48 protein-coding genes and 1 pseudogene (2 of these 49 only partly in view) are annotated in these 57671 nt (G+C 52.1%); 43 read left to right on the top strand and 6 right to left on the bottom strand.

Going from position 1 to position 57671, the window contains the following annotated elements; all coding sequences use genetic code 11:
- The 35 genes and pseudogenes from rfaH to KFJ24_RS09100 all read left to right on the top strand — a co-directional run.
- Positions 1 to 180 carry the 3' end of a transcription/translation regulatory transformer protein RfaH gene (gene rfaH, locus KFJ24_RS09265; protein WP_250830787.1) on the top strand. It extends 300 nt beyond the left edge of the window, so 180 of the gene's 480 nt are visible here — the last part of the coding sequence; its start codon lies beyond the left edge, outside the window; the stop codon is at positions 178 to 180.
- A 228-nt stretch (positions 181 to 408) separates the two neighbouring features.
- A complete protein-coding gene (locus KFJ24_RS09260) occupies positions 409 to 1839 on the top strand; it encodes a capsule assembly Wzi family protein (protein ID WP_250830786.1) in 1431 nt (476 codons plus the stop codon).
- A 73-nt stretch (positions 1840 to 1912) separates the two neighbouring features.
- Positions 1913 to 3016 (top strand): polysaccharide export protein, encoded by a 1104-nt coding sequence (locus tag KFJ24_RS09255; RefSeq protein WP_250830785.1) that lies wholly within the window; start codon positions 1913 to 1915, stop codon positions 3014 to 3016.
- Between the two features lie 4 nt (positions 3017 to 3020).
- Positions 3021 to 3464 carry a low molecular weight protein-tyrosine-phosphatase gene (locus KFJ24_RS09250; protein WP_250830784.1) on the top strand — a complete coding sequence of 148 codons (444 nt, stop codon included), beginning with the start codon at positions 3021 to 3023 and terminating at the stop codon, positions 3462 to 3464.
- 5 nt (positions 3465 to 3469) lie between these two features.
- On the top strand, positions 3470 to 5683 hold the full coding sequence (locus KFJ24_RS09245; protein WP_250830783.1) for a polysaccharide biosynthesis tyrosine autokinase: 2214 nt from the start codon (positions 3470 to 3472) through the stop codon (positions 5681 to 5683).
- Between the two features lie 99 nt (positions 5684 to 5782).
- Complete coding sequence (locus KFJ24_RS09240) at positions 5783 to 6973, top strand: hypothetical protein (protein WP_250830782.1); 1191 nt, start codon at positions 5783 to 5785, stop codon at positions 6971 to 6973.
- A gap of 227 nt (positions 6974 to 7200) precedes the next feature.
- Positions 7201 to 8172 (top strand): hypothetical protein, encoded by a 972-nt coding sequence (locus KFJ24_RS09235; protein ID WP_250830781.1) that lies wholly within the window; start codon positions 7201 to 7203, stop codon positions 8170 to 8172.
- 10 nt (positions 8173 to 8182) lie between these two features.
- Positions 8183 to 9301: a glycosyltransferase gene (locus KFJ24_RS09230; RefSeq protein ID WP_250830780.1), complete on the top strand. Its 1119-nt coding sequence runs from the start codon at positions 8183 to 8185 to the stop codon at positions 9299 to 9301.
- Entirely contained in the window at positions 9298 to 9819 is a 522-nt protein-coding gene (locus KFJ24_RS18295) for an acyltransferase (RefSeq protein WP_434968007.1), read from the top strand. The genes KFJ24_RS09230 and KFJ24_RS18295 overlap by 4 nt, the downstream gene beginning before the upstream one ends.
- Before the next feature lie 2 nt (positions 9820 to 9821).
- A complete protein-coding gene (locus KFJ24_RS09220; protein ID WP_250830779.1) occupies positions 9822 to 11951 on the top strand; it encodes a bi-domain-containing oxidoreductase in 2130 nt (709 codons plus the stop codon).
- Between the two features lie 66 nt (positions 11952 to 12017).
- Complete coding sequence (gene wecB, locus KFJ24_RS09215) at positions 12018 to 13112, top strand: non-hydrolyzing UDP-N-acetylglucosamine 2-epimerase (RefSeq protein ID WP_250830778.1); 1095 nt, start codon at positions 12018 to 12020, stop codon at positions 13110 to 13112.
- A gap of 164 nt (positions 13113 to 13276) precedes the next feature.
- Complete coding sequence (locus KFJ24_RS09210; RefSeq protein ID WP_250830777.1) at positions 13277 to 14776, top strand: heparinase II/III family protein; 1500 nt, start codon at positions 13277 to 13279, stop codon at positions 14774 to 14776.
- Positions 14770 to 15945, top strand: coding sequence for a glycosyltransferase family 4 protein (locus KFJ24_RS09205; protein ID WP_350455573.1), 1176 nt, complete (start codon positions 14770 to 14772; stop codon positions 15943 to 15945). Before KFJ24_RS09210 ends, KFJ24_RS09205 begins: the two co-directional genes overlap by 7 nt.
- Before the next feature lie 73 nt (positions 15946 to 16018).
- Positions 16019 to 17281, top strand: a complete 1263-nt coding sequence (gene tviB / locus KFJ24_RS09200; protein ID WP_250830776.1) for a Vi polysaccharide biosynthesis UDP-N-acetylglucosamine C-6 dehydrogenase TviB — start codon at positions 16019 to 16021, stop codon at positions 17279 to 17281.
- Between the two features lie 243 nt (positions 17282 to 17524).
- A complete protein-coding gene (gene wecA / locus KFJ24_RS09195; protein ID WP_250830775.1) occupies positions 17525 to 18592 on the top strand; it encodes a UDP-N-acetylglucosamine--undecaprenyl-phosphate N-acetylglucosaminephosphotransferase in 1068 nt (355 codons plus the stop codon).
- 247 nt (positions 18593 to 18839) lie between these two features.
- Positions 18840 to 20081 (top strand): lipopolysaccharide biosynthesis protein, encoded by a 1242-nt coding sequence (locus tag KFJ24_RS09190; protein ID WP_250830774.1) that lies wholly within the window; start codon positions 18840 to 18842, stop codon positions 20079 to 20081.
- Positions 20082 to 20120: 39 nt separating this feature from the next.
- Positions 20121 to 21119, top strand: a complete 999-nt coding sequence (gene pseB, locus KFJ24_RS09185; RefSeq protein WP_250830773.1) for a UDP-N-acetylglucosamine 4,6-dehydratase (inverting) — start codon at positions 20121 to 20123, stop codon at positions 21117 to 21119.
- Positions 21120 to 21121: 2 nt separating this feature from the next.
- Positions 21122 to 22288 carry a UDP-4-amino-4,6-dideoxy-N-acetyl-beta-L-altrosamine transaminase gene (gene pseC / locus KFJ24_RS09180; protein ID WP_250830772.1) on the top strand — a complete coding sequence of 389 codons (1167 nt, stop codon included), beginning with the start codon at positions 21122 to 21124 and terminating at the stop codon, positions 22286 to 22288.
- Positions 22285 to 22998: a pseudaminic acid cytidylyltransferase gene (pseF, locus tag KFJ24_RS09175; RefSeq protein ID WP_250830771.1), complete on the top strand. Its 714-nt coding sequence runs from the start codon at positions 22285 to 22287 to the stop codon at positions 22996 to 22998. The genes pseC and pseF overlap by 4 nt, the downstream gene beginning before the upstream one ends.
- Entirely contained in the window at positions 22995 to 24098 is a 1104-nt protein-coding gene (gene pseG / locus KFJ24_RS09170; RefSeq protein WP_250830770.1) for a UDP-2,4-diacetamido-2,4,6-trideoxy-beta-L-altropyranose hydrolase, read from the top strand. The genes pseF and pseG overlap by 4 nt, the downstream gene beginning before the upstream one ends.
- Positions 24095 to 24748 carry a formyltransferase family protein gene (locus tag KFJ24_RS09165; protein WP_250830769.1) on the top strand — a complete coding sequence of 218 codons (654 nt, stop codon included), beginning with the start codon at positions 24095 to 24097 and terminating at the stop codon, positions 24746 to 24748. Before pseG ends, KFJ24_RS09165 begins: the two co-directional genes overlap by 4 nt.
- Positions 24735 to 25796: a pseudaminic acid synthase gene (gene pseI, locus KFJ24_RS09160; RefSeq protein ID WP_250830768.1), complete on the top strand. Its 1062-nt coding sequence runs from the start codon at positions 24735 to 24737 to the stop codon at positions 25794 to 25796. The genes KFJ24_RS09165 and pseI overlap by 14 nt, the downstream gene beginning before the upstream one ends.
- A 132-nt stretch (positions 25797 to 25928) precedes the next feature.
- Positions 25929 to 27047 (top strand): GDP-mannose 4,6-dehydratase, encoded by a 1119-nt coding sequence (gmd, locus tag KFJ24_RS09155; protein WP_250830767.1) that lies wholly within the window; start codon positions 25929 to 25931, stop codon positions 27045 to 27047.
- Between the two features lies 1 nt (position 27048).
- Positions 27049 to 28023 carry a GDP-L-fucose synthase gene (fcl, locus tag KFJ24_RS09150; protein WP_284709173.1) on the top strand — a complete coding sequence of 325 codons (975 nt, stop codon included), beginning with the start codon at positions 27049 to 27051 and terminating at the stop codon, positions 28021 to 28023.
- A gap of 30 nt (positions 28024 to 28053) precedes the next feature.
- Entirely contained in the window at positions 28054 to 29502 is a 1449-nt protein-coding gene (locus KFJ24_RS09145; RefSeq protein WP_250830766.1) for a capsular biosynthesis protein, read from the top strand.
- 22 nt (positions 29503 to 29524) lie between these two features.
- The gene (locus KFJ24_RS09140) at positions 29525 to 30274 is read left to right on the top strand and encodes a hypothetical protein (RefSeq protein ID WP_250830765.1); all 750 of its coding nucleotides are present in this window, start codon (positions 29525 to 29527) and stop codon (positions 30272 to 30274) included.
- A gap of 38 nt (positions 30275 to 30312) precedes the next feature.
- Complete coding sequence (locus tag KFJ24_RS09135) at positions 30313 to 31575, top strand: hypothetical protein (protein ID WP_250830764.1); 1263 nt, start codon at positions 30313 to 30315, stop codon at positions 31573 to 31575.
- Positions 31566 to 32864 carry a glycosyltransferase gene (locus tag KFJ24_RS18250; protein ID WP_250830763.1) on the top strand — a complete coding sequence of 433 codons (1299 nt, stop codon included), beginning with the start codon at positions 31566 to 31568 and terminating at the stop codon, positions 32862 to 32864. The genes KFJ24_RS09135 and KFJ24_RS18250 overlap by 10 nt, the downstream gene beginning before the upstream one ends.
- 24 nt (positions 32865 to 32888) lie before the next feature.
- A complete protein-coding gene (locus tag KFJ24_RS09125; protein ID WP_250832601.1) occupies positions 32889 to 33641 on the top strand; it encodes a glycosyltransferase family 2 protein in 753 nt (250 codons plus the stop codon).
- Entirely contained in the window at positions 33638 to 34612 is a 975-nt protein-coding gene (locus KFJ24_RS09120) for a UDP-glucose 4-epimerase family protein (RefSeq protein WP_250830762.1), read from the top strand. Before KFJ24_RS09125 ends, KFJ24_RS09120 begins: the two co-directional genes overlap by 4 nt.
- Before the next feature lie 18 nt (positions 34613 to 34630).
- A complete protein-coding gene (locus tag KFJ24_RS09115) occupies positions 34631 to 35182 on the top strand; it encodes a sugar transferase (protein WP_250830761.1) in 552 nt (183 codons plus the stop codon).
- 93 nt (positions 35183 to 35275) lie between these two features.
- Entirely contained in the window at positions 35276 to 37219 is a 1944-nt protein-coding gene (locus tag KFJ24_RS09110) for a polysaccharide biosynthesis protein (protein WP_250832600.1), read from the top strand.
- A gap of 76 nt (positions 37220 to 37295) precedes the next feature.
- Positions 37296 to 38130, top strand: a pseudogene (locus KFJ24_RS18290) (MBL fold metallo-hydrolase); the annotation flags it as partial.
- Between the two features lie 221 nt (positions 38131 to 38351).
- Entirely contained in the window at positions 38352 to 39614 is a 1263-nt protein-coding gene (gene tviB / locus KFJ24_RS09105; RefSeq protein WP_250830760.1) for a Vi polysaccharide biosynthesis UDP-N-acetylglucosamine C-6 dehydrogenase TviB, read from the top strand.
- A gap of 181 nt (positions 39615 to 39795) precedes the next feature.
- Positions 39796 to 40164: a histone-like nucleoid-structuring protein, MvaT/MvaU family gene (locus KFJ24_RS09100; RefSeq protein WP_250830759.1), complete on the top strand. Its 369-nt coding sequence runs from the start codon at positions 39796 to 39798 to the stop codon at positions 40162 to 40164.
- A gap of 52 nt (positions 40165 to 40216) precedes the next feature.
- Here the strand turns inward: KFJ24_RS09100 and KFJ24_RS09095 are convergent, their stop codons facing one another.
- On the bottom strand, positions 40217 to 41176 hold the full coding sequence (locus KFJ24_RS09095) for a sensor domain-containing diguanylate cyclase (RefSeq protein WP_250830758.1): 960 nt from the start codon (positions 41174 to 41176) through the stop codon (positions 40217 to 40219).
- Between the two features lie 3 nt (positions 41177 to 41179).
- Entirely contained in the window at positions 41180 to 42211 is a 1032-nt protein-coding gene (locus KFJ24_RS09090) for a response regulator (protein WP_250830757.1), read from the bottom strand.
- Between the two features lie 319 nt (positions 42212 to 42530).
- Here KFJ24_RS09090 and KFJ24_RS09085 point away from each other — a divergent pair, with 319 nt between their 5' ends.
- Positions 42531 to 43403: a hypothetical protein gene (locus KFJ24_RS09085; protein WP_250830756.1), complete on the top strand. Its 873-nt coding sequence runs from the start codon at positions 42531 to 42533 to the stop codon at positions 43401 to 43403.
- A gap of 95 nt (positions 43404 to 43498) precedes the next feature.
- Complete coding sequence (sbcB, locus tag KFJ24_RS09080; RefSeq protein ID WP_250830755.1) at positions 43499 to 44944, top strand: exodeoxyribonuclease I; 1446 nt, start codon at positions 43499 to 43501, stop codon at positions 44942 to 44944.
- 44 nt (positions 44945 to 44988) lie between these two features.
- Here sbcB and KFJ24_RS09075 read toward each other — a convergent pair whose 3' ends face one another.
- Positions 44989 to 46989, bottom strand: a complete 2001-nt coding sequence (locus KFJ24_RS09075) for a tetratricopeptide repeat protein (RefSeq protein WP_250830754.1) — start codon at positions 46987 to 46989, stop codon at positions 44989 to 44991.
- Between the two features lie 30 nt (positions 46990 to 47019).
- Positions 47020 to 48183, bottom strand: a complete 1164-nt coding sequence (locus KFJ24_RS09070) for a flagellin (protein ID WP_250830753.1) — start codon at positions 48181 to 48183, stop codon at positions 47020 to 47022.
- 368 nt (positions 48184 to 48551) lie between these two features.
- Between KFJ24_RS09070 and KFJ24_RS09065 the strand changes: the two genes are divergently transcribed.
- From KFJ24_RS09065 to KFJ24_RS09040, 6 genes are all read left to right on the top strand, one after another.
- Positions 48552 to 50651 carry a motility associated factor glycosyltransferase family protein gene (locus tag KFJ24_RS09065; protein WP_250830752.1) on the top strand — a complete coding sequence of 700 codons (2100 nt, stop codon included), beginning with the start codon at positions 48552 to 48554 and terminating at the stop codon, positions 50649 to 50651.
- A gap of 159 nt (positions 50652 to 50810) precedes the next feature.
- Positions 50811 to 51635, top strand: a complete 825-nt coding sequence (locus KFJ24_RS09060; RefSeq protein ID WP_250830751.1) for a flagellin domain-containing protein — start codon at positions 50811 to 50813, stop codon at positions 51633 to 51635.
- Between the two features lie 76 nt (positions 51636 to 51711).
- A complete protein-coding gene (locus KFJ24_RS09055) occupies positions 51712 to 52152 on the top strand; it encodes a flagellar protein FlaG (protein ID WP_250830750.1) in 441 nt (146 codons plus the stop codon).
- Positions 52153 to 52346: 194 nt separating this feature from the next.
- Positions 52347 to 53759, top strand: a complete 1413-nt coding sequence (fliD, locus tag KFJ24_RS09050; RefSeq protein WP_250830749.1) for a flagellar filament capping protein FliD — start codon at positions 52347 to 52349, stop codon at positions 53757 to 53759.
- A gap of 27 nt (positions 53760 to 53786) precedes the next feature.
- Positions 53787 to 54185, top strand: coding sequence for a flagellar export chaperone FliS (gene fliS / locus KFJ24_RS09045; protein ID WP_250830748.1), 399 nt, complete (start codon positions 53787 to 53789; stop codon positions 54183 to 54185).
- A gap of 164 nt (positions 54186 to 54349) precedes the next feature.
- Positions 54350 to 55561, top strand: coding sequence for an argininosuccinate synthase (locus KFJ24_RS09040; protein WP_250830747.1), 1212 nt, complete (start codon positions 54350 to 54352; stop codon positions 55559 to 55561).
- Here the strand turns inward: KFJ24_RS09040 and KFJ24_RS09035 are convergent.
- Positions 55558 to 56583, bottom strand: coding sequence for an AraC family transcriptional regulator (locus tag KFJ24_RS09035; RefSeq protein ID WP_250830746.1), 1026 nt, complete (start codon positions 56581 to 56583; stop codon positions 55558 to 55560). The two genes, KFJ24_RS09040 and KFJ24_RS09035, sit on opposite strands and share 4 nt — an antisense overlap.
- A 366-nt stretch (positions 56584 to 56949) precedes the next feature.
- Positions 56950 to 57671, bottom strand: partial view of a response regulator gene (locus KFJ24_RS09030; protein ID WP_250830745.1) — the 3' portion only. The gene runs 250 nt beyond the window's last position; 722 of the gene's 972 nt are visible here — the last part of the coding sequence; the start codon falls outside the window, past its right edge; it ends in the stop codon at positions 56950 to 56952.

Raw genomic sequence — 57671 nt, 5'->3', positions numbered from 1 at the left:
TCCGTGGCAGAGCAGGGAGGAATCAGGCCCGGCCAGTCCGTGCAGTTGAGTGAAGGACCTTTTGAAGGCATCAATGCCATCTTCCAGTCCTACGACGGTGAAGTGAGAGCCATCGTTCTTATCAACTTCATGCAGCAGCGGCAGGAAGTGAAGGTCCCTGTTTCTGCGATAAAACGATAAGTTGCTGTAAATGTGACCGATTTACTTGCATCTTCGAATCTTTTACAAAACTTTTCTCCTCTAACTCCTTGAAACTGCGTGTGCCCGGCATGTTGTTGCTTGCGTCACATATAAGAACCCGTAAAATTCCCGCCCCTCAGAAACACAATATCCATGAACTGAAAGGGACGCAGTCGGGAGTTTGTTTTCCCCGCCTTATATTTTCCCGTCTTCAAAGAAAATAATCCTATGACCTCAAAACACTGGGCCCTGGTCGGTGGGGCGGTAGCGTGCCTGTTTTCCGTTTTTTCTGCCTCGCAGGTTTCGGCCTCGCCCTGGGTTGAACCGGGAGATGCCCATGCCCGCTTTAAGCTTCAGCAGAAGGCGGACAGTGGTGACCTGAAAGCAGCCACATCTACCTGGCCGTTCATGAAGGCGGATATCGAGCAGGGACAGGTTCCCCCATCCAATAATGAGGTTCGAGGGATTATTGAAGTTGGTGGAACATCCGAACCTTCGTTGATCGGCGGTTTCGAGGACAAGGTTCAGGATCCTGCTGAACTGAAAGCGGGCGTGGAATGGGATCAGTCCCGGTGGTCTGCCCGAATAAAGGCATCAGTCGCGGCGAATCCCGACGACAACGAACAGCTTCGCTTTGATGACTCCTACCTGGCAGGCACCCTTGGCAACTGGATGTTTGGTATCGGCGCCATTGATCGCTGGTGGGGGCCTGGTTGGCAAAACAGTTTGATCCTCTCCAATAACGCACGGCCGTTGCCTCAGGTTTGGCTAAACCGCAATCAGGCCATTGCTCCCGACGTTGACTGGCTCAAGTGGATTGGCCCTTGGCGATTTACAATGTTTGTCGGGGAAATGGAAGAAGAAAGATTCGTATCCAGCCCGGTGACTGTGGGGATGCGTCTGGAAACCCGGCCATTTAATAGTTTCGATATTGGCCTGTCACGCATCCTGATGCTTGGAGGCGAGGGCCGTTCGGTGAGCGCCTCGACGGTCTGGGATGCGCTGATTGGTAACGATAATCGGGAGAAGGGCGAAGTCTCCGAGCCGGGAAATCAGCTCGCCAGCGTCGACGCTCGATACGGATTCGTCACGGGTGAGCGGACGATGGGCGTATACGCTCAAATGATGGGGGAGGATGAGGCAGGCGCGTTCCCGGCCAGGAAGTCATGGCTGTTTGGCCTCGATTGGACAAGCGGTATCGGTCGCGGCGAGCAACAGTGGTTTCTGGAGTATGTGAATACAATTGCAGACGACTTCGTTAGTGATGCCATCCCGAACGTGACTTACGAACACGGGATTTATAAGAGTGGTTTCCGCTATTATGGCCGGTCAATGGGTGCCAGTGTTGACGGCGATGCAGAGGGCGTTAGTCTGGGTGGCTACCACTTCATGGGCGGTGGTGACCAGATAAGTGTGACACTGACATACGCAGATCTGAACGTTGATGGCAGCAGCCGTGTAACGGTTACAGATCCGGACGTTCAGTATTTTGTTCCAACAGAAAGTCAGGTGGTAGGCTTTTTATCAGTGGGGTATGGTGGCGACGTTTTCGGCGGGCACCTCAAACTCCAGGCGCAAATCGCGGATACAGAGATACAGATTGTCAATCGCCGGCTTGAAAGGTGGTCGGTTGGTGGCCGTTGGCAGTACGAATTCTGATGCACCTTGGTGGCCGTTTCGGTTCAGTACAGGTGCATGTTCGAAATGATTTGATAACGGATACTTACACCGGATGAAATTTACCCTTTTATTAGTTTTGATTGCCTCATTGAGTGGCTGCTCGGTTATACCTGGCTCTTACATTCCCCTTGAAGCCGATGCCGAAGACTTTGACATCGAAGAGCAGGTTAATATCTATGCCATCACCCCCAGCCTGATTGCGGAATACCGATCTCAACCTGAACCGAAACCGCAACTGAATGAAGAGCTCGAACTCGAGATCCGAGGCTACGATTACGAAGTCAATCGTGGCGATATTCTTAACATAACCGTTTGGGATCACCCCGAGCTGACCATCCCGGCCGGCTCCGACCGCAGTCCTTCCGAGGCAGGTAACTGGGTGCACAGCGACGGCACCATTTTTTATCCGTATGTCGGTGAGGTTGAGGTCGCCGGGCTCAGGGTCACGGAAATCCGGGCCATTCTGAGAGAAAAACTGGCGGAGTACATCGAATCACCGCAGGTGGACGTCACAGTGGCCTCCTTCCGCTCCAAGCGGGTCTATCTGACCGGCGAAGTGAAAAAGCCGGGTACCCAGCCCATCACCAATGTGCCGCTCACGCTCCTGGAAGCCGTCAGTAATGCCGGCGGGCTGACCGAAATCGCCGACTGGACCAGTGTCACCCTGACGCGAAACGGCGAAACCACTCGCTACTCGCTCCGGGAGCTATACCGCCAGGGCGACACCCGTGAGAACGTGTTGCTGCGCCCCAATGACATTATTCACATAGCCAGCAACGATGCGGCCAAGGTCTTTGTCCTGGGTGAGGTCAACAAGCCCACGAGCCTGAACATTGGCCGTTCCGACATCACGCTTGCCGAGGCGCTGGCTGATTCCGGGGGCTTCAACCAGGCCATTGCCAACGCCAACGGAGTGTTCGTGATCCGCAAAGCGCCGGAAGAAAGCGGCAAGGTTGCCGAGGTGTTTCAGCTTTATGCCCGCAACGCCACGGCACTCGTCCTCGCGGACCAGTTTCAGTTGCAGCCGCGGGATATTGTTTACGTAACGGCTGCGCCTGTCGCCCGATGGAATCGCCTGATCGCACAGATACTACCAACAGCGCAAGCAGTCTATTTCGTAACCTTGTCTGAAAACGAAATAACTAACAGCAACTGATTCGATGTTCAACAACATTCTCATTGTATGTATAGGCAACATCTGCCGCAGCCCCATGGCAGAATACCTGCTGCGGGCGCGGCTGCCTGAAAATGGCGGCAAAGAGGTATACTCTGCTGGCATAGGCGCACTGGTAGATGAAGCGGCAGACGACACCGCTCTTGAATTGCTGAAAGAGCAGGGCATAGATGCCATCGCCCATCGGGCTCAGCAAGTCACCCAAGAAATGCTGGTGGATGCAGACCTGATCCTGGTCATGGAAGAGAGCCATCTCAAGCGCCTACACGAAATCGCCCCGCAAATCCGCGGCCGCGCCTTCCTGCTGGGCAAATGGCAAAATGACCAGCCGGTGCCAGACCCCTACCGCCAACAGCGCCCGGCCTTCGAACACGCCTTCAAACTGATAGACCAAGCCATCGAAAGTTGGCTCAAACACCTGGGTAACTGAACTACATGACCGACACCACCGCAACCAACCTGAGCTATCAGACGAACGCCCCGCAGGATGACGAAATCGACCTGCTCGGCCTGCTTGGCCCTCTCTGGGATGGCAAATGGCTGATTGCCGCCGTAACGTTGGTGTTCACCGCCATCGGCGTGTTCTACGCCTTGGTTCAGCCGTCGGTGTACCGGGCCAACGCGCTTATCCAGGTAGAAGAAAAACAGGGTGGCCTCCCGGGCATGGAAGAACTTGGAGGGTTGCTGGAAACACCCTCCAACGCTGAAACAGAGATTCAGCTGATCAAAAGTCGTCGTGTACTGGGCGGCGTGGTAGAAAACCTGAACCTAGAAATTACCGTAAGGCCTGATTATTTCCCGCTGATTGGCGCCACCATTGCGCGGCGATACAACGGTGGTGAAGGCGAGTTAGCCGAGCCTATGTGGGGTGAAGGCTACGCCTGGGGTGGAGAAAAACTCACGATTACCCGCATGGAGGTCCCGGGTGAGCATGGCACTTTCCTATTGGAGGCTGGTGATAAGAATAACTGGCGTCTGTATAACGGAGATGAAGAATTGGTGTTGGAAGGCCAAACAAACACTCCAGCAGAGGTCAACGGCTTTGGGTTGATGGTCACGGAACTTGTGGCCCACCCCGGCACCCGTTTCAATGTGTCCAAGCGAAGTCAGTATGCGGCTACCATGGATCTACAAAAAGAGGTTTCTGCCTCCGAGAAGGGCAGAGGGTCCGGTGTTATCGAGTTGGCGTACGAAAACACCAACCCTGCTGTGGCCGAACACGTGTTGGCAGAGGTAAGCCAAAACTACGTCCGTCAAAACGTAGAACGTGCCAGTGCCGAGGCGGCCAAATCCCTCGAATTTCTCCGCAATTCCCTACCTGAAGTAAGGAAGGAACTGGAAGCTGCTGAGCAAAAGCTGAACCAATACCAGGTGGAAGAAGAAACCATCGATATTACCGCCGAGGGAACTGCACTCTTAGAGCAAATCGTGGCGTTCGAAACCCGCATCTCCGAGCTCGAGTTCCAGCGCGCCGAAATTGACCAACGCTTCCAACCCACACATCCCCGTTACAAGGCTTGGGCCTCCCAGATGGCCGAGCTCAAGCAGCGCCGGGCTGAACTGAATCAGAGGCTCAGCGGCCTTCCTGAGACCCAGCAGAGACTGGTCCGGCTGCGCCGGGATGTAGAGGTAGGCAACAAAATATATCTGCAAATGCTATCGAACATTCAGCAGCTGGACATCGCCCGGGCTGGTACCATTGGCAATGTAAGACTCGTGGATGAGTCGGCAGTCAACAATGCTGAGCCGGTAAAACCAAAGCGCTCGATGATCGCAATGGTAGCGGTGGTGTTGGGGGGAATGGTCGGCGTAGGTATAGTCATGCTCAGATCAGCCTTGAACCGCGGCGTGGAAAATCCGGAAGACATTGAGAAAATTGGCTTGCCGGTCTATGCGAGCATTCCGCTGTCTGAAAATCAGTCTCAACTGGCCAAGACAATGAATAAGGTCCGGGGCCGACATCGTGATAGAGCCCCTGGCCTGCTTGCTGTCGTCAATCCGGCTGACCTGGCTGTTGAATCCTTGCGAAGCCTCCGAACCAGTCTTTACTTCGGCATGATGAACGCCAAAAACAACGTTCTCATGATCTCCGGCCCGAGCCCTGAGGTGGGTAAAAGCTTCGTGTCCGCCAATCTCGCCGCGGTAACCGCCATTGCGGATCAGCGAGTGCTGCTGGTTGATGGCGATATGCGCCGGGGCTTCTCCCATGACTTTTTCAGAGTGCGGAAGGAGCAAGGACTGTCTGACTTTCTTGCCGGCAAGGCAACCATGGATGAGGTTGTTCTGCATTCGGATCTGAAGAACTTGGATTTCATCTCCCGCGGAACAATTCCTCCAAACCCATCTGAATTGTTGATGAGCCGACGATTCGATGAGTTTCTGGCCGCAATTTCCCCACAATATGACCTCGTAATTGTAGACACGCCGCCTATCCTAGCCGTGACGGATGCCGCAGTGGTGGGGAAGCATGCAGGTACCACAATGCTGGTTACCCGGTTTGGGGTGAATCCGCTGAAAGAGATAGAGGTTACCAAACGTCGGTTTGAGCAAAATGGCATTGATGTAAAGGGTGTTGTTTTTAATGCCGTTGTCAAAAAATCCTCGACCTACGGTTACTACAATTACAGATACGAAGTCGAAAAGCCTTGAGAGCAACGGAGCACTTTATTAATAAAAAGGGACAATAATATAGGGAGTATGAATCGAATGCAGGTTTGTAGAGGATTCTAAAGGATTTGGACTAAGTCAATGTCGTTAGGAAGTGTTTTAAAGTATTTAGCCTTTGGTATTATCCCTTTATTGTTGGCACGGCTTTCGGTTTTCCTGTCGAACTATTTTTCATCTATATATTTAGAGCCTGTTGATTTTTCCGTGGTCTCAGGTGTTTATTTAACATCAGCGCTTTTAGCCACACCTCTTATAGCGTCTCTCAATCATTTCGTTTCGGTTAACGGTGCGAGAGTTAAAGAAGTTTTTTGGCTCTCGGTTTTCTTAGCCGTATTTGCATTCTTGATTAGTTGTTTTTCATATTATTTTTTTATTGATGGAAGCTTAAAATATTCACTTGTTTCTGGCTTCATTTGTTACATTTTGGTTTTTTGTGGTGGGCTAAATTCTATCTTAATTGGCCGTGGCGTTGCATGGGTTAGCAACTTCGCCTCTATAGTATCTACGCTCGTTTTTTTAGTGTTCATCTTGGTGTTATTTGCATTAGAAAGTGGAAAAAAATTAGATTACACCTTCATTCTTTATATTATATTCCCATTTATAACGATTTCTTTGTTTCCGATAGTTTTCTGGTTTATATCGAAACGTGCTGACTTTAATTCAAGGAAGGTCGATGGGAACTTAAAGCAGGCAGATGGTGCGGTATTAGTTAAGTTAATAATAATAACATCGCTGGGTGCCCCCATCCATTTTGCGGCAATTTCATTGTTAAATCACTTTGATCATCGAGGCCTGGAAATGGCCATATTTAATCTCGGCTATCAATGGTTAACGGTTGTGGTTATATTGCCGTCGATGGTGTCCACCTTATCTATGAAGTTTTTAGCCGAGAGAAATGCAGCATTCTATTGGCTGTATGGTTATGGCTCTTACATTGGGGCGGCTTTATTAGCAGGCACAGTTTTTTTGTTGTCTGTTGAGATCGAAGGTTTGTACAAAGGATATAGTGGGATGCTATCTGAGTCGATAAAATATTTTGTAGTTGCTGGTTTAACTTCAGTTTTTTACCAGGTTAAAGTAAATATTTGTATAGCTAAAAAGAAATATAATAATGCAATTTATTTGGTTTTTATTTTCTCAACATTATACCTTTCGATTTCATATTTGATGTTGTCTCACGGGGTAGAGGCCAAAGCTGTTGAGGTTGCTGGTTCGATGATATGTGCATATGTTCTGACAACCACGGTTGGTATGCACAGGAGGTTTAGGTGAAGGCCAGCCTATTATTGATAATTGCATTGTTCTGTAATTTTTTTGGATCTTATATTGTCGAGTTGTATAGTGAAAGTAATGGATTAATTTATTTCGGAGGTTTGTTTGGCAAAACAGGGTTCGAATGGAACTCGGTTATAGAAAGCTCTATAGTTTTTTTGGTTTGCTCTTTTATTTACATTTCTAATTATAGGTGCAAGCCGTACGGACATTCACAGGAATTTGTAGTGAGATTTAAATATGGACGGTTTTATTACTTATTATCTGCCGTATTAATTTCTTATGCAATAATAAATCTAATTTCGGTTAATTGGGGGTTTTCTAATTATGACAGGGGGGTAGGACAATTTGATAGGAGCTTAGCAGATGCTCTTTCTAGAATTTCTGTACTTTCTTTGCCCCTAACTTTATTTTACATGGTTTCGTATGATAAAAAGCGGCTCAGCAATTTTGTGTTGGGCGTCCTTTTAACTTCTGTTATTTTGAAGTCAATTTCATTGGGAGATAGAAGGATGCTTTTTTATTATGCTATTCTTTTTGTATTTGTCATTTATAGATATGGTGCTATCGGAAGAGTTGGCTTAAAGTTTATAACAAAGAAAAATATTTTCATTGTTTTAATGTTGTCTTCCTTGCTCGGAGCTTATGTTTTTAGAGCGCTAGGAACGGATAAATTTGAATATATTGGTTTTATGCTCTTGCAAGGAACGTTTGGAGGGCTGGGTATTGGGCACATTTTAGCCGAAGTGAAACAAATTGTTGCTGAGGATACCGGTTACCTTTTTGGTGAGCCATTTTTGAATTATATTTGGGGCGTTTTCGTTCCTAGCTTTGTTTTTTATTTGTTAGGTAGCGATGAGTTTTATTTGAGGTCGTCATATCTATTTAACGATTTATTTAATACGAACGTTAATATGGGGTATGACTTTATGATGCTGGCCGACTTCTATTGGAGTTTTTCATACTTTGGCTACATTTTATACCTCGTTATATTTTATATCGTCTGCAGAGTTACAGTTCGAGGCCAAAATTCCCCTAATAATTTAATGTTCGGTAATGCGGTCCTGTTAGCAATCTTTTTTATTGCTGGGCAAAGATCCGACTTTGGCTTCTTTCTGAAATCCTATCTGTATTCTGCCGTTTTCTATTATGCTTTATGTAAGTTGTCGCCTCGCAAAAAAGTCAAAATAGTTAATTAATGGGTGTTAAATGAATTTGTTGCTTGATGTTGGTTCTATTAAAACGGGAGGTGGGCTTCAGTTAGCCATTAACTTCCTTAAATATCTTGAGTCTAAAGAAGTAAAAAAAAATTTAGAGTCTGTTTATGTGCTACGACCGGAAAAAGGCCCTCTCTCTGATGATAAATACTATGAGTTTGTTTGTGACGGTGTTTTAACTTATCCAGACTCCTACATAAAAAGAAAAATGTTTGAGGTCTTTACGTTGGATAAATTTTTGCGCACGAACAATATCGATATAGCATATACCTTTTTCGGGTCAGGTCTTGGTGATCTTAAAAATGTTCGTAAAGTCGTTTCTGTTGCTTACCCTATAATTTGTTATCCAGATAGCTCATATTGGGACTATTTGCCCTTCTTTAAAAAATTTAAAAAGAAGTTAGTTAATGATTTTAGACGCAATCGCATAAAAAAAGCCGATACGGTCATCGTAGAAACTGAGGTGATGCGTTATAGACTTCACAAGTTCTTAGATTTAGCCTTCTCCAGGTTGACAACTATTCCTCCTTCCCCTTCAAGTTTCGTAAGTGATGTGGGTTATGAAAATAAAGGTGAAGAGAATCGTATTCTGCTTCTTGGAGGGACTGATCCGCATAAAAATTTATGGCGACTTCCCAGTATAAGTAATTCTTTGGAAAAAATTGGGGTAGTAGATTATTGCTTTATTTTATCGGTTTCGGAAGAAGCGTTTGATGATTGCTTGGAGTTGATGGGAGTTGATTTAAAATTTAATCGTGATAAATTCCGTTTTGTCGGTTCCATTCATCCGGAAAAAATAAATGAAATTTATGCCTCTGCGGATTTCTTAATGAATGTGAGCGACCTCGAAAGTTTTAGTAATAACTACATGGAAGCATGGAAGGCGGGTATTCCCTTAATATGCAGTGACAGGGATTTTTCTAGAAATATTTGCAAAGGTTCTGCAGTGTATATCGAGCCCCATGATGCTGAAGGTGCGGCTGAGGGTATTAAATTGTTAATTGATGATAAGAGTTCACAGCAGAATCTGGTAGAAGAGGGAAAAGTACAGTTGTCTAGGCTGCCGACAATCAATGAAAAATTTGAGATGATATTTGGTTTGCTAAAATGATAAATATGCGCAGTTTTTTGGTTGTTTCCTATGAGGCTTTGCAATTTTTTTTATTTTGTTTGCCTCGGTATAAGTTCCTGAATAAGGTAAAGGCCTTTTTTTTAAGACTTAACGGATCAATAGTAGGTAGGCGAGTTGTTTTTTATCCTGGCATTTGGATTGCACCGGGCCGGAAGCTAGTTTTAGAGGATGATGTAGATATAGCCCTAGGGGTATTAATAACATCGTCCGGCGGAGTGGAAATTGGAGCAAGGTCATTGATAGGCTATCGTGCTCAAATTATTTCCGCGAACCATAAAATCCCTAAAAATAGGGGTAGGATTTTCGGTTCCGGACATGATAAGGCAAAGGTTACGATCGGTCGTGATGTGTGGATTGGAGCTAACTGCGTTATTTTGCCGGGAGTAACGATTGGCGAAGGGGCTGTTGTAGCTGCCGGAAGCGTCGTTAATAAAGATATTGAACCTTATACAATTGTCGGTGGCATTCCGGCGAAAAAACTTAAAGATCGTGACTGATTATGAGACAAATTTTACAAAACCTTGCCAATGGCGACACCACATTGACAGATGTGCCTTCCCCAAAAAGCAAACCTGGCTATTTGTTAATTTCGAGTCAACAAACCTTAGTTAGTGCCGGAACCGAGCGGATGCTGGTAGATTTCGGCAAGGCTAACTGGATCAACAAGGCGCGACAGCAACCGGACAAGGTGCGCATGGTGTTGGACAAGGTTCGCACTGACGGCCTGGCCACAACGCTTGACGCGGTGCAGAGCAAACTGGATCAGCCACTGGCACTTGGCTACTGCAATGTGGGGAGAGTGGCGGAAGTGGGGGCTGGCGTTGATGGTTTTGCGGTGGGCGATCGGGTAGTTAGCAATGGCAACCACGCTCAGGTGGTGAATGTGCCTAAAAACTTGTGTGCGCGTATTCCGGACTCGGTGTCTGATGAGCATGCCAGTTTTACTGTGCTTGGGGCCATTGGTTTGCAGGGCATCCGGTTGGTGAATCCCACCTTGGGCGAATGTGTTGTGGTTACCGGCCTGGGGTTGATCGGTTTGCTGACCGTTCAGATGCTGCGGGCGCAGGGCTGCCGTGTGTTGGGTATTGATTTTGATCCAGCCCGGCTGGAAATGGCCAAACGCTTCGGTGCCGAGGTGGTAAACCCCGGTGCGGGCGAAGATGTTCTTTCTGCTGCTACCGCGTTTTCCCGTGGCCGGGGCGTGGATGCGGTAATCATTACCGCCTCTACCAAGAGTAATGAGCCTGTCAGCCAGGCTGCGAATATGTGCCGCCAGCGTGGCCGGATTGTGCTGGTGGGTGTGACCGGTCTGGAGTTGTCCCGTGCGGATTTCTACGAGAAGGAACTGAGCTTTCAGGTCAGCTGCTCCTACGGGCCTGGGCGGTATGATCCCGCCTATGAAGAAGGCGGTCAGGACTATCCTGTGGGCTTTGTGCGCTGGACAGAGCAGCGCAACTTTGAGGCGGTGTTGGACCTGATGGCCTCTGGTCAGCTGGACCTGGAGCCGCTCATCAGCCACCGGTTTGATTTAGTCGACGCGGTGTCGGCCTATGATCTGCTGTCATCCGGTGAATCCTCTCTCGGCATCTTGCTGAAGTATCCGGAAGCGGAAGGTGTTGGCCCAAGGGTTGTGGAGCTGGCGCCCGCCAGGGAAACGCCTGTCGTTGCCAGTGGTGCAGCCGGGGTTGGTTTTCTTGGTGCCGGGAATTACGCGGGGCGGGTTTTGATTCCAGCCTTCAAGGCAGCCGGAGCCGATTTGCAAACGGTGGTAAGCGGCGGTGGTGTCAGCTCCGTGCACTATGGCAAGAAACACGGATTCCGCAATGCCTCAACAGACGGCGCCGCCATGTTGGCGGATGAGGCGGTGAATACCGTGGTCATTGCCACCCGCCACAATGCCCATGCCCGGCAGGTGATTGATGCCTTGCAGGCTGGCAAGCATGTGTTCTGTGAAAAGCCTTTGTGCCTCACCCAGGATGAACTGAAGGCTATAAAAGCCGAAGCCGACCAGCGCCCGGACCAGTTGCTGATGATTGGTTTCAACCGGCGATTTGCGCCTCAAGTTATCACCATGAAATCTCTGCTGGATACCGTTGCAGAGCCCAAGAACCTGGTGATGACGGTGAATGCCGGTGACATCCCCACCGACCACTGGACTCAGGACCCGGAAGTGGGCGGTGGCCGTATTGTGGGTGAGGGCTGTCACTTTATTGATCTCCTGCGCCACTTGGTGGGTGCGCCTATTGTAAGCCATCACAGCGTAGCCCTGGGTCGGCACCCGACCCTCGAGGTGCGGGACGACAAGGCGACCATCACGCTTAGCTTTGCGGATGGCTCTATCGGCACCGTGCATTACCTGGCTAACGGCGACAAGGGCTTTCCGAAGGAGCGCCTGGAGGTGTTCTGTGCTGGCCGGGTGTTGCAGCTGGATAACTTCCGTAAGCTGAAAGCGTTTGGCTGGCCCGGTGCCAAGGACAGCCGGCTGTGGCGGCAGGATAAAGGTCAGAACGCCTGTGCCTCGGCCTTTATAAGTGCAATCAAACAGGGCGGTGCAGCACCGATTTCCCGGGATGAGATTTTTGAGGTATCTCGGGTGACTCTGGAAGTGGCTGAGCAACTGCGCAACTGATCTTTCTCTTCGGTGGCCGGGGCCCCGGCCACCCGCTTTTCTGATTTCACCTGGATGTGTCTTCTTATGCTGATCGACATCATTGCGGGCGCACGCCCGAATTTCATGAAAATTGCTCCAATCATCAAAGCTTTGGAGGACCGGGCTTCGGAAGGTGATGCTTTGCGCTATCGCCTGGTGCATACCGGGCAGCATTATGATGCGCAGATGTCCGGGGCGTTCTTTGAGCAACTTGGTATTCCCAAGCCCGAGGTAAACCTGGAGATTGGTGGTGGCACCCAGGCTGAGCAAGCCGCGGGCATCATGGTGAGCTATGAAAAGCTGCTGATGGAAAGCCCCAGCGCGCTTTGCCTGGTGGTGGGCGATGTGACGTCCACCATGGCCTGTGCCATTGCGGCGCAAAAGCTGAATATCCCTGTGGCGCACGTGGAAGCCGGTATTCGCTCCGGAGACTGGACCATGCCGGAGGAGGTCAACCGCATGGTCACCGACAGTATTACCAACTGGTTCTTTACCACCAGTGAGTGGGCGGGAGCTAACCTGAAAAAAGGCGGGGTTGCGGAAGACCGGATCTTCTTCGTGGGCAACACCATGATTGATACCTTGCTGGCGAACATGCCGCGTTTCAGCCCGCCGGATTTCTGGGAGGAAACGCGGCTGGAGCCGGGTCAGTATTTTGTCGTCACCTTGCACCGCCCGGCCAATGTCGATGCCTCTGGCGCTTTCGCTGAAATGTTGCAGGCCATTGGTGAGAGTACTCGGGGTTTACCCGTGGTGTTTCCGGTGCATCCACGTACGGCTAAAACCCTTCGGGATGTCATCGATCTGCCGGAAAACCTGGTGTTTGTGGACCCTCAGCCTTACCTGCAGTTCAACTACCTGGTGAAAAACGCCAAGGCAGTAATTACGGATTCCGGCGGTATTACCGAGGAGACAACCGTAATGGGCGTGCCCTGCGTGACTCTGCGTGACAACACGGAGCGACCGGAAACGGTGGAAATGGGCACCAATGAGTTGGTGGGAACCAACCCGGCGGCGCTGCGGCCTGCGTTGGATCGGTTATTTGCCGGAAACTGGAAACAGGGCGGTATTCCGCCGCTGTGGGATGGCAAAACCAGTGAGCGCATTGTTGAGGCACTGGAGCAGTTGCTTTGCCGGTGAACAGGTTCCTTAGGTATTGGCACACGCTCCGTTATCTGAGGCCGGTTCAGTTTTATGGCCGCCTTTGGGTTCGGTTATACAACCCCAAACCCTGCCTGGATCCAGCCCCTTTGGTTCGTGCTGTTGGAAGCGAATGGCAGCTGCCCGCTTACCGGGAACCCAGCATGCTGGGGCCAACGCATTTCCGCTTCCTGGGGGAGGAAGGGGAACTCGAGGACATCGGCTGGGACGGGGATGTCCGGAGCAAGCTTTGGCGTTACAACCAGCATTACTTTGATGATTTGAATGCTAAGGGTGCGGGTGATCGTGCCGATTGGCACCGCCACCTCCTGCAGCGTTGGGTGCTTGATAACCCGCCTGCAGATGGCAGTGGTTGGGAACCCTACCCAACGTCACTTCGCATCGTGAACTGGGTGAAGTGGGCGCTTGCGGGGCATTCGTTACCGGATGAATGTAGAGAGAGCCTGGCGGTACAGGCCCGTTGGTTATCCCGGCGGTTGGAAATTCACCTGCTGGGCAATCATCTGTTTGCGAACGCCAAGGCGTTGGTGTTTGCAGGCGCTTTTTTCACCGGCCCTGAAGCCGAGCGGTGGCTGAGAACCGGGTTCCGGATTCTTGAGCGCGAGGTGTCTGAGCAGATTTTACCCGATGGCGGTCACTTTGAGCGCAGCACGATGTACCACGCTCTGGCATTGGAAGACATGCTGGATCTGATGAACCTGCTGCGCAGCCTTGAGCCTGCGGGTGATCTTCAGGATGAACGTTTGCGTACCGAACTGGGGCGGTTTCTGAGCGACTGGCCAGCCCGCATTCAGGCCATGATTGGCTGGCTGAATGCGGTGCGGCACCCGGATGGCGGGATCTCCTTCTTCAACGATGCGGCCGAAGGCATCGCGCCCGGTTGTGAGTCCTTAATGGCTTATGCCCGGCGTTTGGGATTTGAAACTGACACTGTCTTCGGGGAGCTGACGCACCTCATTCAGAGCGGTTATATCCGGATGGCCAATCGGGAGGCCTGTCTGTTTTTTGATGCCGCACCTGTGGGCCCGGATTACCTTCCCGGGCATGCCCATGCCGATACTTTAAGTCTGGAGTTGAGTCTGTTCGGGCAAAGGCTGTTTGTTAACTCGGGCACGTCAGAGTACGGGCTCGGCCAAGAGCGGCTCCGTCAGCGCAGTACGGCAGCCCACAATACCGTCGAGGTAAATGGAACGGATTCCTCTGAGGTATGGAGTGGATTTCGCGTGGCCCGAAGGGCGTATCCGGGGAAGGTTAAAGTCGATGATTCCGGAGGCTGTTTGGAGTCCAGGGCCTGCCATGACGGCTATCATCGCCTGGCCAGTCCGGTGTCTGTATGTCGTGCCATTGCGCTCAATGAAAATCGGTTGGAAATCGAGGATACCCTGGAGGGCCGGTTTGAAGTGGCGGTATGTCGTTTCTATTGCCATCCCTCGGTGAGGGTTGAAAAGGTCGGCCAGAGTGCCCTGGCTCTGCAGTTGCCCGGCAGCCAGCGGGCTAGGGTGAGCTTTGAGGGAGCGGCAAGTATTGAAGTTGAAAATTCCACCTGGCATCCCCGGTTTGGGGTTGCTGAGCCGAACCAGTGTATTGCGGTGAGTTTTAACGGTAGCCGTGTTTTAACCAAGCTTGAATGGAGTCAATGTTGAGAATTCTCTGCCTGTGTTTTTATTTTGAACCGGATCTTTCAGCCGGTTCGTTCAAGAACAGTGCGTTGGTGAAGGAGCTGGCGAAGCAGTTGCCGGAGGGGAGTCAGGTGGATGTTATTACCACCTTGCCGAACCGCTATGCGTCCTTTGCCGCCAGCGCGCCTGAGGACGAGCGGTGGGGTAACATTCGTATCCGGCGGGTGGCTTTGCCTGGTCATCAAAGTGGCATGGTGGATCAGTCGCGCTCGTTTGCGAGTTACGCACGCCAGGTAATGAAGATGACAGCTGGAGAGGACTACGATCTGGTGTACGCCAGTTCTTCACGCTTGATGATGTCTGTCCTCGGCGGTTGGGTCTCCTGGCGCAAAAACATTCCATTTTATCTGGATATTCGCGACATCTTCGTAGACACCATAAAAGATGTTTTGCCCGCCACGATTACCACGTTTGCTATGCCGGTGTTTTCCCAAATGGAGAAGTGGGCGGTGCGCAGGGCGAGCCGGGTGAACGTTGTTTCCGGTGGCTTTGTGCCGTATTTCCAGAAGCACTTTCCCGGGATTGAGCTGTCCGGCTTTACCAATGGCATTGATCAGGAATTTCTGGATGCGGCGCCATCTGACCAAAGCATGCTGAACAAGCCTGTGCCGGAGGTGCTGTATGCCGGCAATATGGGCGAAGGTCAGGGGTTGCACCATATCATTCCACCCCTGGCAAAGCGCTTTGAGGGAAAACTGACGTTTCGGCTGATTGGTGGTGGTGGCCGGTTGCAGCAGTTGAAAGACAACCTCAAGGCGCAGGGCTGCACGAACGTGACTCTGGATGATCCGGTACCAAGGCACGAGCTGGTTAATGTGTACGCTAACGCCGATATTCTTTTTCTGCATTTGAATGACTTCGACGCATTCAAGAAAGTGCTGCCTTCCAAAATCTTTGAATACGGTGCGCTTGGCAAACCGGTATGGGCTGGCGTTGGCGGATTTTCCGCCGATTTCATACGGGAAAATCTGGATAACGCGGCCGTGTTTTCGCCTTGTGATGTCGACGCTGCGGCAGAGTCTTTTCAGGAGCTTGAAATGAAGGTGGCACCACGAAAAGAGTTTACGGAACGGTTTTCCCGCAGCCGGATTATTGAGCGTATGGCGGCCGAAATTATACGGACAGCAGGGTAGGTTCTATTGGTGGTGCAAGTACTTGGATGCTTGGCCTCTTTGTCCTCTTATAATGTGTTATTAGAAGGATTGTATGAAGAAAATTGCAGTAGTTGGTTTGGGCTATGTCGGGCTTCCTTTGGCCGTGGCGTTTGGCGAGAAGCGGGCGGTTGTAGGTTTTGATATTAACGGCAAGCGCATTGCCGAGCTGAGAGACGGCGTGGACTTTACCCGTGAAGTGTCGTCCGACGAGCTGGCGGCGGCGAATCAGTTGTCTTTCGCGAGTTCTCTGGATGATATTGCCGACTGTTCGGTCTATATCGTGACAGTGCCCACACCGATTGACGAGTTCAAAACGCCGGACCTGACCCCGCTGGTGAAGGCCAGTGAGAGCCTGGGCCGGGTGCTCAAGACCGGGGATATCGTGATTTACGAATCCACTGTTTATCCCGGTGCCACCGAGGAAGTTTGTGTGCCGGTGTTGGAGCGGGTGTCGGGCCTGACGTTCAATACCGACTTCTATGCCGGCTATAGCCCGGAGAGGATCAATCCCGGGGACAAGGAGCATCGGGTAACCACCATCCAGAAGGTGACCGCGGGCTCCACGCCGGCCGTTGCCGAGGAAGTTGACGCGCTCTATGCCGATATCATTACCGCCGGTACCCACAAGGCGAGTTCCATTAAAGTGGCGGAAGCGGCCAAGGTGATCGAAAACACCCAGCGCGATCTGAATATTGCCCTGATGAACGAGCTCTCAATGATTTTCACCCGGCTGGGTATTGATACCCATGAGGTACTGGCGGCTGCCGGAACCAAGTGGAACTTCCTGCCATTCAAGCCGGGCCTGGTGGGCGGGCATTGTATCGGTGTGGATCCCTATTACCTGACGCACAAGGCCCAGGCCATTGGCTACCATCCCGAAATCATCCTCGCCGGCCGCCGGGTGAATGACGGTATGGGGTCCTATGTCGCCGCCGAACTGGTAAAAGCCATGATCAAGTCCGGCCAGACCATCGCCAATGCCCGGGTGCTGATGATGGGCTTCACCTTCAAGGAAAACTGTCCGGATCTGCGTAACACCCGTGTGATTGATGTGGTGAAGGAATTGCGGGAGTTTGGCTGTGAGGTGGAGGTCACCGACTGCTGGGCCGACAACGTCGAGGCTGAGCATGAGTATGGCGTCACCCTGGTGGAGGAGCCTGCGCAGGGTGCTTACGATGCGGTGATCGTCACGGTTCCGCACAAGGAGTATGTGGCAGTGGGTGCCGCTGGCCCCAGAGGTTACCTGAAGGGTGGCGGTGTTCTCTATGACCTCAAAGGCGTGTTTCCGTTGGGTGGGGCGGATCTGCGACTTTAAATCAATCGGGTAAGCCTGGAGGCGCAGTTTGGTGAAGAGCGCGTGGTCCAGGCGTACCTTGACTGCCTGCCGGCTTAGAGGTTGTCGTGTCAGTGATTATGAAATTCTGTGCGACTTTCCACGATTCCTTTCTTAGCTGCGGTATGATTAGAATCCTATCTTGAATTTCTTATATGCTTAGTTCCGGATCATATGAACGGCTCTCTGTATCGAACCTGATTCACCTTTAAGTGAGGCATTTGCATGGAAGCGGCTGGCGTTACCGGTCTTATCTCGGGTTTTATCGCGTTTTTGTTCCTGATGGCTTTAAGGCCGTTCGCGGTTCAGGTTGATCTGCTGGATCGGCCGGATGACCGCAAGGCCCATAGTGGGGCGGTGCCATTGGTGGGTGGCCTGAGTGTCTTCTTGGGGCTTGGCGTTGCCTGGCTTCTGGAAATGCCTTTAGCCGAGGGCTACGGTGTGTTCCTGTTTTGTGCCTCGTTGCTGGTAATCATGGGTGCGGTGGACGACGCCAGAGAACTGCCGGCCAAGTTCCGTCTGGGTGGACAGGTCGTATTGGGTGCCGTGCTGGCTTTTGGTTCCGGGAACTCGCTCGAGTCCTTTGGCAATCTGTTCGGGCTTGGCGCCATTGAACTTGGTCTGTTCGGGCCTTTTGTCACCATAGCGGCCATTATTGGGGCAACCAACGCCTTTAACATGGTTGACGGGATCGATGGGCTTGCAGGCAGTCTATCGCTCGTGGCCTTACTGTCCTTATGTTTTCTCTTCTCAACATCCGGCGGTTTCCCGCTGGAGCTGACATTCTCCCTGGCTATTTCGTTTGCGTTGATTCCTTATCTCATGGCGAACCTGCGGCTGTATCCTTTCAAGCGCAGGATTTTCATGGGGGATGCAGGGTCGATGTTTATCGGGTTTGCGTTGGTCTGGTTGCTGGTCCAGGGGACACACCTGGAAGGTGCGGCATTTCGACCGGTCACCGCATTGTGGCTAATTGCGATTCCGTTAATGGACATGGTGGCCATCATGGTTCGTCGGGCGCGAAAAGGGCAGTCGGTGATGAAGCCGGATCGGGACCACCTTCATCATATTTTCATGCGTGCCGGCTTCTCGGATCGTGAAGCCTTGGTGATGATCACGGCAATTGCAATTTTATTGGCTACCATTGGGCTGCTCGGCGAATACTTTCACATCCCTGGATGGATAATGTTCATGGCGTTTATGTGCGTATTTGCCCTTTATGATTGGGCATTGACCCATATATGGCGGTTGTTGATTTCGTATCGGAAGCACTTTGGTGCTCGGCGAACCTGAACGGCTGAGCGCTTAATGACAGTGGAGTTTTTCTTTACTGACAGTATGTGTGCCCTGGTTCAACCCGAATGAGTAGAGCTCATAATCCTTATGGTGACGACGCTGCTTGTCAGCGCATTCTTGGCCCTCTGTCAGAGGTTTACTCCATTGCATAGAATTCTTGTTAAGGCGCAGCGGCCCTGGTCACTCTTATGCCTTCAGGAGTGTGAGATGTTTGATTCCCGTTACTGGGGATACTTGAAATAACATGAAACCCTTGCTGGAAAGACTAATCAACTTAGGCTTGCGGGGCACCACGCTGGTCAGTAAGTTTTTACTGATTTTTTTGCTGGCCCGATTTCTTGAGCCGGCCGAGCTGGGTTTGTACGGGTTGATAACCGTTACAATAAGCTATTCGCTCTATTTTCTGGGTTTCGATTTTTACATTTTTACCACGCGGGAAATACTGAAAACGGAGCCGGAAAACAGGGGGCAATTACTGAAAAGCCAGGCTGGTCTCAGCTTGATTCTTTACAGTGTATTCCTGCCGCTCTCCTCTTGTCTTTTTGCCTTTGGCCTCCTGCCGTGGTGGCTTTTGCCCTGGTTTCTTGCCTTGCTGGTACTGGAGCATATAACCCAGGAACTCAACCGTTTACTTGTGGCGTTATCCCGACAACTAATGGCTAGTTGGGTTCTGTTTTTCAGGGCTGGCGCCTGGTGCCTTCTGGTCGTGGCAGCCATATACCTGAATGAAGACCAACGCAACCTTCAAACTGTATTGGCTAGCTGGATTCTGGGTAGTGGCAGCGCGCTGCTTATTGGGCTTGTTGTTATTGTTCGTGAGGACCTCGGAGGATGGCGGCAGCCTGTAAACTGGGCTTGGGTCAAAAAAGGGCTGGGTATCGCGCTCCCGATGTTGCTGGCAACACTCGCCTTGCGTGGTTTATACACCGTAGACCGTTACTGGTTTGAAGCTCTTGCCGGTTTGGATGTTCTGGGGGCGTATGTTTTATATATCGGGATGTGTGGAGCTTTGCTGGCGTTCATGGACGCAGGGGTATTCACTTTTCTTTATCCTGCGCTTATCTCGGCTTACGCCAACCAGGATGCGGCGGGTTTCAGAGCGAAGTTCCGGCAGATGGCTCTGCAAACTGGTGTGCTCATTCTGATTTTCTCCTCGGTTGCTTGGTTGGCTGTCGAGCCACTACTGCAATGGCTTGAACGCCCACTTTATCAGGAGTATCAGCATTTGTTCGGCTGGCTGCTGTTTGCTAATGCTTTATTTGTAACTAGCATGGTGCCTCATTACGCTCTTTATGCCAGAGGTAAAGATAAGCCGCTTATTATTGGCCATCTGGTAGGCTTTGCCGTTTTTACCATGGCGACTCCAGTGTTTAGCCTTTTCACCAGTGAACTTGCAGTTCCGCTCGGTCTTATCACAGCCTTCGGATTCATCCTTGGGTGGAAAACCCTACAGTTCTATCGATTAACACCCGCCGACTGGCGGTGATACCATTCGTCCTCAAGCAAATATCTAGAGAACGTGATTATGCTCAGAAACTCCACCATCCTGGTCACCGGCGGCACCGGCTCCTTTGGCCACAAGTTCATCCCCATGACCCTCGAGAAATATAACCCGAAGAAAATCATCGTTTTCTCCCGGGACGAGATGAAACAGTGGGAAATGGCCAAGCTGTTCCAGGGCGACGACCGCCTTCGTTTCTTCATAGGCGATGTGCGGGACAGAGACCGCCTCTACCGTGCACTGGATGGCGTGGATTACGTAGTACACGCAGCTGCCACCAAGATCGTACCGACGGCCGAGTACAACCCGTTCGAATGTGTAAAAACCAACATTCACGGCGCTATGAATCTGATCGATGCAGCAATCGACAAAGGCGTGAAGGGCGTAGTGGCACTCTCGACAGACAAAGCCAGCAGCCCCATCAATCTCTATGGCGCGACAAAGCTGGCTTCGGACAAATTGTTTGTAGCGGGCAACTCCTATTCCGGCGGCCATGAAACGAAATTTTCCGTTGTGCGTTACGGCAACGTAATGGGCTCCCGCGGCTCTGTAATTCCGTTCTTCATGTCGATTAAAGACAAAGGCGTACTGCCCATCACAGACCCCCGCATGACCCGTTTCATGATCAGTCTGGAGCAGGGCGTAGAACTCGTATGGCATGCCTTCGAGGATATGGTTGGTGGGGAAATCTACGTTAAGAAGATCCCCTCGATGAAAGTGACCGATCTGGCCCGCGTGGTTGCACCGGATGCAGAACTGAACAACGTCGGCATTCGCCCGGGTGAAAAACTGCACGAGCAAATGATTGGTGCTGAAGACTCCTACTTTACCTACGAGTACCCGGAACATTTTAAAATCCTGCCCAACATCAATAACTGGGGTACAAGTAAAGAGCGAATCAAAGACGGTAAACTTGTGCCCGAAGGCTTTATCTACGCCAGTGACAACAATGAAGAGTGGATGACAGACGAAGAGCTTCAGGCCTGGATTGATCGTCACAACAACGAAATCGGCAAGATCTGATCATGATCCCTTATGGCAAGCAGGAAATCATCCAGGCTGACATCGACGCCGTTGTTGAGGTGCTGAAGTCAGACTTCCTGACTCAGGGCCCCATGGTGCCGAAGTTCGAGCAAGCTGTTGCTGACCATGTTGGTGCAAACCACGCTATCGCGGTAAATAGCGCGACCTCGGCTTTGCATATTGCCTGTATGGCACTTGGCCTGGGGCAGGGCGACTGGCTGTGGACGACACCCGTTACGTTCGTGGCGTCTGCCAACTGTGGCCTCTACTGCGGAGCACAAGTCGACTTTGTGGACATTGATCCGCAAACCTACAACCTGTGCCCCAAAGCCCTGAAGGCAAAGCTTGAGCAGGCAGAAAAGGAAAATCGCCTGCCCAAGGTGGTGGTGGCGGTGCACCTGTGCGGCCAGCCATGCAATATGGAAGCCATTGCGGCCCTGTCGCGGGAGTACGGGTTCAAGGTCGTCGAAGACGCCTCCCACGCGATTGGTGGTAAATACCAGGGTGAATTCATTGGCAACAGCCGCTACAGCGACATAACGGTGTTCAGTTTTCATCCGGTCAAAATCGTGACCACGGCCGAAGGCGGTATGGCAGTGACAAACGATGACCAACTGGCGGAAAAATTGAACCTTCTGCGCAGCCACGGTATAACCCGGGACCCCGCATTAATGACCCGTGAGCCGGATGGCCCCTGGTATTACCAGCAGGTTGACCTCGGCTACAACTACCGCATGACTGAGCTGCAGGCCGCACTGGGCGTGAGCCAGATGCAGCGTTTGGACGATTTTGTGGCCCGGCGTCATGAACTTGCAAGGCGCTATGACCAACTGTTGGCCGACCTGCCTCTGACGCTGCCCTGGCAGCATCCGGACAGCTACAGTGGCTTGCACCTTTATGTAATCCGACTGCAGTTGGAAAACGTCACCTTAAGCCATCGAGAAGTCTTTGAAGCACTGAGAGAGCAGGGCATTGGCGTAAACCTGCACTACATCCCCGTGCACACGCAGCCTTATTACGAACAGATGGGCTTTAAAGACAACGATTTCCCGCAATCCATGGCCTATTACTGTGAGGCCATCAGCATTCCCATGTTCCACGGCCTTACAGACCAACAGCAGGACAGGGTGGTGTCGGTGCTGAAAGAGATTCTGGGTAAAGCAACATGACGTCCCCCAACCGTGTAGCCATTATTCCTGCCAGAGGCGGCAGCAAGCGTATTCCCCGGAAAAATATCCGGGAATTTTGTGGTAAACCAATGATTGCCTGGTCCATCGAGGCAGCCAGGGCAAGCGGCTGCTTCGACAGGGTTATCGTATCCACCGACGATGCAAAAATTGCGGATGTAGCGAAACGCCATGGCGCGGAAGTGCCTTTTATGCGCCCTGCGGAGCTTTCAGATGACTACGCGGGAACGTTACCCGTCATTCGGCACGCTGTGGACTGGCTGCAACAAAATGGCGACCCCATTGATTACGCGTGTTGTATCTACGCGACTGCTCCGTTTATTTCCCCGGAAGATCTTGAGCGAGGTTGGGAGCTGATTCAGCAGGATGGTGCCAGCTACGCTTTTTCTGTGACCAGTTATGCCTTTCCGATTCAGCGGGCTATCCGGATTACCGGAAGTGGACGGGTAGCGATGTTCAGTCCGGAGCATTTCAATACCCGCTCACAGGATCTGGAAGAAGCCTGGCACGATGCGGGCCAGTTCTATTGGGGAACGGCGGGTGCCTGGCTTGAGGAACATGCAATATTCAGTGAGGGCGCAGTTCCGGTGAAGTTACCCCGCCACAGAGTGCAGGACATCGACACCCCGGAAGACTGGACTCGCGCGGAATGGATGTTTAAGGCCATGACGAGCGCCAAGGTTGACGAATGAAAGTTGTTTTCAGGGCGGATGCATCCCTCAGTATTGGCACCGGCCATGTAATGCGGTGTTTGACCCTGGCGGAGGAACTTCGGCGCCAGGGACACGCCTGCCAATTCGTTTGCCGTGACCATCCGGGCCACCTTGCCGGCTTCATTCTCAGCAAGGGCTTCACGTGTGACCTGCTCTCCAATCCTGCTGTACCCGAAGCCAGGCGCGTCAGTGTTAACGAAACGGCTCATTCAGATTGGTTGGGCGTTAGCTGGGAAATGGATGCTGACCAAACGCTCTCTGTCGTCGATAAACCGGACGTGGATTGGCTGGTCGCGGACCACTATGCCCTGGAGTCCCGTTGGGAAAACAGGCTCGCGTCCGTTGCAAAACGGGTCATGGTAATTGACGATCTTGCGGACAGGAATCACGATTGCGATCTGCTGCTCGATCAGAACCTGGGCAGCCAGGAGGCGGACTATAGCCACAGAGTCCCGGAACGCTGTGTTCGGCTGATTGGCCCGCGATATGCTCTTCTGCGCCCCGAGTTTGCTGAACTCAGGGAAGCCGCCCTGAAACGGCGGGTAAAGCCAGAAGTGAAGCGTATCCTTATATCCCTTGGTGGAGTTGATTCAGACAATGTGACAGGCAAGGTACTCAATGCTCTTGCCAATAGTTCTCTGCCTGGCGACACAGATCTGGATATCATCATGGGAGCAACCGCACCTCACCTGGATGAAGTACAGCAGATGGCCCAACAACTTCCTTTCCGGGCGGAAGTAAGCGTAAACGTTTACGACATGGCCGATCGCATGTGCCGGGCAGACCTCTCTATCGGCGCTGCGGGCAGTACTTCCTGGGAGCGATGCTGCCTTGGGTTACCCTCCATCATGGTTATCCTTGCGGAGAACCAGCGCAATATTGGTAACGCTTTGGCGCAAAGCGGCTGTGCGTACCTCGTAGACAGAGATCGAATTGCCGATGAGCTCAGCCCTCTACTGAGCCGACTGGTGGAGCCGGGAAAAGAACTGGAACGCCTGGCGGCTAATGCAGAGCTAGTCTGCGATGGTAAGGGTAGCTCACGTTTGGTTTCAGAAATGACCAGGATTATTCACTCATGAAAATAACCGTTCTGTGTAGCGATCCTGAACACCCGGTTAACAGACACCTCAACAGGTGGGTTGGGCAGAAGCGCGATGGGCATGACATTGAGCTGCTGCGCAAGCGCTGTGAGCTATCCGGCGGCGATATCCTTTTTTTGGTGTCGTGTTCTGAGATCATCAAGGCTGAACACCGTTCACTTTACCGACACACCCTGGTCCTGCATGCCAGTGATCTGCCCAAAGGGCGGGGGTGGAGCCCTCATGTCTGGGAAGTTGTTCGCGGTGCCGAGCACATCACCCTCAGCCTGCTGGAAGCCGAAGACAAGGTCGATAGCGGGCGGATATGGTTAAAGCGCGTCATACCGATCAGCAAGACCGATTTGTGGTACGACGTAAACGAAAAGCTTTTTGAGGCAGAAGTCGACCTCATAAATGAGGCTGTCGACAACTCCGAGCAAATAGAGCCTTGTCATCAGGACGCAGACATCGTTCCCACATACTACGAGCGCCGCACACCCGCAGATAGCGAGCTGGATCCTCAAAAATCCATCGCAGAACAGTTCGACCTCATACGCATGTGCGACCCAGAACGCTACCCTGCCTGGTTCGAGCATCTGGGGCAGAAATACAAGATTAGTCTGGAGAAAGTTGACCATGAAGAAATTTGAAATCGCTGGTCGTCCGATTGGTAACGACTACGAGCCTTACATCATTGCCGAGATGTCCGCCAATCATAATGGCAATATCGAGACTGCCTTCCGGATTATCGAAGAGGCAAAAAAAGCCGGTGCTGATGCTCTGAAAATCCAGACGTACAGACCGGATACTATTACCCTGAACTCAGATCTGCCCGATTTCCAGATCAAAGGTGGCCTCTGGGATGGTAAAACACTCTATGAGTTGTACGAGTGGGCGCACACCCCCTGGGAGTGGCACAAGCCCTTGTTCGAATATGCCAGAAAGCTGGACATCCCCATTTTTAGCTCACCGTTCGACACCACCGCGGTAGATTTGCTCGAAGATCTGAACGCACCGGCTTACAAAATAGCCTCCTTTGAAGCCGTTGACTTGGCCCTGATCCGTTATGTTGCAGCCACAGGTAAGCCGATGATCATTTCCACCGGTATGGCGGATGCGGAGGAAATTGGAGAGGCCATCGCCGCCGCGAGGGATGGCGGCTGTCAGGACCTCGCGATTCTCCATTGCGTGAGCGGCTACCCGGCTCCATCTGAGGACTACAACCTCCGTACCATACCGGACATGATGGAAAGGTTTGGTTTGGTGACTGGGTTGTCTGACCACACCCTGGATAATACCACAGCCATTGCTAGCGTGGTGCTGGGCGCTTCCCTCATTGAAAAACACTTCACCCTGGATCGAAATGGTGGAGGGCCGGATGATAGTTTTTCTCTGGAACCCGGTGATCTTGCCGCGTTGTGTAGAGACAGCAAAACTGCCTGGAAGGCGCTGGGTAAAGTCGATTATGGGCGTAAGTCCAGTGAGCAGGGCAATGTTCAGTTCCGTAGGTCGCTGTATTTTGTGAAAGATCTGGAGGCAGGTGAAATAATTACCAAAGACTGTGTACGAAGCGTCAGGCCAGGGTTTGGGTTGGCCCCAAAATACAATGATTCGGTGATCGGAAAGCGAGTTAAATACGCTGTGTCCTCGAATTCACCTGTGAAAAATGACGTGCTTAATCTGGATGATTCTGAATGAAGGGATGCGGGGCTCGGTTGCTGAAATGAATCTTACCTTAGCGTAAACTCTTCCTATGTTTCCATTAAACGGGCTTTCGAACTGTCGAAGGCCCGTTTCTTTTTTGCGTAACGCGACGGACAGGTTTTTTGGATGAAAAAGGCATTGATCACTGGTGTGACTGGTCAGGACGGTTCTTACTTGGCGGAGTTTTTGCTCGAAAAAGGCTACGAAGTACACGGTATCAAGCGGCGAGCCTCGCTTTTTAATACGCAGAGAGTGGATCATATTTACCAAGATCCGCATACCGACAATCAGCGTTTCGTATTGCACTATGGAGACTTGACGGACTCATCCAACTTGACGCGGATCCTTCAAGAGGTTCAGCCCGATGAGGTGTATAATCTGGGCGCTCAGTCTCACGTTGCGGTGAGTTTTGAGTCGCCGGAATACACGGCCGACGTGGATGGCATGGGTGCGCTGCGTTTGCTAGAGGCTATTCGGTTGCTGGGGTTGGAGAAAAAAACCCGGTTTTACCAGGCGTCTACCTCCGAGCTGTATGGCTTAGTGCAGGAGACACCCCAGAAGGAAACCACGCCTTTCTATCCCCGCTCGCCCTATGCAGTGGCTAAATTGTATGCCTACTGGATGACAGTGAATTACCGTGAAGCCTACGGGATGTATGCCTGTAATGGGGTGCTGTTCAATCACGAATCCCCGCGCCGGGGAGAAACCTTTGTAACCCGCAAGATTACCCGGGGCCTGGCGAATATCTCCCAGGGACTGGAAGCCTGCCTGTACATGGGTAACCTGGATGCGCTGCGGGATTGGGGGCATGCCAAGGATTATGTGCGCATGCAGTGGATGATGCTACAGCAGGATCAGCCCGAGGATTTTGTCATCGCCACCGGGGTCCAGTACTCGGTGCGTGAGTTCATCCGATGGTCTGCAGCGGAGCTGGGCATTGCTCTGCGTTTTGAGGGTGAGGGCGTTGAAGAGATTGCCCTGGTGGAGTCGGTGGCCGGTGAGCATGCGCCCGCGGTAGAGCCGGGCACTGTGATTGTCCGTGTAGACCCGCGCTATTTTCGCCCGGCCGAAGTGGAGACGTTGCTGGGTGACCCGACCAAAGCCAAAGAAAAGCTCGGCTGGGTTCCGGAAATTACCGTTCAAGAGATGTGTTCAGAGATGGTTCAGGAAGACTTGAAGAACGCCAAGCGCCATGCGTTGCTAAAGGCCCACGGGCACGATGTTATCGTATCGGTGGAGAATTGAGATGATGGAAATGAAACATCAGCGTGTATTTGTGGCAGGTCACCGGGGGATGGTTGGCTCCGCGATTGTTCGCAGGCTTCAGGCCCTCGGTTACACTAATATTCTCACGGCTAGCCGGGATGAATTAAATCTGCTTGACCAGGCGGAAGTCCACGCCTGGTTCGCCGAGCATAAACCGGAGCAAGTGTACATCGCGGCGGCCAAAGTAGGGGGTATTCATGCCAACAATACGTACCCCGCAGAGTTCATCTACGAAAACCTGTTGATTGAGGCGAATCTGATCAACGCGGCGCATACGGCGGATGTTCAGAAACTGCTGTTCCTGGGATCGTCTTGCATTTACCCCAAGTTTGCAGATCAACCCATGCGTGAGGACGCCCTCCTGACGGGTATTCTGGAGCCCACCAATGAGCCTTATGCCATCGCCAAGATCGCCGGGATAAAGCTTTGTGAAAGCTATAACCGGCAGTATGGTCGCGATTACCGCAGTGTGATGCCGACCAACCTGTATGGGCCCAATGACAACTTTCACCCTGAAAACAGTCACGTGATTCCGGCGCTGTTGCGACGCTTTCATGAGGCAGTGAAGGCTGCTGACGAAGAAGTGGTTATCTGGGGAAGCGGGAAGCCGATGCGGGAGTTCCTGCATGTGGACGACATGGCGTCGGCTAGCGTGTATGTAATGGAGCTGGACGGTGAGACATATGCAGCGAACACGGAGCCGATGCTGTCTCACATCAATGTGGGCACCGGTGTGGATTGCACAATTCGGGAGCTGGCCGAAACGGTCGCCAAGGTGACGGGCTTTGAGGGGCAGCTGGTGTTTGACAGCAGTAAGCCCGATGGTACACCGAGGAAGCTTATGGATGTTTCAAGGCTGAAGGCGTTAGGCTGGGAGGCTTCGGTTGGGTTGGAAGAAGGCTTGTCGCAGGCTTATCAGTGGTTTCTGGAAAACTCCGACGCGATTCGGGGTTGATATCTAGCGGTCTACGAATATGTGGTTTTAATGAAAGTTCTTGTTTTATCAAACAGTGCGCCAAACTATCATAACTTCTTTAATGCGATCAGTCGGCGTTTGATTGAAAAGGGCGTGGGAGTTGGTTATGCCGTAGACTGTCCTGTTTCTCTTGCTGAAAACAAAGTTGAAGAGCTGGGTGTGCAGTACGATGTTTTCTCAGAATTCTTTGCTCAGCATGAGCTAGATGAAGAGATACTGTCAGCCTATTCTCACCATAATCTGAACTTGGCCCTTTTTTCTGATTTCGATCGATCTGAAGAATATGGTATCTGGGGAAGGCGATCTGATGAATTCTTTGACCGCCTGAAGAGTGCTCTTCTATCTTTTTTCTCTCAGCTAATAGATCAGCATGGATATACTGCTGTTCTATATGAGAATGTGTCCAACGCGTTTGCTCATTTTTGCTGGATTGTATGCCAGGAAACGAATGTGGATTATGTTGGATTGACCGGCAGTCGTTTACCTGGCCGATTTTGTTTCACCTCGAATCCTTTTGGGGAGCATGTGCCTATTGAAAGAACGCGGCAGGCTTTGGAAGAGCAAAGATTGGATGTTCCTGAAGCAGTTTGGGGATGGTGCCGTGAATACATCAGTAATATTGAAACAACATCTCCAGATTATATGGCGTTTAATAATCTCGATAATATAAAAATTATCGACCGTTATTTTCGTTTGTCAAAACTCAGGAAGATATTCAGAGCCATCAGGTTTATTGGCGGTGATCACTATCATAGTTTTCAACGAGGGAATCCGTTGCTTTACTCTGCGGGTATGTTTCTTAGGAGCCTCAAGAGGCGGATCAGACTACCCTTCGTAAAGAAATACTACACTGCGCCTGGCGATGGGGATTTTTTTCTCTATCCGTTACACTTTCACCCTGAATCGTCGACGTCAATTCTTTCCTCTAGTTATGTAAACGAATATGAGACGATAAAAAATATTGCGTTTAACCTTCCCGAAGGGGTTAGGCTTTATGTGAAGGACCACCTCAGCGCTTGGGGTTACCCTCGACTTAACTTCTATAAGAAGCTGGTTTCGCTCCCTAATGTTAAGCTGCTGGCTCCTTTCGAGCCGACCAAGCAGTTGATAAAGCAATCGAAAGGCGTTGTGACACTGACCAGTACGGTCGGCTATGAGGCTTTGCTGTTGAAAAAACCGGTTTTGTTGTTTGGCGAGGTTTTCTATCAGAACCACCCCCTGGTCACTAAAGTTGGCCGCTTGCCGGACCTCTTTCAGAGCCTATCGATGATGATGAGGCAGTTGGAAGAAACTGATGTGGATATTGAAAATTACAACCTCCAATTTGTAGCAGCGTATTACCTGAATACGTGGCCAGGCCGCCTGAACCTTATGCTGGATCATAAGGATGCAGAGAAACTCGCCGATGAGCTGTTCCCGTTGCTTTGGGAAAGGCTGTTGGATGAACCGAATCATTGAATAATGGAACTGAGTGGTAACCATGGAAAATTCCCCGCACCGGGCGTTGGAACGTAACGATATTAGCCTTGTAGAACTGACGATCATCGTCGTGCGTTGGAAGGCATTGTTTTTCTCTGTATTCATTGTGATTTTTTGTGCTGCTGGTCTGTATGCATTTTTGTCTCCTGCCAAGCAGGAGTTTGTAGGTCTGTATCAATTGGCCAAAGCCGGAGAAGGACAGTATCTCAATGACCCTGAGGCAGTTGTCTCTAGGGCGAACTCGGTATGGGTTCCTGGGTTAGCTTCCGAAAATGAAAACAAACGGCAATCCCTACCCGATATTGTCGCGACAAACCCGGAAGCTACAGGATTGATTCAGCTCCGAACTGTTGCAAGGGTTGGGGATGAAAATTTGGTTTTGACTTTACACCGACAGTTACTTACGCGGCTGGATGGCTGGCAGTCAAAGTTGTTCCAGGATTATTCTTCACAAATTGAGCGTCGGATCGATCGTATGGCCAGTTTGATCGACCAAATACAAGGAGGAAAAGATACTGGCGAAGCATTGGCCGCCCTGCTCGAAAAGAAAATCCAGTTGGAGCACGAGCTCGATAAAGCGCAGAAGGGTGAAGTTCTTTCTGAGGTAAGTATAGGCAAAGGCCAAGCATCTGCCTCTATGCAGATCATTATACTGGTTGGACTCCTCCTGGCATTCATTCTTGGATTGATGTCGGCATTTGTTGCGGAATTTATCAAAGTGGTTCGGAATAGAATGAAGTGTGGAAGATAATGGATATTAATGTCTGGTCTTCAATTGGGTATTATTAAATGCCTGAATTGATTGCCTCCTTCTTTTTGGTCTTTGTCGGGGGCGTGGCTGTTTTATATTCCTCTTTGCGAAATTTCAGGGTTAGTCTGCCCGGTATCTCGCTATTTATTTTTGTGATGCTTTTTTACATTTTAGCCCCTGTTGTACAGTTGGCAGATTCAATGGATTACTTGGTGAACACCTCGAGATTTTCATTGTCTTATGCTATCTACGTTAATATTATTTTATTTGTTTTCCTGGTTTTTTATTCCTTGTCCTATATCTGGCTTACGTCTGGAAAGGTTTTTATCCCCTACAACCATCTGGTATCACAGAGTGCGCGTATTGATGTGAGGGTGTCCTTTTCAAAAAACGTCGTTATTTTTATTTCCTTACTTGCGTCGTCGGTGTTCGCATTTAATGGTATACAAAGCTCAATAGTATCCTTGTTTATTTTTAAATTTCTGGCATTGATAGCTTTTTTTGGTGCATCCGTATACTTCTTGAGTGTTCGTGGCAGTATGACCAAGAAACAAATGTTGTTTAGCTTGTTTCTTGGGCTCTTGTTTTTTGTGCTATTTTTCAAAAACCCTATTTTTGAGCGCAGAAATGCGTTAGGTCCGGTGTATTTGACAATAGCCTGCCTGGTAGCGCCGTTTCTGTTAAAAGGCCGGATTTTTCTTTCCTTTGGCGTTTTGGTTATGGTTATTGCGTTCCCGGCCGCTTCTTTACTTACCCATCAATATGGCGTGTCCGGGGGTGGGAGTATATCTACAGAGCAGCTCGTCCAGCAGATCGGCGGTCACTATAACGATCTTCATTATGATGCTTGGTCCAATGGTGTGACCATGCAAGAAATGATTGCAGAGCGCGGCCACACTATGGGGCAGCAGCTGGTGGGAACCTTATTGTTTTTTGTACCGAGAGCTTTTTGGCCCGAGAAGCCGGTGTCGTCTGGTGAAATGATTGGCCAGTATCTCATGGAAAACGCATCCTTGTGGTTTTCGAATGTGTCTTTCTCCTTCCCATTTGAATTCTATCTTGATTTCGGTATTGGGGGAGTGTTTATTGCGGCTTTTGCTCTTGCATATTTTGTCTTCTTTCTTGAGAAGAGAGCTGATTATTCTGTAGTTTGGAATATTCTAATGATCTACTTTTCATTCTATATATATTTCCTCATGCGGGGGCCATTTTTGCCAGCATTTGCGTATTTCGTTCCAGTGATTCTAGCATGTTGGATATCGGGGAAAGTATTCACGTATAAGGTTGAGAAGTGCGCGTAAATTATTTTGCATTTTCGTTTGTAAGGGGGGGCGCTGCCATTGCAGCTGAGAAGTTTTATTATCTCGGCGCTAGAAACTTTGATGTCCGTTCCTTCTCCGTAGAAAGTTCTCAGAGTGATCTACACCGCAAGGCAACTTCGCCATTCGAATACCGTTATCATTTTTTTCTCAGATTGTTAGAACATGCCTTTCTTTTTTTCCTGAGAAAAGATGTTGATGTTAAGCATTCGTTAAATTTGTTTTCCTGTCGGCTGGTTCAGAGAGCACTTCAGTCATGTTCCGGATCTGAGGAAATTGTTCATATCCACTGGATTAACAATGACACGCTTTCGATATGGGATCTTGCCAAGGTGCCACCTTACTCAATCATTACCCTTCATGATGAGTGGCTGATTGCCGGGGCTGAACATTACCAGAATCCTTTTGAGCCTCCGGGTGCACTTGATGGTTACTCTTCCGGAGGAGCAACGCTCTGCAGGTTGGTTAATAAATATTGCTGGTTACTAAAATATAAGCTGCTCTCTAGGCGCAAAGATTTGGTGATAACAGCGCCGTCGAGCTGGCTTTGCAAAAGAGCAGCACAGAGTCCGACGTTAGCGGATAACGACATCGTCTTGTTGCCTAACCCAATTGATACTGAGGTTTTCTCCCCTCTTCCGGCCGAAGAAAAAAAACATCTTCGTAATAAGCTTGGCATAGGACTGGAAGACTTTGTCCTGGTTTTTGGCGGCGTATCTTTGGAAAATAACAGACTCAAAGGAGGTGTTGAGCTTGAAAAAGCGCTTGTTGCCCTTTCTGAAAGGCTGCCAAAAGACGCGCTGGATCGCATCACGTTATTGGTATTTGGAGGCTCCGAGACGTCGAACGTGCATTTGGCCGGTCTCCGTACGATTCATTTTGGACGGGTGTCTTCGCCTGATGGGATGCGAGGGGTTTACGGAGTTGGGGACTTTACTGTTGTTCCCTCGCTTGTGGAAGCCTTTGGCCAGGTCGCAGCGGAGAGTTTGAGTTGTGGTGTTCCGGTTGTCTGTTTCGATACCTCCGGGCTCAGGGACATAGTGAATCATGAAGTATCGGGATTCGTCGCGGAGTTTGTGTCAGTCAATAGCTTGGCGGACCAACTCGAAAGGGCTTACCGCTTGAGCGAAGCAGATCGATCGCAAATGGGAAGGAGCGGTCGTTCCAGGATTGAGAGTGGCTTTTCTTTTGAGAAAGTTGAAGCGACTTATCTGGACCTGCTCGAGCGAGTACACTCCCGGAAGCATGAGAGGCTTCAGACTAATAAATGAAAAAAAGGTGCAACTGAGTTGAAGGTGTCTATCGTTACAGTCTGTTTTAACAGCGTATCAACTATTGAGGATACGCTTGATTCTGTTCAATCTCAGTCTCACGGTGATATTGAACACATAATCGTTGATGGTGGTTCGTCTGATGGCACTCTGGATGTGCTCGAGAGCAGGCGACCTAGTTTGGGTGCGCTGATATCTGAGCCTGACGAAGGCCTCTACGATGCGATGAACAAAGGGATCCGAATTGCGACTGGGGATATTATTGGCATACTGAACTCCGACGATTTTTTTGAATCTGATGATGTAGTCGCGACCGTTGTAGACGTCTTCAGGGAATCGTCAGAGTGCGACTTGGTATTTGGTGATGTTGTTTTTGTTGAAGCAGAAGATTTATCAAAGGTTATACGCTATTACGGAGCGCGACATTTCAGGCCGTGGAAGCTGCGCTTCGGTTGGATGCCTCCACATCCTGCGACCTTTGTTCGGCGCCGGAGTTATGATTTAGTGGGGGCATATCGAGTGGATATGCAAATTTCGGCCGACTTTGAGATGTTTGTTCGATGGCTAATGAAATCGCGGCTTGGCTGGAAGCACCTGGATAAGGTGCTGGTTCGGATGCGTTCGGGAGGTGTCAGCACCTCAGGTGTCCGCAGCAGCATCACATTGAATCAGGAAATTGTGCGCGCCTGCAGGGAAAATGGCATATACACGAATCTGTTCATGGTGCTGAGCAAAATTCCTTTCAAGTTGTTTGAGCTTTTAAGGCGGCCAGGGTGAGTGACAGCGCTAAAGTTTTGGTGACTGGCGCGACCGGGTTTGTTGGCCGGGCGGTTCTGAGAGCGCTGCTGAATCATCATGAACCTAGTTCCGGTGTGGTTGCTGCGGTCCGCAGAGAGAATCTGTCTGCAGATGAATTGCCCTGTCGCTATAAGGGAGGTCTTGAGCTTACTTCTGAGGATGGTTGGCCTGAAGCGCTTGTTGGCGTTGATGTGGTGATACACTGTGCTGCACGGGTGCATGTGATGGCGGAGACGGCAGTTGATCCGCTTACGGAATTCCGCCGCGTGAACGTGGAAGGTACGATTCGGCTCGCAAAATTGGCGCGGGCATCGGGCGTCAGGCGATTTGTATACCTGAGCAGTGTTAAGGTGCATGGAGAAAGCACAACTCACCGCAGTCCGTTTCGCGACTCGGAAGGGTTGGCGCCGCAAGATCCGTACGCGGTTTCCAAGGCGGAGGCGGAACAAGAATTGTTTACCTATTGCCGGGAGCAGGGTATGGAACTTGTGATCGTTCGTCCTCCTCTGGTCTATGGTCCGGGAGTTAAGGGCAACTTCCTGAGTTTAATGAAACTGGCTAGTTCTCCTCTTCCGCTTCCGTTTGGGGCAGTAGCAAACCGTAGAAGCATGATTTATGTTGATAATCTGGCTCATTTCCTCGCGTGTTGCGCTAAATCGCCTTTGGCGTCCGGGCAATCCTTTCTCGTTAGTGATTGTGAGGATATTTCCTTGGCCGAGTTACTGTTGCGACTGCGACGTTCATTAGGAAAGCGGCCACTATTGTTGCCAGTGCCAGTGGCTCTATTTCGTTTTGCTGGCTGCCTGACCGGCAAGCAGGCAGTGGTGGAGCGTTTGGTCGGTTCTTTACAAGTGGATTGCGATACGGCAGCTAATGTCCTTGGTTGGGAGCCTCCTTATTCTGTCGAGCAGTCGCTGGAAGCAACTGTTGATGATTTTCTTGCACGTTGAAGGTGGAGCAGTCGGCTTGTGTTTAGAGTTATAGATATTTTGTTTTCTGCAGTGGGCCTTACTTTGGGTTTTCCGCTACTAATGGTCATTTTCGTTGTTGGCTTGTTTGATACGGGCTCGCCCTTATTCAGGCAGGAGCGAGTGGGGCGCCACAAGAAACCATTCACTCTTGTTAAATTTCGAACCATGACAAAAGAGACTGCGTCGGTTGCGAGCCACCTTGCGAATGCCTCATCCATTACTCGTTTCGGGCACTTTCTCAGACGGACAAAACTGGATGAGTTGCCCCAGTTATGGAACGTCTTGAAAGGAGATATGAGTCTGGTAGGGCCTCGGCCTTGTCTATTTAGCCAAGTGGAGCTGGTACGGGAACGTGAAGCCCGGGGGGTACTTAACTGTAGACCTGGTATTACTGGATTGGCTCAGATAAATGATATTGACATGTCGACGCCGGAATTATTAGCCGAAACTGACCAGAGGATGCTCTGTTCACTTGGTATCAGGGACTATTTTTCTTACATCATCCAGACTGTTTCAGGTAAAGGCGCGGGGGACCGTGTGCGGCAGTGAGGGCCTGGTGCTCAAGAAAAGGTCTAGCATTTTCAGTAGGCTCTATCGCAGCTCGGAATGATTCGATAAGGAATGGCAGCTTTGAGGTCAAAAATGATCAATGGAATACTCGGCTTGTCCCGACCCACGAAGCGGGCTATCTCAGTTGCCGTTGATTTCGTTTTGTTATCCGTTGCAATCTGGGCCGCGTTCGCCCTTAGGTTTGAGAGTTTTGCCTGGCTACCAAACGACAGACAGCTACTTGTCTCTTCAGCCACTGTCCTCATAACCATCGGGGCTTTCGTAAAGTTAGGACTTTATCGGGCAGTCATACGGTATTTGAGTGAGCATGCATTTCTGGCGATCATTATCGGCGTGGCCTTTTCCAGTGTGGCCCTGATTGTATTCGGGTTTTTGTTTCAGGCACTTGTTCCTCGTTCAGTGCCAGTGATTTATGGGGCATTTGCTTTTCTTTTAGTGGCCGGCACGCGGTTTTCAGTCCGCAATGTTGTTCGGAGTCCCGGGGAAAAAACAAAAAACAGTGTGTTGATTGTTGGCGCTGGGCCCAAAGGCATGCAGCTGGCGTCTGCGTTAGCCCAGGGGGTCGAGTACCGGCCAGTTGGATTTGTTTCTCTCGTGAGCAGCAATCATCGTTCACTGATTGGTAATCTGCCCGTTTTTTCAATTGAGCATATCGAGAAGGCGGTCAGGGAGCTTGAAGCCTCCCGGGTGCTGCTCGCACTTGAAGATGGGGTACCTGTTAACCGCAAACATTTGATGCAATCCCTTGAAAGGCTCTCGGTGCCGGTCCAAACGGTGCCCTCAATGTCGGAATTGGTAGCAGGTCAGGCTCGAATAAACGACATCCGTGATCTTGAGATTGAAGACCTGCTTGGCCGAGACCCTGTTCGACCAGACGCGGCGATAGTGTCGGAAAGTCTTTTTGGCAAGTCGGTGATGGTTACAGGAGCGGGGGGATCGATCGGTTCCGAGCTTTGCCGTCAGATTTTGCGGCATAAGCCTGAAAGGCTGGTACTGTTTGAACAATCAGAGTTTTCTCTCTATTCGATAGAGCGTGAACTTCAAACTATCAATCAGGTTGAGTGCCTTGGGGTTACGCTGTATGCAATTTTGGGCAGTGTCACCCATCGGCGGCGGAGCGAGGCGGCAATGAAGGCTTTCAGTATTCAGACCGTTTATCATGCTGCTGCCTATAAGCATGTCCCTCTAGTTGAGCACAACATTATTGAAGGTGTTCAGAACAATATATTCGGGACCTGGCATGCGGCAGAATCAGCAATTGCGGCGGGCGTCGAACGATTTGTGCTGATTTCCACGGATAAGGCGGTCCGCCCCACGAACGTGATGGGAGCTAGTAAGCGCATGGCCGAGTTAGTGCTGCAAGGCCTGGCTCAGCGGCAATCTGGTACTATTTTCTCGATGGTGCGTTTTGGTAATGTGCTTGGGTCATCTGGTTCTGTCGTGCCATTGTTCAGGGATCAGATTCGTGATGGGGGTCCGGTAACTGTGACCCATCCGGATATTATCCGCTATTTTATGACTATTCCTGAGGCTAGCCAGCTCGTTCTGCAGGCCGGCAGTATGGGGCAGGGTGGTGAGGTGTTTGTGCTGGACATGGGAGAACCGGTTAAAATAGCAGACTTGGCCCGCAAGATGATTCACCTGATGGGGCTGATGGAAAAAGCGGTAGATCGCCCCGATGGTGATATTGAGATTGTGTTTTCGGGGCTTCGGCCGGGTGAGAAGCTTTTTGAGGAGCTGTTGATTGGTGATGATCCTCAAGGAACTGCCCACCCGCGGATCATGATGGCCCGAGAGATTTTTATGCCTTGGGATGATATGCAGCAAACCCTAAAAAGGCTTATGACCGCCAGCCAAGATTTCGACTGCCATGAGGTGGTGGAAATTCTGAAAAAAGCACCAACCGGATTTGCGCCCAATGGCGGTGTTGAGGATCTTGTTTGGATGAATGGCAACAGGGAGCGAATGAGTCAGGCAAGAGATGAGGATAAAGTCCGACGATTACCGTTGGTCTAGTTTACATTATTGCAAGAGTTATTTAGTGACGGGAGCTCAGGGCCCCGTTTTCGTTATTCAACAGGGAATGTTGGCGATGATTGATATCCTCCACCACGGTGCCATCATTGGCGTTACCGGCTCCTGCGATGAACTGTACTTGAGAGCGGAGTTCAAAAGAATGGCATCCTCATAGACTGCGGCCTGTTTCAGGGCCAGGACGAAGGCTGGAGTGTCTCCGCCTCTGGTCTCTCTATTGATTTCCCATAGGTCATATTTGCGCCCTGGTCGTTACCCACGTGCAATTGATCACGTGGTTAGTATTCCCTATCTGCTGGCCACTGGTTTTGACGGGCCGATTATCTGTTCTGAGCCCTCCGCTATCATGTTGCCTGAGATTTTGGAAGATGCGATGAAGATCGAGTTTTGGGTCTGATTGGTTCCCGCTTGGTACCAATACCTTACGGTCAGTGGCATTTGGTGTTTGCTGCGGGCGATTGCTCGCTGTCTGTTCGGCTGCGGATGGCGGGGCATATTCGTGGTTCGGCTTACCTAGAGTTCGCCGCGCGCAGCGGGGACTTTGAAGAGCGTATTATTTTTAGTAGAGATTTTGGAACGCCCCATGCGCCTTTACTGCTGAGGCCGGAGTCAGCGGAACGGGCGGATCGATTAGTGATTGTGAGTACTTATGGCGATAGGGATCATGAGGATAGGGAGGCACGCCGCTATCGGTTAAGGGCGGTGTTGGAGCATGCGCTTGAGGATGGGGGGAGACTGTACTTGTTCTGGCTTTCAGCGTCGGCGGAACCCAGGAGTTGCTCTGTGAGATTGAAACTCTGCTTCATGAGTTTGGCGGAGAACAGGACTGGCCTGGGGAGGATCTCGAAATTGTGGTGGGCTCACAACTCGCCGCCGAGTTCACGCGGATTCACCACGTGGGTGTTTACTCGGCTTATGCGGGTCAGCCGGATCTCGTTCAATTTGTTAAAGAGATGCGTAAAGCTCCCCGGGAAATCCGGATAATTCATCGTGAACAAGAAACAAAGCGGTATTGAAAAGATGTTTTGAATCTTTTCTCGCTGCAGACATAATAATTCGAGAACATTAAAACAGGTTATTTTTCTCGAGTGTAATGCTGGAAAAAGGATTTCGGATGAAAAAAATTGCTGTAATCGGCCTTGGCTACGTAGGTTTACCACTCGCTGCAGCATTCGGCGAGAAGCGCGAAGTGGTTGGATTTGATATCAACGGTAAGCGTATTGCAGAGCTGAGAGATGGTGTGGACTTTACCCGAGAGGTCTCCCGCGAAGAGTTGTCTGCTGCCTCTGGCCTTTCTTTCGCCGATTCCCTGGAGGGTATTCGCGATTGTCAGATTTATATTGTGACGGTGCCCACCCCCATTGACGAGTTCAAAACGCCCGATTTAACACCGCTGGTAAAAGCCAGCGAAACCGTGGGCAAGGTTTTACAAAAGGGGGATATCGTGATTTATGAATCGACGGTATACCCTGGTGCAACGGAAGAAGTATGTGTGCCCGTTCTGGAGAAAGTCTCCGGGCTGGTGTTTAATCAGGATTTCTTCGCCGGTTACAGCCCGGAGCGTATTAATCCGGGTGACAAAGAACACCGGGTGACCAGCATTATGAAAGTAACCTCCGGTTCCACTCCTGATATCGCCGAGGAAGTGGATGCGCTTTATGCCGGCATTATTACTGCCGGGACCCATAAAGCCAGTTCAATTAAAGTTGCCGAAGCGGCCAAGGTTATTGAGAACACCCAGCGGGATCTGAACATCGCGTTGATGAACGAGCTTTCGATGATCTTCTCACGTTTGAAGATCGATACCCATGAAGTGTTGGCGGCCGCTGGTACCAAGTGGAACTTTTTGCCATTTAAACCCGGCCTTGTTGGTGGGCACTGTATCGGTGTTGACCCCTATTACCTGACCCATAAAGCCCAGGCCATTGGTTATCACCCCGAGATTATCCTTTCCGGTCGCCGTGTAAATGACAATATGGGTCCTTATGCGGCGGCAGAGCTTGTTAAGGCAATGATCAAAACCGGGCATACCGTAGCCTCTTCAAAAGTGTTGGTGATGGGCCTGACCTTTAAGGAGAATTGTCCGGATTTGCGGAACACACGTGTTATCGATGTTATCCGGGAGCTGGAGGATTTTGGCTGTTCCGTGGATGTGACGGACTGCTGGGCGGATAATGAGGAAGCTGTGCATGAATATGGGATTTCATTGGTTGATTCTCCAAAACCAAATGATTACGATGCGCTTTTTTTGGCAGTGCCGCACCGGGAGTATGCTGGGAAATCTTCGAAGGAATTGCGTGCCTATTTAAAAGAAGGCGGTGTTTTGTTTGATTTGAAAGGTGTGCTGCCTTTAGGTGACGCGGACTTGAGACTGTAAGCTCAATATTCACGAAAATTATTGTTTAAAAAGGCCGGTCAACGTGACCGGCCTTTTTAATTAAAACGCCATAAACAAATAATTTTGCCATAGTTCATAAAATTAATTATTATTGTTATCGACTGCCAGTCAACTCCAATTTATTTTTTAAAGACCTCTTATATAATAAGGTTTTAATTCCATGGCAAAGATTAACGATTACTACCAGAAAAAACAGCTTATGGAAAAGCTTGCCGCAGAGCTGGAACAGCTTGAAAAAGACCAGGCTCTGAAAGGCGAACTGGAGTTTGAAAACAAGGTTCGTGATTTGATGAAGGAGTATGACAAATCACCGAAGGATGTATTGCAGATTTTGTCGGCTATTGATCCGTCAGTGTCGGGTGGGAAAGCTGAGTCTGGCACTGGTAGCCGTGCCAAGCGTCCATTGAAGACTTACAAAAACCCGCATACGGGCGAAGTGGTTAAAACCCGTGGTGGTAATCACAAGACTCTGAACGAGTGGCGTGAAAAGCACGGTAAGGAAGCCGTACAGAGCTGGCAGCAGGGCTGACCTTCGATTGGCAGACCATGTTGTAAAAAGCCCGGCTAAGTCCGGGCTTTTTTTATTGCTCGGAAACCACCACCCGGTTTCGGCCGCTTTCCTTGGCCGTATATAAGGCTTTATCCGCTTGTTGCATCCACTGCATATAGTTTCCGGGCGTGGGGGTTAGCTGGGCAATACCCATGCTTATGGTGTATTGAACAGGGGCTACACTGGTATCAACGGTACTCTGTTCAATGCTTTCTCTTATGCGCTCGCAGATTACCCGCGCACCTTCCGCATCGGTTTCCGGCAATATAATTCCGAATTCTTCCCCGCCATATCGACCTATGGTGTCTGATTGGCGCAGGTTGCTTCTGGTGATCGATGCGGCGTGTTTGATGACTTCATCACCGGCCAGATGCCCGCAGGTATCGTTCACTTTTTTGAAATGGTCAAGATCAAACATCACCAGTGAGGTCGCGTGGCCATAGCGGCAGTATCGTTCATACTCGGCGTCCACCAGGTTTTCCCAGGTACCCCGGTTGAGCAGGCCTGTAAGCCGGTCCGTTTTGCTGAGTTTGGCCAGCTGTTCGTTGGCTCGCTCCAGAGCCCGCTTGCTGCTGGCGATATCGGTGACGTCGTACACCATCAGGCACACTTTCTCGACCTGTCCCGTTGTCCCTGAGAGTGGGCTGATGGTGAGGTTCTGGAACATGTATTCTTCCGTACCGGTAATGGGGCGCGTGTTCCGGAATTTGAACAGGTACGGCCGTTGCTCCCACGAGGTGAAGGCACGGGTGTTCAGGAGAGTCACGGCATCTACCTTGCGGGTCAGCCAGGCCTTGGGAATGTCAGGAAAGACATCGAAGAGCACTTTGTCGCGGACCCTGCTTGCGGTGATGCCGCTGTGGTTTTCCATGAAGCCATTCCAGGCCTGAATACGGAAATCCAGATCCAGGACGACGAGTCCCACCTCAACCGATTCCAGCATGTTCGCCATCCAATGGAACGAATTGGCTTCTACTTCCTTAAACCCCATAGATCAGTCCACCAGATATTCGAGACGTTGTTCCAGGAACGGGACAGAATCTTCGGTCAAGAGAACCAGCATGTCGCACTGAATATCCCTGTCTTCCAGTGCATAGCTGATCTCGATGCACAGGAGTTGTTCTTCCCGCGAACTGTGATGTTCAAGCAGTTCGGTGATCTGCCGGTGTTGCCCGAGCACAGTGGGGTGCCCAAGGCCCAGTGTCAGGTCGAGTTGGTCGCCGATTCCCTTGAGAAAGGCACCGAACAGTATGCTGGACATGTCCATCAGCACTTCTATGTTCACGGCGTCGCCGTCCAGAGAATCGTAGTGAAGCATTTCCGCCATTTCCCGGAAACTGGCATCTGCAAACAGCAGCAGTGCTTCGCCCGCAATACCGGCACCGGTAAATCCCTGGCATACGGCGGAGTATGTGTCACCGTGTTGGGCCGCGGAAATTGCCATGTGCAGTTCGGAGTTGGCGATGAAGGCAACCTTTGGAATGGACTGTTTCACGAAAACCCGAAGCAGGCGTGCCAGCAGGTCTGAGGAACGGCCCATAGCCACATTGGCGATTTCCTGCAGGTAGTCACTGAGAGGAACCGAGATTTCGGGTGCTGTGGGCGTGATGTCGTTTTTCAGTAAGCCGTCATTCAACGCGGCGTCTTCGACATCGCCCGCACGATAGAATCCATACTCGTCGAGCAGGCGCACAACAGTGCCGGGTTCTGTCGGCTTCTTTATAAAGTCGATAGCGCCCAGTTTGCGAACACGCTCCCTTGCTTCCGGCTGAATATCTCCGGAGACAACAATGGTGAGAACCGGGAGATCTTCTTTGCGCACGATCTCGAGAACCTGGTAGCCGTCCATCTCGGGCATGTTCAGGTCCAGGAACATCAATTCGGCTTCATGGCCCCGAAGAATTTCCAGTGCTTCCTTTCCATCTGCGGCGTAGATAATTCTGGTCTTCAGCCCCTCCGGAAGGGCTTTTGCCATTTGCTTTCGGGCAAGCGCGGAATCGTCGCAAATAAGGATGCGGGTGGTCATGCAGATCGCCGTGGACAAGGAGGTTAGGTGGCTTAGTGTAACAGGACTCAGCTATGTATACACATGCGCCACATCTTTGTAATCTTTTGTGAACCTGTTCATGGTTGAGGCAGTAATTCCGGTCCGTCGCCAGTGACTGTGACGATGCTCACTCTATTGGCCAGAGCGGCTCGGATATAGTGATTTTGCGGCTAATAAAAATAGTGTGAAACAACCATAGTTGTCGCCTGTCAGCACCGGTAAAACCAAAAGCAAACCGGGCGGCAGTAGGGCCGGGCGTCGAAACTGGCTCTAAAAACACTTATCAGAGAAACGACTTATGAAACAGCAAGCGTACGGATACGCTGCCCTTGCCATGTTTTGTCTGGGTATGGCGCCCGTTGCCCAGGCGGAGTTGAAGCCCATTTCTGACGAAAAAATGGGTGAGGTGACTGGGCAGGCTTTTATGCAGGTTGAAAATATTCCCGGGCCTGATCATCAATTTACTCGCATGACGCTGGGTATCGATGTGGAGACCCGCGTCAATATCGATGACGTAAAGGTTGGTCAGACGGACACCGGGGTCGACTTCTCCGCCACAGATGTTGCGCTCGGGCATATTTCCCGTGATGCAGCCCGCGAGCAATACGATGGCAATACCTATGCCGTCGACGACGTTGTGCCCTTCGAGGCGGTGCAGCCCTATATTGAACTGGCGGAAGTGAATAACGAGTTGGCAGGCTTCCGCATGGGGTTCCAGCAAGCCAGGGGAAGTATCTCGTCCAACACTACATCGTTCAGCGGCAATATTGGTCTCCAGATTGAGGACGCCAACGGCGCTGTCAGTTCAGCGACGTTGTTTGACGCCCAGAACCAGGCCACCAGCTACCGGGCCACCCAGGTTGGCATTGATGATGGCTCGGGTACCTGTACCCCCGGTACCAACTGCGCGCCACTCTCACAGCTGCGATCACTGACAGTCGGTACCGATAACGGTGACGGGACGACCGGCTTTACCGATGATTTCTTTATCGGCTTCCAGCGGGAAAACGTGGACTGGCAGAGCCCGGATGGGGCCAATGTAATCAATGCCGGGAAGGGCGTTTACCTCAACCTCCCCACCAGTATGACCGTGCAGATGAGTACGTTGACCGGCGCCGGCCTTCCGCGTGAGCGGACGCACTATGTTGACCGTGGTAACGGTATTTTCTGAACGGTGCCCGGCCGGGGTTGATTCAGCTGTTCCCCCGGTTTCTGCTAGACTTCGCCGGAACTTGTCGAAACTTATCCGCGCAGGAGTCGCCCACCTTGATCCGCTCGTTCTACTGGCATGACTACGAAACCTTCGGTGTCGATCCGGTTCATGATCGTCCTTCCCAATTTGGCGGTGTAAGAACAGATGCGGATTTGAACGTCATCGAAGACCCCCTGGTTATCTACTGCAAACCGGCGGATGATTACCTGCCATCGCCCGAAGCCTGCCTGATTACGGGAATCACCCCCCAGAAAGCTCTGGAGGGCGGCTACCCGGAAACCGAGTTTATTGCCCAGATTAACGAGGCCTTCAGCCAGCCCGGGACCTGCGTAGTGGGCTACAACAGCCTGCGTTTCGATGATGAAGTGACCCGGCACACCCTCTATCGAAATTTGCGTGACCCCTACGCGCGGGAATGGCAGAACGGCAATTCCCGTTGGGACATCATCGATATGGTGCGGCTGACCTACGCGCTTCGTCCGGAGGGCATTAACTGGCCGAAGAAGGAGGACGGCAGTCCGAGTTTCCGGCTGGAGGAGCTGACGGTAGCGAATGGTATTGCCCATGAAAGTGCCCACGATGCCATGTCGGACGTTCAGGCCACGATTGCGGTCGCCAAACTGATCAAGGAAAAGCAGCCAAAGCTGTTTGATTTTGTGTTGCGGAACAAAGACAAGCATTCAGCCCGCGCAATGCTCGACACCGTTGCCATGAAGCCGGTTTTCCATATTTCAGCCAAGTATCCTGCCAGCAGGGGGTGTTGCGCGATGGTGGCCCCCGTGGCTGATCATCCCACCAACAAGAATCTGGTGATCGTTTATGACCTGCGAGAGGACCCCAGTGAGCTCCTCACGGCCACGCCTGATCAGATTCGTGAGCGGGTATTTACTTCCCAGGCGGAGTTGGGCGAGGGGACCAGCCGATTTCCGTTGAAGGGTGTTCAGCTCAATAAATGCCCTGTGCTGGCACCGGCCAATATGCTCTCAACGCTCTCGCAGGAGCGACTGGAAGAGCTGGCGCTGGACGGAGATACCTTGCGGGCCAACCTTGCGCTTCTCCGAAAGGCCCCCGATCTGCCAGCCAGAATTGCTGAAGCGTTTGACCACCCCCATGAGGGCGACCTGACCGACCCCGATGAGCAGCTGTATGCGGGTGGCTTTATCAGCAAGGCGGATCGGGAGAAGCTGAACTGGGTGCTGCAACAGCCCGTGGAGACGCTGGGCGAGCAGGAAGTTTCCTTTGAGGACGACCGTTTGCAGGCGCTCCTGTTCCGTTACCGGGCGCGTAACTACCCAGACACGCTCGTTGGAGAGGAAATGGAACGTTGGGAGGAGTTCCGCTCCCAGAGACTGATGCATCCCAAAAAGGGCTGGCGATCTCTGGAGGCCTATGCCAACGAATTGCAGCGGCTGGCCGCCGATCCCGAGCTAACGCCGGAAAAGCGACACATCCTTGAAGATCTGCATTTGTACGGGGAGTCGTTGATTCCGTATGTCTGAGCTGGGGGCCAGATGAGGATTTCATCTGGCCCCGGCTGAAGCATTTACCGCCGCCGCTGAAAGTAGACACTCAGAGTCTGGCCCATCAGGCTTTGAACCTCATTTCCCAAGGCCTCTGCCTGAATCTGCTTCTGCACCGGCTGGGTCGCAAGGCTGTGCCCATCTGCATCTCGCGCCTTGACCAGCTTCCATTCAACCTCATTGCTGGCCATGGCCATCAGCTCTTTGAGCTGGGCGGTATCCTGAGGGCGGAACCACCGGTCCCGGCAGCCGCCGAGGCTGTAAAAGCCGTCGTCGTTTACCAGCTCCTGCCATGTCTCGTCCTGACGATTGGCAAGAATCATACGACGCAGTTGCCGAAGCGTGGTTCGGGTGGGCTGGAGTCTGTGTTCTGCGATCAGCTTATGAATCTGCGTGTCGCCGGGCGTTTGCTCGGCAATGGCGGTTTGCATGTGAACGATCGCACCCCCTGACGTGGCGTCGTTGACGAATGCTGTAAGGGAAAGCGCCGTCATGGCCGTCGAGGGCAGGCGACCCACTTCAACCCAGTGCACCTGATGGCCATCGGCGACGAAACGCTGGGCGATAGACCAGGGCCAGAACACGATGTTGTCCATGTTCATTTCAGTGGCCATGCGGGTGGCTTTGGCAATGTTGGCCAGGGACTCGTCAACGGCGATCACTTCAACGTCGTCCAGGTACCGGGCCAGTTCCATGGCGCGCTGGCCGGACTGGGCACCACAAACCAGGATTCGAAGAACGTCTGGCAGACTGTCCGTGGGCAGCTTAAGTTCGTCGGCGATTACGTGCTTGAGGCTGCTCTCGGCGTGGTAGGCCAGGTGTGACCACGTCGGCCAGGCCTGGGGTACGTCTGTTTTTTCCAGGCAAAGCTCGTCAGCTTTTTCGTCGAAGTTCTGCTTGATCGATTCTTCCAGCACGCGATCATAGTAACTGGCAGCCAGAATCGACTGCGTAGCCACAGGCCAGTCGGTGAGGTTCCACTGTCCCAACTGAACCGCAAAGCTCTGATGGAACAGGGCACCGTACATGGCGCTTATGATCAGCGAGCCGATCAAAGCATCCTGAGGCTCACCCAGCGCGAGTTGCGCCTGAACGCTGTCGTTGATTGCAGTCACCAGCCGCTCTTCGTCGTCTTCCGCCGCGAGCGCGTAGCCGGTGCGATCGGCGTACTGGCCGATGGCGAGGGCAAGCCGCTGCAGCTCATCACGCAGTTCAACCGTCTGGGCCACTTCGGCGGTGATCGCGCGACGCAGCATGACCACCAGTTCCTCAACGGCGGGGTTTGGCATCAGCGTTTTCTGCAGGGCCAGAATCAGAAGCTCATCTTCGCTGGCGGCATCAAGCAGGATTTCCGCAGTCGGGTTGTCGAGGTCGTATTGCTGATGGATGATCGCACCAACAAAGCGGCCGATCTCCTGATGGGGCAATCCATCATGCTGAAGCAGAGCGATTGCATCCAGGGCCAACGCACTGTCCGCCTGGTTCACCTCAAGGTGCTGAGCACAGCTCAACATGCCGCTGAAGACAGAGTCCCACTCAGCGCCGGTTTCCAGCAACTTGCGGTAGTGCAGGTAAGCAACATCAAATTGACCCTGCAGGCGCTTGGCATGGGCAACGCCACAGAAAGCGGCGGCGGATTGCCGCTCGCAGTCCAGGGCTTGCAGGAAGTACTGCTCAGCCAGGGCAGGGCGCTCGGTTTTCAGGGCCCAGTAGCCGAGGTTGGCATATTGTTGAGCTTGTCCCGGTTGCGCATTCAGGCTGGCGTTGAAAAGCGTATGGGCCTTTTCCAGTTCGCCGTCGTCCATTTCAACCCGGCCCAGTAGCCCCAGGGCACCGGCATTCTCGGGTTCAAGAGCGAGTGCCTGCTCCAGATAACCGCGGGACCCCTGCCGGGCCTTCAGCCGCTGGATATGGCTGAGCCCGCTACTATTGGACTCGCCATAGGCCAGGTTGGCCTGCAGAAGCAGGCGTGCGGCCGGGGCCTGTTGGGAGCTGGACTCCTGAATGTGATGCTGTGCTTGCATGGGACACCTCAACCGTTCAATTGAAAACCATTAACCCTGGAGCAGCTGCAGCACCTGCTGGGGACGGGCATTGGCCTGAGCCAGAATTGAGAGTCCGGCCTGTTGAAGCACCTGGGTGCGGGCCAGTTCGGCGGACTCTGCCGCAAAATCCGCGTCCCGGATTCGGCTATTTGAGGCTGCCAGGTTTTCGGACGTAGTGCTCAGATTGGCGATCGTGGACTCGAAGCGATTTTGAACCGCACCAAGCTCTGCGCGGATGCCGTTAATAGATTCAATCGCGTAGTCGACGGAGATCATGGCCAGATCCGCGCCGTCCTGAGTTGAAATGTCGGTATCGTTAGCTGACACGGTATTCAAGGCTGCGGTTGCCGCGACAGTCTGAGTGCCACCGCCCGCTGGCGTGATGTCGACGGAAAAGTCCTCGCCGAACTGCGATGAAAAGATCAGCTCATCATTTAACCGGTTCATATTAACGCTGACACCAGTGGTTGGTGACTGCGCATTGATCTGCCCGAGAACATCCTGCAATGAGCCGGCACCGGTTACAGTAACGGGTGTTACAGTGCCATCAATGCCAGTGATATCAAAGGTAATGTCGACGGTCCTGCCTTCATCGAAAATGGTCTCCAGCGTGTCTGTACCATCGGTCAGAGCGAGCAGGTTGGTGGTCTGGTTGATAGTCGAGCCAAGCTGGGAGCCGCGGGTATCGAAACCGGAGACGCTGATGGTGTCACCGGCGTTTGCGCCCACCTGGAAGGTCTGGGTCAGAAGGCTGCCATCCAGAATCTTCAGACCGTTAAACGAGGTCTGGCCGGCAATTCGGTTGATCTCTTCAATCCTTTGCTGGACCTCGGCATTCAGCGCCTGTCGGTCTGAAGGGCTATTGGAGGCGTTGGCCGACTGGACTGCCAGCTCACGGATTCGTTGCAGGTTGGCGGTAATCTCGTCCAGCGCGCCTTCGGTGGTCTGGGCCAGGGAGATGCCGTCATTGGCGTTTCTTTGGGCCATGTTAAGGCCAGTGATCTGGGACTGGAATCGCTCGGAAATTGCCAGGCCGGCCGCGTCGTCTTTGGCGGAGTTAATGCGAAGCCCCGAGGAGAGACGCTGCAAGGCGACGTTGGCGTCGCTCTGAGTTGCGTTCAGATTCCGCTGGGCATTGAGTGATGCAATGTTGGTGTTAATGATCTGAGGCATCTCTTTTCTCCTCGGTTTGATTTGCCGGACAACTTCTTTTGCCGTCGGGATGTTATGCCGGCTAAAAGTTGTTTACCTGAGCGGGTCAAAGCCAATAGCGTGCCAAAAAAGCCGAAAAATTATTAAGGCTATGATAATAAAAGAAAAAATACAGTATATTTGAACCCGGAAGGTTTTCCTGTTTCGTTGAACGGGCGGTCAGGGGCAGAATCTTGCCGCCTGTTCTTCAGGCTGGGTAATTGGAAGATTTTGCTGTCCGTTTGGTGAATCTGGTATTACTTGCCCTTTGGTTGCGAGCTTGGTGCTGTTTCAGGTCTGTTCGCCTCTCGTTTGCGCTGAGCGACCGAATCCCGATCGAGGAAGGTTTAATGTCCGGAAATGATGAAGATGTTGCAGTGCCGTTCATTCGGCGCAAGCAGAAGAACCTTGCGTACTTCCAGAAGTACCGCCCCGAAATATTTGAATATTTCGCCAATTTTGAGCCACGCCATTGCGAATTGATCGTCACTCCTGGTCGTGACGATGTGGACCTACTCGATTCTGGTCAGTCCGTGTATCGGCATCTTGCCCGCGAGTATTCCGATTCGGAAGTCCAGGAGTTTATCAGGAACAATCCCCCGGAAAAGCCGATTGTCAGCATGGAGCCGCCTTACCTCCAAGCGCGGGAGGGTGCCCGTTTTGCATCACAATTCGTGCGGGCGAGCCTTGCAATGAGCAAGGTCACACCGTCCACGTTCAAAGGGTATTATCGGGGCAGCGTTTTACCGTCGGTGGTTTTCCTGGGCTGTGGCCTCGGCTATCACATCGATAGCCTAACAGCCCGTGCCGAAGTCATAGATGCAGTTGTTTTCGAGCCGGATCCGGAGCGGTTCGCTTTGACGTTATTCACGGTTGATTGGGAGGACATCTGTTCCCGTTTCCGGGGAAAGGGGCGATCGATCTCCTTTTGCATAGCGACGAATCCGACCGAAGAGAATGTCCGCCGGGTTCTTGGTTCGAAGGTCGCGGAAATCGTTCCCCTGTATCCCTACTTTAGCTGGTACTACAACCATCTTGCGAACGTGGAGCTTTACCGCATTGCCAAGGATCTGGAAAAGGACCTGCCGGTTGTAGGTGCTAACTGGGGTAACTACGATTTTGAACTGAGAGGCTTCCGAAACGTTTCCCATAACCTGCACTTGCGAGGGGCGCATGTTAGGCCCTATCAGTTGGAGGAATCGGATATGCCTGTGGCTGTTGTGGGTAGTGGGCCATCTCTGGATGCCCGCATCGAGGAGCTCAAGTCCAATCGGGGCAGGCTGATCGTAATGAGCGCCGGTACTGGCCTCCGTGCGCTTCTGAGTCACGGTATCAGGCCGGACTTCCACGTCGAACTCGACGCTGACTATATGATTTATGAGATGCTCGGTGACATTGACGAGCAGTTCGGCCTCCAGGGAATTACCCTGCTATGCACGGTCAGCGTCAATCCGCTGGTGCCGCCGCTATTTGAGAATTATCGCTTTTATTTTTCCAACGAGTACTACATTCCCGCTTTTCTGGGTTTGAGCGCTGACTCGATTCCTGGCTGCTCTCCCACCTGTACCAATGCGGCACTGGCTCTGGCGTTTGCTTATGGTTTCCGGAATATTTTCCTGTTCGGGACGGATTACGGTTACCAGGATAAGTCTCAGCACCACTCGCGGTTTTCAGTTTATGGTCAGGAATCCAGAACCGACTTCGCCTCGCGGTTCCAGAAAGAAACCGCCAGCGATACAGAGGCTCGGCCAAAATTCGAGACCGAGGGGGTAAACGGATCCACGGTTATAACCCAGGGTGACTACTTCACTGCCAAGCGCGCGGTGGAGAACTACTTGGTCGATCGCAAAAGCCAGGGGCTCAGTTTTTCTGTAAGAAACTGTTCGGACGGTGCGCTGATTGAGGGCGCCGAATGGTTGCCTATTCACGCACTTAGTGAATTGTTAGGGGCTGCCTCAGCCGAAAAACGGGATGCGCTAATTGAAGCCGTTCAAGGGTGCGCACTGGAGATGCCAGATTATGACACGGGTCAGGTTTTCGGGGCTGTTTCCAAAGAGGTTTCCGATACGGCCCGGGAATTCCTTTCTGTACTTAAGAACAGTCGTCTCTCAGGTCGCAAGGATCTGATTGTCGTGTGCAACCAGATCCGGGATTACCTGAACAGGGTGGGGCCGGGCAGTGGCAGGCGTTCCCCTGTTGTGGTCCAGTTGATGGGATGGCAGATCTTGAAAGGAACCGTGCAGCGTTTTTTGCAAATGGGTCTGTGCCATGGTCTCGCGCATAAGGATGAGGAGTTGCAGCCGTTCCTCGATCATTGGGGTGGCACCTTTAAAGCCTTTCTTGAGGAGCTGCCCGAGCATTTTTCATCCGTGATTCTAGCCAATTTAGAGCCGGCGGAGGATCCGTGGGTGACAACGCGCCTGATGAGCGCCGAACCGGAAAGAGCCTGATTGTTTTGGTTTAACAATTTGTTACATGAAATTTTGAGGGAACACTAAAGCTAAGGGGGTAGCTGCCGTTAAGTGGAATAACAGGGCAGCGTTCCCAAAAGAAGAACTGGGGGCTGGCCTTTCTAAAGTGTCGAAACACAATTTTGAAGGGGAAGCATCATGGCTCTCGGAATCAACACCAACGTCGCATCTCTCAGCGCCCAGAACCAGCTGAGCAAGTCTCAGGGTCTGAGCGATCAGGCTCTTGAGCGCCTGTCTTCTGGCCTGCGGATTAACTCTGCCAAAGACGATGCAGCCGGTCTGGCAATCTCAACCCGCTTTGACACTCAGATCCGTGGTCTGACCGTTGCACAGCGTAACGCCAATGATGGCATCTCCATGGTTCAGACTGCCGAAGGTGGTCTCGATGAAACGGTTGCAAACCTTCAGCGTATCCGTGAGCTTGCCGTGCAGGCTGCCAACGGTTCCAATACTGACGCAGACCGGACTTTGCTGCAGGCGGAAGTGTCTCAGCGTGTATCGGAGATCACCCGCATTGCTGACGACACGCAGTTCAACGGCTTGAACGTGCTGGACGGCACCTTGGGTGGCGGTGTGGCTTTTCAGGTAGGCGCTAACGCTGGTCAAACCATCACCATCGATTTTAACTCAACTATGAACGCGACTGGCCTGGGTCTCAGTGGTATTTCCATCTCCAGCGCAGGCGGAGCGAGTGCGGCGCTGGCGACCATTGATGGCGCCCTGTCTGAAGTAAACGCCTTCCGCGCCGACCTGGGTGCAGTGCAGAACCGGTTCGAAAGCACCATTAACAACCTCGGCACCAACATCGAGAACCTGAGTGCTTCCAACAGCCGGATCGTGGACGCAGACTTCGCCGCTGAAACCGCGAAACTTGCCAAGGCGAACGTACTGCAGCAGGCCGGTATTTCGGTACTTGCGCAGGCGAACGCTCGTCCCAACCAGGTGCTGGCTCTCCTGCAGTAACAAGGAGCAGCCGGGGATTACCGGCTCTGCCTTAGGTAGGGCTGGTTAATTCCATCCAGGGACAGCGAGGTGGATCATGAATGACGTAAACCTGAATAGCCCGGATTTGAAGCTGGTTCGCTCCAGTGAACAGGCTCCGACTCGGGCGTCAGTGTCACCTCGAGCAGATGACAGAAATGTCTCCGCGCAGGGAGCTTTGTCCTCCGGTAACCCGACCTCGAATGTGGCTCCGGCCTCATCAGCATCGAAAGATGCTCCGTCTCCCCTTGTAGAAAATCAGCGAGTGGTTGATGGTAAAGATCTGGGTCGCGCGGTATCTCAGCTGAATGACTATGTCCAGAACGTGCAAAGAGATCTGCAGTTCGAGGTGGGGCAGGCGCTCGGTGAAACGATCGTGAGGGTTGTAGACCAGGAAACCCAGAAAGTTATTCGTCAGATTCCGGATGAGGTTGCATTGAGGTTGGCAGAAAACTTGCAGCAGGATGAACCGCTAACGCTGTTTGACCTGAAAGTCTGAACCGCAAGTCGTGAGCTGAATGATGAGAATCTGCGTTAGCGCCGCTGCCCTGCTGGGCTGGCGGCGTTATCGTTTTTTCTGAACCCGAAGGCGACTAACAAACAGTTACTGAAAAATGGCGGGAAAGGGCAAAGTTTTGCCGCTTGCTGCCGCTATATAAAGATAGAACAGGCAAGCCTTGCAGGAGGCTCGATATGGCAGGAATTTCATCGCTGGGTGCTGGCTCCGGAATCTTCAGCGCCGATCTGGTTGACAAGTTGATCAGCGCAGAGCGACAGCCGGTTGAGCTCCGTTTAAATCGCAGGGAGAGTGAAGCTCAAACCAAGATTTCCGCGTTTGGTGCCTTACGAAACGCTTTAGAGTCCTTGAAAGCGCCACTCGAAACCCTGGCATCCTCTGATGGCCTGAAGGCATTGACGGCCAACTCTTCCAACGAATCGGTTGCGACGGTGAACGTCGACGCGTCTGTGGCCAGCCGTGGATCATACAGCGTTAACGTGACGCAGTTGGCTCAGGCGCAGTCGCTCGCCTCTGGAAGCTTCGCAGATTCAGATACGACAACGGTTGGTACTGGTTCGCTAACGTTTACCGTCAACGGTGTAAGCACTGATATCACGGTAGATGGCAGCAACAATACGCTTCAGGGTCTCGCCGACTCGATCAATGATTCGGGTGCAGGTTTGTCTGCGGGTGTTGTGGATACCGGTAGTGGATTTCGCCTGGTTCTGTCTTCTGATGAGAGCGGGTTGGAGAACGCAATTCAGGTTTCAGTGACCGACAGTGATGGTAACAACACCGATGCCTCAGGGCTTTCCCAGTTTGCCTTTGATGGCACAACGTCGAACCTGACAGAAACGGTTGCAGCGAAAGATGCGTTGCTGGAAGTCAATGGCATCTCGATCAGCCGGTCTTCCAATACCGTTGAAGACGTGGTGGAGGGTGTTACTTTCGACGTGAAGTCCGTAGGTACCTCCTCAGTCAAGGTGGAAAGGGATCCAGACGAGGTTGCTGGCCGCGTTCAGGAATTTGTAGACCAATACAACGCGCTTCAGGACGTCATCGACAAGGCGTCCGGCTACAATGCAGAAACGGGTGTCGGCGGGATCTTGTCGGGCGACTCGACGATCCGGAATATTGAGCGGGATTTACGTTCAGGTCTGACGACGGTGCCCGCCGGTATGGAGAACAGTACCGTTCGAACGCTGGCAGATCTCGGCATCAAGACTGAGCCGAGTACAGGCAAGCTTGAGTTTGACGCGTCCGTCTTCAAGGAAAAGCTTGAAGCCGACCCGCAGGCAGTGACAGCTCTGTTTTCGGAGCAGAATGGCGTGAATGGCATTGCCGGAAAGATTGAAGCAACCATTGAGAATTACCTTGCAAGCGACGGTGCAATCTCGGGGCGGACGAAAGGTCTGAATAATGCCCTGGATCAGATTCAGGAACAGAGGGATCGGCTTGACCTGCGGATGGAGACCTATCGCGAGCGTTTGGTCGCGCAGTTTTCGGCGGCGGACTCTTTGATCTCACAGTTAAACAGTACGGGCAATTACATCAGCCAGCAGCTGGCAGCGATTGCACCTCAGCAATCCAGCGGCAGCCAGCAGTAAACGGCGCTGAACTCGAAGAGGTTACTTATGAACGGCCTTCAGCAATACCAGCAAATCAATACCCAGACCAGCATTACCGATGCGGATCCACACAAGCTGATCCAGCTTCTTTATCAGGGAGCCCTTGAGCGTATCAATATGGCCAAGGCCAAACTTCAGGCCGGAGATTACGATGCCAAAGGCAAGCTGATCCTGAAAGTGATGGACATCGTTGCGGCACTCCGGGGATTTCTGGATAAAGAGCAGGGCGGAGACCTTTCCGAACGCCTCGACGCACTCTATGAATATATGGAACGCGCGCTCTGGGAAGCGAACGCCCGCAACGATGTTGACCGTCTCGACGAGGTTGCTGATTTGCTGCGCTCTATCAAAGAAGGCTGGGATGGTATTCGGGAAGAGGTAGTTGCTCAGCAACAGGCTGGCTGATTCAGAAACAATTCACTTCCTCTTCTTATTCTGGTCGGGCCTTTTGGGGTCCGATCAGGATCTTTCGCTGTCATACCCTGGCCCAATAGCCATTCCCCCCGCTCTGCCGTACAATGTGCGCCTTATTTTCGATACATCCATTCTGTTCAGTCTGGAGCAAAGGCATGTCTGATATTAAAAAGGTGGTCCTGGCCTATTCCGGTGGCCTGGATACTTCCGTGATCGTTCGGTGGTTGCAGGATACCTATAACTGTGAGGTGGTGACCTTCACCGCCGACATTGGCCAGGGCGAGGAAGTCGAGCCGGCGCGTGCGAAAGCGGAAGCGCTGGGCGTTAAAGAAATTTACATCGAGGACCTGCGCGAAGAGTTCGTGCGTGATTACGTGTTCCCGATGTTCCGCGCAAACACCATCTACGAAGGTGAGTACCTGCTGGGCACCTCCATTGCCCGTCCCCTGATTGCCAAGAGACTGATCGATATTGCCAACGAGACGGGCGCTGATGCCATCTCTCACGGCGCGACCGGCAAGGGTAACGACCAGGTTCGTTTCGAGCTGGGTGCTTATGCGCTCAAGCCGGGCGTACAGGTGATCGCGCCCTGGCGTGAGTGGGATCTGAATTCCCGCGAAAAGCTGCTTCAGTACTGTGAAGAGCGCGACATCCCGGTAGAAATGAAGAAGGGCAAAAGCCCGTACTCCATGGATGCCAACCTGCTGCACATTTCCTATGAAGGCATCAATCTGGAAGATCCCTGGGCGGAAGCCGAGGAAGATATGTGGCGCTGGAGCGTGTCTCCGGAAGCTGCACCAGACAAGCCGACCTACGTTGAGCTGACCTACCGGAAAGGCGACATTGTTGCCATCGACGGCCAGGAAATGAAAGCTCACGAAGTGCTGGAAAACCTGAACAAGGTAGCCGGCGCCAATGGCATTGGTCGTCTGGATATCGTTGAGAACCGTTATGTGGGCATGAAGTCCCGTGGCTGTTACGAAACCCCGGGCGGCACCATCATGCTGCGTGCCCACCGTGCTATCGAGTCCATCACGCTAGACCGTGAAGTGGCGCACCTGAAAGACAGCATCATGCCGCGCTACGCCGAAGTGATTTATAACGGCTACTGGTGGTCTCCTGAGCGTGAAGCGCTGCAGGCGCTGATTGATCAGACTCAGGAATACGTGAACGGCACAGTTCGTCTGAAGCTCTACAAGGGCAACGTCGATGTTGCCGGGCGTAAGTCGGACGATTCACTGTTTGACGAGAAGATCGCCACCTTCGAAGAAGATCAGGGCGCCTATGATCAGAAGGATGCAGAAGGCTTCATCAAGCTGAACGCTCTGCGTTTGCGTATTGCTGCCGGCAAAGGCCGCAAGCTTTAAGCCTGCCCTCTGGACGCCCGGAACTCTCCGGGCGTCTTTCCTTTCACTGCCTTGAATTTCCGGTGAAACGATGTGGTTTCAATGTATCCCAGCCTTAACGCAATCTCCGGAATCGGTAGCTCACTGTTTAGCAGGTAGTCCTCTGCCATTTTCAGACGAACCTCATCCAGAAGTTTCTGGTAGGACACGCCTTCCTGGCTGAGCTTTCGCTGTAACGTGCGGCTTGTCATGCCCAGATCGTCCGCGACCATATCCTGCCGCGTTATGCCGTGCACCAGTTGCTGCTGAATGCTGTACTTCACCTTTGAAGTCAGGTCGCTGTCGGTATCGAGGGAGGCCAGTTGGGTGAGGGCGTGTGCTTCCAGCGTTTTCCGCAGCAGGGGGTCGGGTTGTCGCAGCCGCGTATCCAGGAGTTCCTTTTTGAGCGTGATGCTGTTTTCATCCGCACCGAACTGAACGGGACAGTGCCAGCGGCTTTGGTAGGCCCGCTCAAGCTTTTCGCCCGGAGACTGTCTTTTCAGCCGCACAAGGGACGGGGAGGCGGTGTCGTTACCGGACAGCCAGCGTGCGTAGTTCACCCAGGAGGAAAAAACATTGTCCACCAGGTGAGGTTGCACCATGGGGTCGTCATAGTTGCAGTTCCATGCCAGCGTTATCTCATCGCCATTTACGGCCAGGCGCGTGGTGCCCATGTCGCCCACCAGCTTTTCAAATGGCGCGATTCTGGCGACTGCCTCGCCAAGAGTCGCGCAGCTCATGGTGATATACCCAAGGACACTGTATGTACCGGGCTGAACAAAGTCTCCAGTTTCCAGCCCGAGAACAGGGTTCCTGGTTTGTTCAACGAGCAGGTGTATGAAGTGCTGAAGCTGCTCTCCGTCAATCCGTCCGTCGTCGGTATCCAGTATTGCAGGGTTCAGGCTGGCCTTGTCGAAAAGCCTGGTTATATCGACACCGGCAGACTCGGCGGCACGGACGTATTGGCGAAGGGCAGCTACAGAAGCGGTTCCGAGGGATCTCATGGTTACAGCGCATTTTTGGAGTAATTGTAGCGAGAGTATAACGGAAGTTGAGCGAGGGCGGGCACTTGCAGTCGTTGCCTGGAGGGGCTCGTACGATGCCGGCCCCTGAGATATTACGGAACTCCAGAAAATAAAAAGGCCAGCTAAAAAGCTGGCCCGGAATAAGGAGAGAACGAAAGTGCCTGAAAAATTCGTTAATCCTGTGGATCGCTTTCCCCATATGGCGGCGGAGGTACTACTCGGCTCCTCCACCATGGGGGATACTGCTTAAATCCACAATTTCAGAATAGGGTGTTCGCTCTTCTGTGTCTGTGTGTGATGTGTGTCGCACTGTTACAGATTGTTCGTTAAATGACCATCTGTGTCTCAGGCCTCTTCCCTGGTTTCCGGGGACGTCTCGGTGAAGCGTCGGGTCTCGTAGGCGTCAACCAGGCCCTGAACTGCGGCGCGCTCCATATCCCGTACGGAGGGGGTGCCGTTCTGGGCGTTAGTCCTGCATAACACCATGCCCGCTTCCACGGATATATAGCCGGCAGTTGTCTTGAAAGCCTTGTGATTGATGCCATCAAAGACGCGCCGGAAAGCGGTCGTTGAGCAATGGTCGCTGTTCGGGAAGTAGGCAATGATCGCGTACTGATTGTCGCCTACCCGGCATAATGCATCGATCGGGCGAATCAGGGTGCTTAGCCGGCGGGCAATACCGATTGCCAGTTCGCTCATCACCGTTGGCGGGTGTTTGCGTTTAAGTTCCTGCCAGTTGCGGATACCGCACAGAACATACGCCGTAGAGCCGCCGCGGGACTCTGAGTGGCGGAGCATCTTGCCGAGCCTTTCGTGACCATACTTGTTGTTGCCCAGGCCGGTTTCAAGATCGATGATGTTGGTGGCTTCCAGGTCCCGGTTATTTTCGATGAGCAGGGAATTGGCGCGCAACAACGTATTCTGGCGATCGGCCATTCGGTTCGCTGCGAAGATCCGGGGGATCAGCTGCTTGGTCATGTCCGATTTGTAGATGAAGTCGTCCACTCCCCGGTCAAACGCTTCTGAGAGGGCTTCAACGCTCTCCCGTGCCGTGAGAAGAATCACGT

This window comes from Marinobacter sediminum (assembly GCF_023657445.1).
GTDB classification, from domain to species: domain Bacteria; phylum Pseudomonadota; class Gammaproteobacteria; order Pseudomonadales; family Oleiphilaceae; genus Marinobacter; species Marinobacter sediminum_A.
Note: the sequence above shows the minus strand (reverse complement) of the source record. Positions and strands in the feature narration are given on the sequence as shown.

Bases quoted from the DNA above. Each gene is read 5' to 3' on its own strand.
- KFJ24_RS09260 (WP_250830786.1), top strand. From the start codon at position 409: ATGACCTCAAAACACTGGGCCCTGGTCGGTGGGGCGGTAGCGTGCCTG.
- KFJ24_RS09255 (WP_250830785.1), top strand. From the start codon at position 1,913: ATGAAATTTACCCTTTTATTAGTTTTGATTGCCTCATTGAGTGGCTGC.
- KFJ24_RS09250 (WP_250830784.1), top strand. From the start codon at position 3,021: ATGTTCAACAACATTCTCATTGTATGTATAGGCAACATCTGCCGCAGC.
- KFJ24_RS09245 (WP_250830783.1), top strand. From the start codon at position 3,470: ATGACCGACACCACCGCAACCAACCTGAGCTATCAGACGAACGCCCCG.
- KFJ24_RS09240 (WP_250830782.1), top strand. From the start codon at position 5,783: ATGTCGTTAGGAAGTGTTTTAAAGTATTTAGCCTTTGGTATTATCCCT.
- KFJ24_RS09230 (WP_250830780.1), top strand. From the start codon at position 8,183: ATGAATTTGTTGCTTGATGTTGGTTCTATTAAAACGGGAGGTGGGCTT.
- KFJ24_RS18295 (WP_434968007.1), top strand. From the start codon at position 9,298: ATGATAAATATGCGCAGTTTTTTGGTTGTTTCCTATGAGGCTTTGCAA.
- KFJ24_RS09220 (WP_250830779.1), top strand. From the start codon at position 9,822: ATGAGACAAATTTTACAAAACCTTGCCAATGGCGACACCACATTGACA.
- wecB (WP_250830778.1), top strand. From the start codon at position 12,018: ATGCTGATCGACATCATTGCGGGCGCACGCCCGAATTTCATGAAAATT.
- KFJ24_RS09210 (WP_250830777.1), top strand. From the start codon at position 13,277: ATGCTGGGGCCAACGCATTTCCGCTTCCTGGGGGAGGAAGGGGAACTC.
- KFJ24_RS09205 (WP_350455573.1), top strand. From the start codon at position 14,770: ATGTTGAGAATTCTCTGCCTGTGTTTTTATTTTGAACCGGATCTTTCA.
- tviB (WP_250830776.1), top strand. From the start codon at position 16,019: ATGAAGAAAATTGCAGTAGTTGGTTTGGGCTATGTCGGGCTTCCTTTG.
- wecA (WP_250830775.1), top strand. From the start codon at position 17,525: ATGGAAGCGGCTGGCGTTACCGGTCTTATCTCGGGTTTTATCGCGTTT.
- KFJ24_RS09190 (WP_250830774.1), top strand. From the start codon at position 18,840: ATGAAACCCTTGCTGGAAAGACTAATCAACTTAGGCTTGCGGGGCACC.
- pseB (WP_250830773.1), top strand. From the start codon at position 20,121: ATGCTCAGAAACTCCACCATCCTGGTCACCGGCGGCACCGGCTCCTTT.
- pseC (WP_250830772.1), top strand. From the start codon at position 21,122: ATGATCCCTTATGGCAAGCAGGAAATCATCCAGGCTGACATCGACGCC.
- pseF (WP_250830771.1), top strand. From the start codon at position 22,285: ATGACGTCCCCCAACCGTGTAGCCATTATTCCTGCCAGAGGCGGCAGC.
- pseG (WP_250830770.1), top strand. From the start codon at position 22,995: ATGAAAGTTGTTTTCAGGGCGGATGCATCCCTCAGTATTGGCACCGGC.
- KFJ24_RS09165 (WP_250830769.1), top strand. From the start codon at position 24,095: ATGAAAATAACCGTTCTGTGTAGCGATCCTGAACACCCGGTTAACAGA.
- pseI (WP_250830768.1), top strand. From the start codon at position 24,735: ATGAAGAAATTTGAAATCGCTGGTCGTCCGATTGGTAACGACTACGAG.
- gmd (WP_250830767.1), top strand. From the start codon at position 25,929: ATGAAAAAGGCATTGATCACTGGTGTGACTGGTCAGGACGGTTCTTAC.
- fcl (WP_284709173.1), top strand. From the start codon at position 27,049: ATGATGGAAATGAAACATCAGCGTGTATTTGTGGCAGGTCACCGGGGG.
- KFJ24_RS09145 (WP_250830766.1), top strand. From the start codon at position 28,054: ATGAAAGTTCTTGTTTTATCAAACAGTGCGCCAAACTATCATAACTTC.
- KFJ24_RS09140 (WP_250830765.1), top strand. From the start codon at position 29,525: ATGGAAAATTCCCCGCACCGGGCGTTGGAACGTAACGATATTAGCCTT.
- KFJ24_RS09135 (WP_250830764.1), top strand. From the start codon at position 30,313: ATGCCTGAATTGATTGCCTCCTTCTTTTTGGTCTTTGTCGGGGGCGTG.
- KFJ24_RS09110 (WP_250832600.1), top strand. From the start codon at position 35,276: ATGATCAATGGAATACTCGGCTTGTCCCGACCCACGAAGCGGGCTATC.
- tviB (WP_250830760.1), top strand. From the start codon at position 38,352: ATGAAAAAAATTGCTGTAATCGGCCTTGGCTACGTAGGTTTACCACTC.
- KFJ24_RS09100 (WP_250830759.1), top strand. From the start codon at position 39,796: ATGGCAAAGATTAACGATTACTACCAGAAAAAACAGCTTATGGAAAAG.
- KFJ24_RS09095 (WP_250830758.1), bottom strand. From the start codon at position 41,176: ATGGGGTTTAAGGAAGTAGAAGCCAATTCGTTCCATTGGATGGCGAAC.
- KFJ24_RS09090 (WP_250830757.1), bottom strand. From the start codon at position 42,211: ATGACCACCCGCATCCTTATTTGCGACGATTCCGCGCTTGCCCGAAAG.
- KFJ24_RS09085 (WP_250830756.1), top strand. From the start codon at position 42,531: ATGAAACAGCAAGCGTACGGATACGCTGCCCTTGCCATGTTTTGTCTG.
- KFJ24_RS09075 (WP_250830754.1), bottom strand. From the start codon at position 46,989: ATGCAAGCACAGCATCACATTCAGGAGTCCAGCTCCCAACAGGCCCCG.
- KFJ24_RS09070 (WP_250830753.1), bottom strand. From the start codon at position 48,183: ATGCCTCAGATCATTAACACCAACATTGCATCACTCAATGCCCAGCGG.
- KFJ24_RS09065 (WP_250830752.1), top strand. From the start codon at position 48,552: ATGTCCGGAAATGATGAAGATGTTGCAGTGCCGTTCATTCGGCGCAAG.
- KFJ24_RS09060 (WP_250830751.1), top strand. From the start codon at position 50,811: ATGGCTCTCGGAATCAACACCAACGTCGCATCTCTCAGCGCCCAGAAC.
- KFJ24_RS09055 (WP_250830750.1), top strand. From the start codon at position 51,712: ATGAATGACGTAAACCTGAATAGCCCGGATTTGAAGCTGGTTCGCTCC.
- fliD (WP_250830749.1), top strand. From the start codon at position 52,347: ATGGCAGGAATTTCATCGCTGGGTGCTGGCTCCGGAATCTTCAGCGCC.
- fliS (WP_250830748.1), top strand. From the start codon at position 53,787: ATGAACGGCCTTCAGCAATACCAGCAAATCAATACCCAGACCAGCATT.
- KFJ24_RS09040 (WP_250830747.1), top strand. From the start codon at position 54,350: ATGTCTGATATTAAAAAGGTGGTCCTGGCCTATTCCGGTGGCCTGGAT.
- KFJ24_RS09035 (WP_250830746.1), bottom strand. From the start codon at position 56,583: ATGAGATCCCTCGGAACCGCTTCTGTAGCTGCCCTTCGCCAATACGTC.